50 protein-coding genes and 1 pseudogene (2 of these 51 running past the window's edge) are annotated in these 57,671 nt (G+C 63.4%); 26 read left to right on the plus strand and 25 right to left on the minus strand.

Going from position 1 to position 57,671, the window contains the following annotated elements; all coding sequences use genetic code 11:
* The 8 genes from HWN72_RS27060 to HWN72_RS27095 all read right to left on the minus strand — a co-directional run.
* Positions 1 to 594, minus strand: the 5' portion of a protein-coding gene (locus tag HWN72_RS27060) for an aspartate dehydrogenase (RefSeq protein WP_211151868.1). It extends 198 nt beyond the left edge of the window; 594 of the gene's 792 nt are visible here — the first part of the coding sequence; it begins with the start codon at positions 592 to 594; its stop codon lies beyond the left edge, outside the window.
* Positions 595 to 596: 2 nt separating this feature from the next.
* The gene (locus HWN72_RS27065; protein WP_211151869.1) at positions 597 to 2,252 is read right to left on the minus strand and encodes a thiamine pyrophosphate-binding protein; all 1,656 of its coding nucleotides are present in this window, start codon (positions 2,250 to 2,252) and stop codon (positions 597 to 599) included.
* Positions 2,253 to 2,277: 25 nt separating this feature from the next.
* Positions 2,278 to 4,257, minus strand: coding sequence for a glycoside hydrolase family 3 protein (locus HWN72_RS27070; RefSeq protein WP_211151870.1), 1,980 nt, complete (start codon positions 4,255 to 4,257; stop codon positions 2,278 to 2,280).
* 80 nt (positions 4,258 to 4,337) lie between these two features.
* Positions 4,338 to 6,503 (minus strand): TonB-dependent receptor, encoded by a 2,166-nt coding sequence (locus HWN72_RS27075; protein ID WP_211151871.1) that lies wholly within the window; start codon positions 6,501 to 6,503, stop codon positions 4,338 to 4,340.
* Positions 6,504 to 6,700: 197 nt separating this feature from the next.
* Positions 6,701 to 7,462: an SDR family oxidoreductase gene (locus HWN72_RS27080; protein WP_069709617.1), complete on the minus strand. Its 762-nt coding sequence runs from the start codon at positions 7,460 to 7,462 to the stop codon at positions 6,701 to 6,703.
* Between the two features lie 143 nt (positions 7,463 to 7,605).
* Positions 7,606 to 7,803, minus strand: coding sequence for a hypothetical protein (locus HWN72_RS32090; RefSeq protein ID WP_211151872.1), 198 nt, complete (start codon positions 7,801 to 7,803; stop codon positions 7,606 to 7,608).
* Between the two features lie 487 nt (positions 7,804 to 8,290).
* A complete protein-coding gene (locus HWN72_RS27090; protein ID WP_211151873.1) occupies positions 8,291 to 9,337 on the minus strand; it encodes an IS110 family transposase in 1,047 nt (348 codons plus the stop codon).
* A 204-nt stretch (positions 9,338 to 9,541) separates the two neighbouring features.
* Positions 9,542 to 9,970 (minus strand): hypothetical protein, encoded by a 429-nt coding sequence (locus HWN72_RS27095; protein WP_211151874.1) that lies wholly within the window; start codon positions 9,968 to 9,970, stop codon positions 9,542 to 9,544.
* A 537-nt stretch (positions 9,971 to 10,507) separates the two neighbouring features.
* On the opposite strand from HWN72_RS27095, the gene HWN72_RS27100 reads away from it, so the two are divergent.
* From HWN72_RS27100 to HWN72_RS27115, 4 genes are all read left to right on the plus strand, one after another.
* On the plus strand, positions 10,508 to 11,044 hold the full coding sequence (locus HWN72_RS27100; RefSeq protein WP_211151875.1) for an RNA polymerase sigma factor: 537 nt from the start codon (positions 10,508 to 10,510) through the stop codon (positions 11,042 to 11,044).
* Between the two features lie 11 nt (positions 11,045 to 11,055).
* The gene (locus tag HWN72_RS27105; protein ID WP_211151876.1) at positions 11,056 to 12,030 is read left to right on the plus strand and encodes a FecR domain-containing protein; all 975 of its coding nucleotides are present in this window, start codon (positions 11,056 to 11,058) and stop codon (positions 12,028 to 12,030) included.
* A gap of 134 nt (positions 12,031 to 12,164) precedes the next feature.
* Positions 12,165 to 15,371 (plus strand): TonB-dependent receptor, encoded by a 3,207-nt coding sequence (locus HWN72_RS27110; RefSeq protein WP_211151877.1) that lies wholly within the window; start codon positions 12,165 to 12,167, stop codon positions 15,369 to 15,371.
* A gap of 11 nt (positions 15,372 to 15,382) precedes the next feature.
* Positions 15,383 to 16,672 (plus strand): metallophosphoesterase family protein, encoded by a 1,290-nt coding sequence (locus HWN72_RS27115; protein ID WP_211151878.1) that lies wholly within the window; start codon positions 15,383 to 15,385, stop codon positions 16,670 to 16,672.
* 290 nt (positions 16,673 to 16,962) lie between these two features.
* Here the strand turns inward: HWN72_RS27115 and HWN72_RS27120 are convergent, their stop codons facing one another.
* The 8 genes from HWN72_RS27120 to HWN72_RS27155 all read right to left on the minus strand — a co-directional run bounded on the left by HWN72_RS27120 (position 16,963) and on the right by HWN72_RS27155 (position 25,919).
* Positions 16,963 to 17,595 (minus strand): SOS response-associated peptidase family protein, encoded by a 633-nt coding sequence (locus HWN72_RS27120; protein ID WP_211151879.1) that lies wholly within the window; start codon positions 17,593 to 17,595, stop codon positions 16,963 to 16,965.
* A gap of 267 nt (positions 17,596 to 17,862) precedes the next feature.
* Entirely contained in the window at positions 17,863 to 18,012 is a 150-nt protein-coding gene (locus tag HWN72_RS27125) for a hypothetical protein (protein WP_211151880.1), read from the minus strand.
* 165 nt (positions 18,013 to 18,177) lie between these two features.
* Positions 18,178 to 18,747 carry an alpha-ketoglutarate-dependent dioxygenase AlkB gene (locus tag HWN72_RS27130; RefSeq protein WP_211151881.1) on the minus strand — a complete coding sequence of 190 codons (570 nt, stop codon included), beginning with the start codon at positions 18,745 to 18,747 and terminating at the stop codon, positions 18,178 to 18,180.
* A complete protein-coding gene (dinB, locus tag HWN72_RS27135; RefSeq protein ID WP_211151882.1) occupies positions 18,744 to 19,847 on the minus strand; it encodes a DNA polymerase IV in 1,104 nt (367 codons plus the stop codon). Before dinB ends, HWN72_RS27130 begins: the two co-directional genes overlap by 4 nt.
* Before the next feature lie 87 nt (positions 19,848 to 19,934).
* Entirely contained in the window at positions 19,935 to 20,195 is a 261-nt protein-coding gene (locus HWN72_RS27140) for a hypothetical protein (protein WP_231958432.1), read from the minus strand.
* 30 nt (positions 20,196 to 20,225) lie between these two features.
* A complete protein-coding gene (locus tag HWN72_RS27145; RefSeq protein ID WP_211151883.1) occupies positions 20,226 to 23,504 on the minus strand; it encodes an error-prone DNA polymerase in 3,279 nt (1,092 codons plus the stop codon).
* Positions 23,501 to 25,324: a DNA polymerase Y family protein gene (locus tag HWN72_RS27150; protein WP_211151884.1), complete on the minus strand. Its 1,824-nt coding sequence runs from the start codon at positions 25,322 to 25,324 to the stop codon at positions 23,501 to 23,503. Before HWN72_RS27150 ends, HWN72_RS27145 begins: the two co-directional genes overlap by 4 nt.
* On the minus strand, positions 25,239 to 25,919 hold the full coding sequence (locus tag HWN72_RS27155) for an ImuA family protein (RefSeq protein ID WP_069710177.1): 681 nt from the start codon (positions 25,917 to 25,919) through the stop codon (positions 25,239 to 25,241). Before HWN72_RS27155 ends, HWN72_RS27150 begins: the two co-directional genes overlap by 86 nt.
* Before the next feature lie 322 nt (positions 25,920 to 26,241).
* On the opposite strand from HWN72_RS27155, the gene HWN72_RS27160 reads away from it, so the two are divergent.
* From HWN72_RS27160 to HWN72_RS27190, 7 genes are all read left to right on the plus strand, one after another.
* Positions 26,242 to 26,457, plus strand: a complete 216-nt coding sequence (locus HWN72_RS27160) for a hypothetical protein (RefSeq protein WP_069709685.1) — start codon at positions 26,242 to 26,244, stop codon at positions 26,455 to 26,457.
* A 54-nt stretch (positions 26,458 to 26,511) separates the two neighbouring features.
* Entirely contained in the window at positions 26,512 to 27,069 is a 558-nt protein-coding gene (locus HWN72_RS27165) for an EcsC family protein (protein WP_069709686.1), read from the plus strand.
* Between the two features lie 128 nt (positions 27,070 to 27,197).
* Entirely contained in the window at positions 27,198 to 27,455 is a 258-nt protein-coding gene (locus HWN72_RS31685; RefSeq protein WP_069709687.1) for a LuxR C-terminal-related transcriptional regulator, read from the plus strand.
* 353 nt (positions 27,456 to 27,808) lie between these two features.
* Positions 27,809 to 28,483 carry a hypothetical protein gene (locus tag HWN72_RS27175; RefSeq protein ID WP_069709688.1) on the plus strand — a complete coding sequence of 225 codons (675 nt, stop codon included), beginning with the start codon at positions 27,809 to 27,811 and terminating at the stop codon, positions 28,481 to 28,483.
* 35 nt (positions 28,484 to 28,518) lie between these two features.
* Positions 28,519 to 29,637, plus strand: a complete 1,119-nt coding sequence (locus HWN72_RS27180) for a DNA repair exonuclease (protein WP_069709689.1) — start codon at positions 28,519 to 28,521, stop codon at positions 29,635 to 29,637.
* Entirely contained in the window at positions 29,634 to 32,261 is a 2,628-nt protein-coding gene (locus HWN72_RS27185) for an AAA family ATPase (protein ID WP_069709690.1), read from the plus strand. Before HWN72_RS27180 ends, HWN72_RS27185 begins: the two co-directional genes overlap by 4 nt.
* An 89-nt stretch (positions 32,262 to 32,350) precedes the next feature.
* Complete coding sequence (locus HWN72_RS27190) at positions 32,351 to 33,280, plus strand: lysozyme inhibitor LprI family protein (protein WP_069709691.1); 930 nt, start codon at positions 32,351 to 32,353, stop codon at positions 33,278 to 33,280.
* 112 nt (positions 33,281 to 33,392) lie between these two features.
* Here HWN72_RS27190 and HWN72_RS27195 read toward each other — a convergent pair.
* Positions 33,393 to 34,453, minus strand: a protein-coding gene (locus tag HWN72_RS27195; RefSeq protein WP_375154548.1) for an IS630 family transposase whose coding sequence is annotated in 2 segments (ribosomal slippage) — positions 33,393 to 33,982 and positions 33,982 to 34,453 — 1,062 coding nt in all. Because the reading frame shifts where the segments join, the coding sequence is not laid out codon by codon here.
* Between the two features lie 185 nt (positions 34,454 to 34,638).
* The gene (locus tag HWN72_RS27200) at positions 34,639 to 35,217 is read right to left on the minus strand and encodes a hypothetical protein (RefSeq protein WP_156799964.1); all 579 of its coding nucleotides are present in this window, start codon (positions 35,215 to 35,217) and stop codon (positions 34,639 to 34,641) included.
* Positions 35,218 to 35,381: 164 nt separating this feature from the next.
* Between HWN72_RS27200 and HWN72_RS27205 the strand changes: the two genes are divergently transcribed.
* Complete coding sequence (locus tag HWN72_RS27205) at positions 35,382 to 35,876, plus strand: hypothetical protein (RefSeq protein WP_069709695.1); 495 nt, start codon at positions 35,382 to 35,384, stop codon at positions 35,874 to 35,876.
* A gap of 518 nt (positions 35,877 to 36,394) precedes the next feature.
* On the opposite strand, the gene HWN72_RS32095 is transcribed toward HWN72_RS27205, so the two are convergent.
* Positions 36,395 to 36,529, minus strand: coding sequence for a DUF6771 family protein (locus HWN72_RS32095; RefSeq protein ID WP_338043884.1), 135 nt, complete (start codon positions 36,527 to 36,529; stop codon positions 36,395 to 36,397).
* A gap of 93 nt (positions 36,530 to 36,622) precedes the next feature.
* Here HWN72_RS32095 and HWN72_RS27210 point away from each other — a divergent pair, with 93 nt between their 5' ends.
* Positions 36,623 to 37,246, plus strand: a complete 624-nt coding sequence (locus HWN72_RS27210) for a plasmid pRiA4b ORF-3 family protein (RefSeq protein WP_069709696.1) — start codon at positions 36,623 to 36,625, stop codon at positions 37,244 to 37,246.
* A gap of 203 nt (positions 37,247 to 37,449) precedes the next feature.
* Here the strand turns inward: HWN72_RS27210 and rpoD are convergent, their stop codons facing one another.
* The 4 genes from rpoD to HWN72_RS27230 form a co-directional block, all read right to left on the minus strand.
* The gene (rpoD, locus tag HWN72_RS27215; RefSeq protein ID WP_375154549.1) at positions 37,450 to 39,507 is read right to left on the minus strand and encodes an RNA polymerase sigma factor RpoD; all 2,058 of its coding nucleotides are present in this window, start codon (positions 39,505 to 39,507) and stop codon (positions 37,450 to 37,452) included.
* A 692-nt stretch (positions 39,508 to 40,199) separates the two neighbouring features.
* Entirely contained in the window at positions 40,200 to 40,349 is a 150-nt protein-coding gene (locus HWN72_RS27220) for a hypothetical protein (protein WP_156799965.1), read from the minus strand.
* A 166-nt stretch (positions 40,350 to 40,515) separates the two neighbouring features.
* A complete protein-coding gene (locus HWN72_RS27225) occupies positions 40,516 to 40,887 on the minus strand; it encodes an alpha-ketoglutarate-dependent dioxygenase AlkB (RefSeq protein ID WP_309141594.1) in 372 nt (123 codons plus the stop codon).
* Between the two features lie 190 nt (positions 40,888 to 41,077).
* Positions 41,078 to 42,001: a DUF2268 domain-containing putative Zn-dependent protease gene (locus HWN72_RS27230; RefSeq protein ID WP_008829510.1), complete on the minus strand. Its 924-nt coding sequence runs from the start codon at positions 41,999 to 42,001 to the stop codon at positions 41,078 to 41,080.
* A gap of 336 nt (positions 42,002 to 42,337) precedes the next feature.
* Between HWN72_RS27230 and HWN72_RS27235 the strand changes: the two genes are divergently transcribed.
* The 9 genes and pseudogenes from HWN72_RS27235 to HWN72_RS27275 all read left to right on the plus strand — a co-directional run.
* Positions 42,338 to 42,541: a hypothetical protein gene (locus HWN72_RS27235; protein ID WP_008829509.1), complete on the plus strand. Its 204-nt coding sequence runs from the start codon at positions 42,338 to 42,340 to the stop codon at positions 42,539 to 42,541.
* Positions 42,542 to 42,799: 258 nt separating this feature from the next.
* The gene (locus HWN72_RS27240) at positions 42,800 to 43,171 is read left to right on the plus strand and encodes a helix-turn-helix domain-containing protein (RefSeq protein WP_248006376.1); all 372 of its coding nucleotides are present in this window, start codon (positions 42,800 to 42,802) and stop codon (positions 43,169 to 43,171) included.
* A complete protein-coding gene (locus HWN72_RS27245) occupies positions 43,171 to 44,454 on the plus strand; it encodes a type II toxin-antitoxin system HipA family toxin (protein WP_008829507.1) in 1,284 nt (427 codons plus the stop codon). The genes HWN72_RS27240 and HWN72_RS27245 overlap by 1 nt, the downstream gene beginning before the upstream one ends.
* Before the next feature lie 203 nt (positions 44,455 to 44,657).
* Complete coding sequence (locus HWN72_RS27250; protein WP_008829506.1) at positions 44,658 to 46,061, plus strand: hypothetical protein; 1,404 nt, start codon at positions 44,658 to 44,660, stop codon at positions 46,059 to 46,061.
* 71 nt (positions 46,062 to 46,132) lie between these two features.
* Positions 46,133 to 46,555 (plus strand): hypothetical protein, encoded by a 423-nt coding sequence (locus HWN72_RS27255; RefSeq protein ID WP_008829505.1) that lies wholly within the window; start codon positions 46,133 to 46,135, stop codon positions 46,553 to 46,555.
* 100 nt (positions 46,556 to 46,655) lie between these two features.
* Positions 46,656 to 46,817 carry a hypothetical protein gene (locus tag HWN72_RS27260; RefSeq protein WP_156799967.1) on the plus strand — a complete coding sequence of 54 codons (162 nt, stop codon included), beginning with the start codon at positions 46,656 to 46,658 and terminating at the stop codon, positions 46,815 to 46,817.
* Between the two features lie 195 nt (positions 46,818 to 47,012).
* Positions 47,013 to 47,681: a LysE family translocator gene (locus HWN72_RS27265; RefSeq protein ID WP_008829503.1), complete on the plus strand. Its 669-nt coding sequence runs from the start codon at positions 47,013 to 47,015 to the stop codon at positions 47,679 to 47,681.
* Between the two features lie 6 nt (positions 47,682 to 47,687).
* Entirely contained in the window at positions 47,688 to 48,239 is a 552-nt protein-coding gene (locus HWN72_RS27270; RefSeq protein ID WP_069709702.1) for a hypothetical protein, read from the plus strand.
* 178 nt (positions 48,240 to 48,417) lie between these two features.
* Positions 48,418 to 48,953, plus strand: a pseudogene (locus HWN72_RS27275) (transposase); the annotation flags it as partial.
* 636 nt (positions 48,954 to 49,589) lie between these two features.
* On the opposite strand, the gene HWN72_RS27280 reads toward HWN72_RS27275, so the two are convergent.
* The gene (locus tag HWN72_RS27280) at positions 49,590 to 51,023 is read right to left on the minus strand and encodes a replication protein RepA (protein WP_156799968.1); all 1,434 of its coding nucleotides are present in this window, start codon (positions 51,021 to 51,023) and stop codon (positions 49,590 to 49,592) included.
* A 695-nt stretch (positions 51,024 to 51,718) separates the two neighbouring features.
* On the opposite strand from HWN72_RS27280, the gene HWN72_RS27285 reads away from it, so the two are divergent.
* From HWN72_RS27285 to HWN72_RS27295, 3 genes are all read left to right on the plus strand, one after another.
* Positions 51,719 to 52,900: an AAA family ATPase gene (locus HWN72_RS27285; protein ID WP_276526999.1), complete on the plus strand. Its 1,182-nt coding sequence runs from the start codon at positions 51,719 to 51,721 to the stop codon at positions 52,898 to 52,900.
* A 1,253-nt stretch (positions 52,901 to 54,153) separates the two neighbouring features.
* Positions 54,154 to 55,176: a ParB/RepB/Spo0J family partition protein gene (locus HWN72_RS27290; RefSeq protein ID WP_008827838.1), complete on the plus strand. Its 1,023-nt coding sequence runs from the start codon at positions 54,154 to 54,156 to the stop codon at positions 55,174 to 55,176.
* A gap of 145 nt (positions 55,177 to 55,321) precedes the next feature.
* Positions 55,322 to 55,525: a hypothetical protein gene (locus HWN72_RS27295; protein ID WP_156799969.1), complete on the plus strand. Its 204-nt coding sequence runs from the start codon at positions 55,322 to 55,324 to the stop codon at positions 55,523 to 55,525.
* 371 nt (positions 55,526 to 55,896) lie between these two features.
* Here the strand turns inward: HWN72_RS27295 and HWN72_RS27300 are convergent, their stop codons facing one another.
* The gene (locus HWN72_RS27300; RefSeq protein WP_083274821.1) at positions 55,897 to 56,136 is read right to left on the minus strand and encodes a hypothetical protein; all 240 of its coding nucleotides are present in this window, start codon (positions 56,134 to 56,136) and stop codon (positions 55,897 to 55,899) included.
* Between the two features lie 322 nt (positions 56,137 to 56,458).
* On the opposite strand from HWN72_RS27300, the gene HWN72_RS27305 reads away from it, so the two are divergent.
* Positions 56,459 to 57,671: the 5' portion of a tyrosine-type recombinase/integrase gene (locus HWN72_RS27305; protein ID WP_211151885.1), read on the plus strand. 53 nt of this gene lie beyond the right edge of the window; 1,213 of the gene's 1,266 nt are visible here — the first part of the coding sequence; the start codon lies at positions 56,459 to 56,461; the stop codon falls past the right edge of the window.

Below are 57,671 nucleotides of genomic sequence, written 5' to 3' on the forward strand. Positions count from 1 at the left end.
GAAGCCGATGCCCGCCAGCGCCACGGTGGCCGCGACGTTGGAGTTCTTCGGGTAGGTCAGCGCGGCTTGGCGCGCATCGCCCCGGAAGAACACGGCAGGTTCGATCAGCGCGGCGAGGTCGAGCAGACCTTCGGCAGGCGTACCGCGCCATGCCAGAGCAGGCTTGCGGCCGGTGTAGCGCACACGCTCCAGCCCGCCGAGACGCGCGGCGGAAAGCCCCTCGATCCCGGCCATCGCGCCCGAGGCGAGGACGAGCTGTACGCCGCCTTCCTCGGCCGCTGCGGACAGCGCTTCCGCAAGCGCCGGATCGGCCAGCGCGCCAGTGGAGACGATCATCAGGGACAATCCGGCCCGCAGCACGTCGGCGCCATAGGCGCGCACCGCCTCGTGCCCCGCGCATTCGACGATGATGTCGGGAGCGCGGGCCAGCAGGTCGGCCACGGTCTCGACGCGCAGCGCCTCGTCCAGCCCCTCGCGCGGGCAGCGCGCGAGGATGCCGACGATCGGCACGGCCCCGCCCAGCGCCTCGCGCACGGCGCGCGAAATGCCGCCGTCGCCGATCAGGCCGATGCGCGGGGGTGCGATGCTCGCCATGCTCAGTCCTTGCGCGGCGGGCCGGCGAAGGCCTGCGGGTAGGCGCCGATCGCCAGCATGTCGATCTCGACGATGGCGGCGCCCGGCGTGGCCCGCGCGCGGTCGAGCGCGGCGCCGACTTCGGCGATGTCGCTCACCTTCTCATGGCGCAGGCCGATCGAGGCGGCGACCATCGCGAAGTCCGGCACGCGGATGTTCGAGTAGTGGCGGCGGCCGCCGTACTCCACGTCCTGGATATTGCGGATCACGCCGTAGCCCTTGTCGTTCATCAGCACGAGGGTCACGTCGGGGTCTTCCTCGGCCAACGTGGCGAGTTCGCCGAGGCACAGGGTCAGGCCGCCGTCGCCGCTCAGCGCATAGGCGCCGCCGGGCGTGCCGAAGGCCGCGCCGATCGCCATCGGCAGGCCCTGCCCGATGCCGCCGCCGACGGCATGGACGCCTGCACGGGTGTTGCCGACCTGCAGGAAGCGGTTGCCCCACATCGAGTTGGAGATCGTCACGTCCCGCACCCATGCCGCATCGGCGGGGATGCGGGCCTGGATCTCGTCGACGAGGCGGTCGTAGGCGCCCAGGCTCTTGCGCATGGCGGTGTGCATCACCTCGCGCGCGGCGCGGATGGTCTCACCCCATGCGGCGTCGTAGGCCTTGTCGCCCAGCGCTTCCAGCAGGCCCGCGAAAGTCGCCTTGACGTCGCCGTGGATGAACAGGTCGTTGGCGTAGCTGCGGCCGTCCGAGGTCTCGTCGGCGTCGATCACCGCGACCTTGGCGGGCAGGCGCAGCTTGTAGATCCACGTCTCGTTGCCGCGCAGGCGCGAACCGGCGACGATCATCAGGTCTGCCTCGTCGTAGAGCGCCTGCACTTCCTTCGTGCAGTTGAACGCGCCCAGCGAGATGGCGTGCGTCTCGGCGACGACGCCGCGACCATTGGTGGAGGTGACGATGGCGATGCCCTTGTCGGCCAGCGCGGTCGCTTCGGCCTCGGCGCCGCGTGCACCGCCGCCCAGCAGGATCACCGGCTTCTTCGCGGCGGCGAGCATGTCCGCCAGCGCGGCGATCTTTGCCGCATCGGTGGCCGGGCGCCTGGGCGAGAGTTCGGGCAGCACGGCGGGCATCGGCATGGCTGCAGCCTGCACGTCCACCGGAATTTCGATCGAAACCGGGCCGGTGGGCGCCGACAGCGCGGCCTCGGCGGCGGCGCGCATCGTCTCGACCACCTGATCGGGCGAGGTGATGCGGAAGGCGGCCTTCGACACCGCGCCCAGCATCTGCATCTGCGCGGGCGCCTCGTGGATGTAGGCGCGGTTGAGGTCGAGGTGCTCCAGTTCGACCTGCCCGGTGATGTGCATGACCGGCGAGCCCGCCGTCAGGGCCTCGACCATCGCACCCGCCGCGTTGCCCGCTGCGGTGCCGGTGCTGGTGAACGCGACGCCCAGGTTGCCGGTGACGCGCGCATGCGCGTCGGCCATGTTGAGCGCGCCGGCCTCGCCGCGCGCGGAGATGTAGCGAATCGCACCCTGCTCGCCCAAGGGGTCGAGGATCGGCATGTTGTGGATGCTGATGACGCCGAAGACGTGGCTGACGCCCCAGTGCGCCAGCAGCTGCGCGATCAGGGCGCCAACGGTGGTCTGCGTCTCGGTGGTCGCTGCGGTCTGCGTCATTGGGGTGTCGATCACTTCCATGGTGTCAGTTTTTCCGGGGAGGATAGGAAAGGCCGAAGCCGAACGGGTACGCGGTAGCCGCGAAATCGAAGGGCACATCCTCGGCCTGCTGCTCGACGGAGGCAGCGTCGGCGGGGAGCGCGAAGGGCAGCTTGCCCGTGGGTTTGAAAGCGCCGGTCAGCACGTCAGCAAGCGCATCGTCGCCCGAACCGAAGGTGGCGATCATGCCGGGCACGGTGTCGATGAATTCGGCAAGGACGGCAGGACGCTCCATGCTCATGACCACGACGACCGGCTTGCCGGTGGCGACGGCCTTGCGGATCATCGCCAGCTCATCGGCATTGTCGGCGCCCGCGAAGACGGGGGTACCTTCATGGGTGCGCACGAAGAAGGCCTGCCCGGTCTTGTTGTCGGCATAAGGCGCGTTGACCTTGACGACGATGACATCGGCCATGGCAGCATCGGTCACGCTGCCCGCCAGCGCCGTGGGCGTCGCGGCGAAGCCTTCCAGCGCCACCTTCTTGCCGGGCGCCAGCGGCAGGACGCCGCCCGCGTTCTTGAGCAGGACGATGGACTTGCGCTGTGCCAGCTCGCCCTCGGCCACGTATTCGGGCGCCTTGACCACGCGCAGCGCAGCTTCGGGATCGACGTAGGGGTTCTCGAAAAGCCCCATCGCGAACATCGGTTCGAGCACGCGCTGCACCGAGACGTCGATGCGCTTTTCGGTCAGCTTGCCCTGCCTGACGAGGTCGATGATGTACGAGGTCTCGTGCTCGCCGCCGAGCTGGTCCATCCCCGCCCAGACCATGCGCCGCTCGCGTTCGATCTTCGGCTCGTCTTCCAGACCCCAGGGCTGGGCATGCATCCAGTCGGTGATGGCCACGCCCTTGAAGTGCATCTTGGTACGCAGCAGGTCGGTCATAACCTTGCGCGAGAAACTGGAGGCGACGGTGTCGGTCCAGGTCGGGATGCCGTAGCTGCCCATCGCGAAGGCCACGCCTGCGCGGAACGACGGCGCGAACGCTTCGTAGTGCAGCTTTTGCAGCTTGCCGGGATAGACTAGCCTCTTGCCATAGGGATTGTGCGGATCGAGGCCGTGCTCCACCGGGCCGTCGCCGGGGAAGTGCTTGACCGTCGCCATGATCCCATCGGGGCCCAGCTTCGTGCCCTGCGCGCCCAGGATGAACTGCGCGGCGAGTTCGCCGTTCAGCTTCGCATCCTCGCCGAAGGTGCCAGGAATGCGATTCCAGCGCGGCTCGCTGACCACGTCGGCCATCGGGTTGAGGATCATGCGAAAGCCCATCGCGCGCAGTTCAGCGGAGGCGACTTCGCCGAAACGATGCGTCAGCGCCGGGTCGCGCGCCGCGCCGAGCCCGATTTGGTCGGGCCAGCTGGAGGTGATCTTCACGCGGTCCGGCGGCGGCAGCGCGCCGCCCGGCAGGCGGTTGGTGGTGTGGATCGGGTCGGCGCTGAACACGATCGGCACGCCCAGGCGCGCGCTTTCGGCCATCTCCTGCAGCGCATTGGCCCAGCGCGCGGCATCGGCGGGCGAACCGCCCGGCGAGGTCATGATATAGCGCACATGGCGATTGAGAATGAGATCGCGGGGGCTCGGCTTGTCGGCGCGATCGAAGCCGGGCACGCCCGTCACGTTGACCGGCGGTTTGAGCGCGCCGGGAGGCGGCGGAGCCAATTGGTCGAGCACGGTGCCCCCCGCGCCGAAATAGCCCGAATTCACCGCATGCATCATCATGCCCGCCTTTTCGGGCATAGTCATGCGCGCGGTCAGATCCTTCGCGCGCTTCGCCGCGGGCAGCCGCCAGTCCTCGTAAGGATCGAGGCAGCCGTTGCGGTCGAGGTCGCGAAAACGCAGGCCGTCCACCGTCAGCACCGGCGCGGATCGGGTGCCGATCTCGGGCTGCTGCGCCTTGCCCTCGCGCGCCGCCGCCGGATGGGCGGCCAGCGTGGCGAGAGCAAGGGCGAGGATGGACGTCATGCGCGGCATCGGTGATCTCCGAAGGTAAGGAAAGAAGGGGACGCGGCAGTTGGGAGGAGGATGGGTAGGCGCCGCGCCCCCTCGCCGTTTTACCAGCGGAAGGTCGCGCGCACACCATACGTACGCGGCGGCGCGTACTGGCTGCGGATGGCACCGTAGAGGCCGCTCTGCGCCGCCTCGGTCAATACGACGCTGTTCTCGAGATTGCGGACATAGGCCTGGACCGACAGGTTCGTGTTATCCGGCACGTACTCGAGGCTGAGGTCGGTGCGGGTGTAGGAACCCTGCCGTTCGGTCGAGCGGTTGAAGTAGCTCATCCACTGTTCCGAACGGTACTGCGTCTGCGCCCGTGCGGTGAACTCGCCGCCCAGCGCCGCGAAGCTCTGCTGGATGCCGGCGTTGATCGACCACTTGGGCGACTGGACGAGGTAGTTGCCCTGGTAGTCCACGGTGCAGACGCCGGCCGTGGTCTTGTTGGTGCAGAAGTCGCGGTACTTGGCGTCGAGATACGTGACCGAGAAGTCGATGCGACTGCCCGCGAACAGCGCCGCGACGGTTTCCGCCTCGATGCCCTTGATGCGCGACTTGCCAGCGTTGACGACGATCGTGTCGGCGCCGATGACCTGCGAGACCTGCTGGTCCTTGTAGTCATACCAGAAGGCGCTGAGGTTCACCTGCAGCTTGTCGTCGAAGAAGCGGTTCTTCGAACCGAGTTCGTAGGCGATCAGCGTCTCGGGATCGTAGTTGCCGAGGCCGAAGTTGTTGAAGCCGCCCGACTTGTAGCCGCTGTCGACCTTGGCATAGATCATGTTCTCAGGGCTGAGCGTGTAGTCGATGCCGCCGTGCCAGGTCACCTTGGTCCACTTCGCGCGGGTGTCGTCGGTGCCGTAGGTGCGCTCGGCAACGCCGTCGCTGGTGTCCTGCGTCAAGCTGCCGACCCAGCTGTAGCCCTTGCGGCTCTTCATGTCCTCGGTGTAGCGGATGCCGCCCGAGACCCGCAGGTTGTCGAGCAGGTCGTACGACACCTGGCCGAACGCCGCTTTCGAGCGGGTGGTCACGTCATAGTGGTATTCGCGCAGGTTGACCGGCGAGCCGCTGACGTCGTTGTCGAAGAAGTTGGCGAGCGTCAGGTCTTCGTTGAAGTAGTAGAGACCCGCCTGCCAGATGAAGCCCGACTTGTTGTTCGAGGCGATGCGCAGCTCCTGGCTGAAGTCCTCGGACACCTCGTCACGGGTATAGATGTAGTACTTGTCGGCCTGGCCGTCGTTGTCCCAGCGGCTGAACAGGTCCTGCTTCATGTAGCCGGTGATCGAGCTGACGGTCGCGAAGTCGAGGTCGTAGTCGACGCGGCCAAGCGCGCGGATGTTGGTGGTATCCATCTTGCCGCGCGTGCTGAGGTCGAAGTGGGTCGCCGCACCGGCCTTGTCCTTGGGCGTGGTGGTGACGACGCCGTTCACGGTGGTCAGCTTGACGCCGTCGTAGACCGCGCCCGAACCGCCCAGGTGCATGTAGTCGCCGCTGAGCAGGACCTTGAGGCGATCGGTCGGCGTCAGCAGGAACTGCAGGCGGCCGCCCTTGACGTTGGTGCTGTCGCCGCGACCGGCATCGCCGTTGTTGCGGAAGCCGTCGTTGTAGCGCGAGACCGCCGAGGCGCGCATCGCGACGCCTTGTGCGATGGGAATGTTGACGGCCGCGTCGGCGTTGATCGTGTCGTAGTTGCCGCCCTCGACCGAGACGTAGCCCTCAAGCTGGTCGGTCGGCTTCTTGGTGATGATGTTCACGGCGCCGCCGGTGGCGTTGCGGCCGTAGAGCGTGCCCTGCGGGCCGCGCAGCACTTCGATGCGCTCCAGGTCGTAGAAGCTTGCGTTGATGCCGGTCGGGCGCTGCAGGTACTGGTCGTCGATGCTGACCGCGATGGCGCTGTCGCCGATCTCGGTGAAGTCGCGGCTGGCGACGCCGCGGATCGACAGGAACGCCGCACCCGAGCTGGCGCCGATGTTGAGGCTGGGCGAAACCGTGGTCAGGCCCGAGACGTCGGCAATGCCGTTCTTCTTGAGCTGGTCAGGCGTGAAGACCTGCAGCGCGGTGGCGGTCTTCTGGGAGTCTTCCGAACGCTTTGTGGCGGTGACGACGATCTCGCCCAGGCCTTCGTTCTCGGCGGCGGGCGCCTGCGCATCCTGCGCGGCAGCGACGTGCGGCAAAGCGGCGACGGCGATCGCCAGCATGGAACTCGTGAATGCACTGCGGCTGAACATGGAAAACTCCCTGACCTGTGATGCGACGTTTGTTTCGTATTTCAAACGGTGTTTGTATTGCAATCAAACCGTCAAATGTGGTTTTTGTCAATGGTCTTTGTGATCGGCGCCCCGTCGCGGCAGCGCTTAACCCGGCGCACGGAAACGGCCGACGTATCGCTACGCCGGCCGCTGAAAATATTGGAGAAATCAAGCGATCAGGCGGAAATCAGGCCGCCATTCACCGGCAGGATCTGTCCTGAAATGAACGCGCTGGCATCGCTGAGCAGGAACACGGCCCCGCCGACGGTATCCTGCGGCACTTGCGGGCGGCGAATCGCGGCACCGTCCACGTAGAACTGCTTGCGCTGCTCGGGCACATAATCGGTCGCCGGGACCCGCACGAGACCGGGCGCAAGCGCGTTGACGGTGATCCCGTCCTCGCCCAGCTCGCGTGAGAGCGAGCGCGTCATGCTGATGACGGCACCCTTGCTCGCGACATAGTGCAACAGGCGCGGCGCGCCCCAGAGTGCAGTGTCCGAGGCAATGTTGAGCACACGCCCGCCCTTGGCGGAACGGCGCAGCATGGGCGCGAAAGCCCTGGTCATCAGCCAAGTGCCGCGCACGTTGATGCGCATGACCTGGTCCCACTGATCGATGTCGATTTCCTCGAAGGTCTTGCCACCGATACCGGTTGCCAGCGCAGCGTTGTTGAGCAGCCCGTCGATCCCGCCCATGCGCCGCTCGACTTCGGCCGAGAGCGCAGTGACGGAATCGGCATCGGCGATATCCACCGCGAAGCCCTCGGCGTCGCAACCGTTCGCGCGAAGTTGCTGCGCGGTGCTGGCGGCGCCCTCGCCATCGATATCCGCGATTGCGAGACGCGCGCCAGCTTCTGCGCAAGCCTGCGCGAAAGCCGCTCCCAGGCCCCGTGCGCCGCCGCTGACCAAGATCGTCCGATCTACCAGTTCAATCGCCATACTAATTGAGTCTCTTATTTGAACACACTGTTTCGCTATCAAACGTTTTGCCGATCATCAAGCGATCACTGCGTGTGCTAAAACAAAATGCCGAAGAAGGGATGCGCGCGGATGTCGGCATTCAGCCCTTGAATTCGTGATGATCAGCGATAGCCGCGCCCAATGATGAACATTTCTGGGACAAGTCCGAGACCATGATCGATCCGGATGGCAGGACGCCGGTGATCGGACTCCTCGAATGCGCCATGCACTTCTCGCTCTTCAAGCCTTTCACCAACGAGCAGGCACGCATCCTGCCAACGCGGCCCGTGTTCCGCGAAGGCCGCAAGACCCGGGGACATGGGTTCTCAATGCCAACGAGCTCGAAAAACTTGTCAAGCGGCGCAATACCGAGAGGAAGGCAGCGCAGTAAGCCCGCGCGGTCAGGCGCCATCCCCCCCCGTGTTAATCATGGCGGCACACGGGGCCAGCAGCAATGGTGAACGTAACACTTAACGATCTTCGCCTAAAGCTTTCGCCGGAGAACGAACAACGGTAGAGTCATATGTGGACGGCTCCCTCTTGCAAGACGTTTGAGCGGTTATTTTGACCAGATCGCTTGCTACCATATGTCCGACCTGTCTTTGCGGCCGTGTATAGCCGCTGGCCAAGATGGTTTCCGCGAGGTGAGTTCCAAACAGGAAGGCGACTGTTTGACAGCCACTGACTCTAACGGAGTGTCTCACGTTACGGATCGATCGATCAAACCACCTACTCGTTTCTTGCAAGATCCCACATCAGCTCAGCACGGTAGCATTCTATGATTGCTAACCATGACAGGCCAATCTCTCACGCTGCCTTTTTCAGAACTGGTTGGGCGGTTATCGCCCTGTAGCTTTCGCCGCTCACCATCAGCTTCCAGGCGATGCGTGCGATTCTGTTCGCCAGAGCGACGGCCACAAGTTTGGGCTTCTGGCTCCGTTCCAAAAGCTTGACGAGCCAGGGCGACGAGTTCTTGCTGCGCCCCGCCCTGATATTTTTGAGAACGGAGGTGGCGCCCACGACCAGCACGCTTCGCAAGTGTTCGTCTCCACCGCGCGTGATACCGCCGGGACGAGCCCGACCTGCCGTTGAATGATCCCTGGGCGTGAGACCAATCCAGGCCGCGAAGTCACGCCCCGATTTGAACAGTCTGGGATCAGGGGTTTTCATCATCAGCAGGGATGCGCCAATCGGGCCTACGCCCGGTATCCGGGCAAGACGCTGGCTACATTCATCGTTGCGATGCCACTCCATGAGTTTGGCTTCGACTTTTTCGATTTCTGCCTGCAACAGCTCATACTCGCGCCGATGAAACGCAAATAGTTCACGGGATAGCTCCGGCAAACTACCATCGGAGGCGATATCGCCAAGAAGCAGCTCAATCCTCGATATGCCTCTAGCTGCCGTAAGCCCGAACTCTGCGGCATAACCGCGAATTGCGTTAGCCAGCTGGGTTCTGTTCCGGACCAGCCTGTCTCGCATACCTACCAGCATCAGAGCCGCTTGCTGGTCCGCGGTCTTGACCGGCACGAAGCGCATCGTCGGGCGGCTCATCGCCTCACAGAGGGCCTCGGCATCGGCCGCATCATTCTTTCCCCGCTTCACGTACGGTTTGGCCAACTGCGGAGCGATCAATTTCACCTCATGCCCGAGTGAGCCAAGGTGCATCGCCCAGTGATGAGCGCTGCCGCATGCTTCGATCGCGATGACGGTTGGTGGCAGATCCTTGAAGAAAGCAAGCATCTGCGTGCGGGTCAGCTTCTTGCGGAGAACGGGCTTTTCCTCCGCGTTCACGCCATGCAACTGAAAGACATTCTTTGACGTGTCGACGCCAATACGGGTAATCTGCTCCACGGACGGCCTCCCTCGTTTGAGTCTTTCGACAAGCTCAATCTGGCACATTGCGATGCCGTTGGGAGCCGTCCACCCCAACAGGAAGTGGCGCGGTGTCGTGCGGCGCGCCTGTGGGGCTTGCCAGACGATCCGTTTCCACTCCCTGCTCATCGAACCGGACGTGCAGATCTCCCGCATCCGGCTCTCGAACAAGATATCACGCCTTCACCCACGGCGGGCTGCGGCCAAGCTCGCCAGACGTACGAGGCCGAAGCACTCGTGCAGCTCAGGGTCGTGATAGGCTCCCTCGCGCTTTCGTCTGGTCTTGTGCTTGCCGCGTAGCCACCGGCGCAACAGCACCGCTGTGTAGACACGCCTGATCGGATCGGGTCGGTACGTCTCCTTCCTGAGCGACAGGGCCAGTTCCGCCCGCCACCGCTCGACGCCATAGTCCTCGATATCCGCAAAGTTCTGTTCATCCACACCCGGCGCGCCCTTATTGGAGCGACACTGGGCGGAGGCATGGGCCAGAATGTGATCGCGGCTAATCTTGTCGTACAGCGCGTAAAACCGGTAGCCGACTTCTGCCTTCGCTTTCGCGCGCAACGCCTTCTGCAGTTTCTGGACGCTTATCGGAGTTGATAGGTTTCCCAATCTCCTGCCCCTCACCACGTGTTGCGTGCACTTTCCTTGCGTACATGCTGTCGCCACTACCCCGGTGCAGCAGACGGGTTCGACGTCGCTCAAACTCGCCCGTCCATATCAGCCTTCCCCGTAAGGGTTAACGGGTCGGCCTGCACATCGACCTTTTCGAGGATTGCTAAGCGTTCACTCACGTTACGGCCTGTACGCTCGCACGATCACCTACGTGACCGTTATCCGGCGGCTTCAGACATTTCGTCACCTCCATGCCTGCCCCGGTTGCTTCCGGCTGGAGCATCGCCGGGTCGGCCTCTCACCCACTGGAAAGTGCCGGCTTTGCACGGCGCACACCCTTCTCGGTCGCTCAAGCGCAAGATTTTCAACTCTGGCTGTCGACCGTCCGCTAATCTAAAGGCTTTGCCCGCAACTGACCTTGTTATGCCTCAGTTATGCCTCATCGTCTTCGATGGTCCTGGATTTAGCGGACTGCGTGCCTCTGATTTGTCATATAGAGGCGTTACGGGGCGGGCGATTTGGTTGGAGGTGCGCGTGCTTTCGTCGACCAGTGGCGCTCCTTACTATATCGCGCAACAAGACTTTGACTGGTGTGCTGTCCAAGTAGCCGTGCAGCGCTATACCCGTGGACGAGGCGCGCGGCATGATATTGCAGACGACATTGCCCAAGAGGTTATAGCAAGGCTGGTTCAACTCACTCGCGAGCAGCAGATCGCGAGTGTATTCGCGCTGGCGTTTCGCATCGCGGACAACCTGCTGATGGACATGCATCGCCGCGAAAGCCGCCTGTCGGCCGAGATCGATGACGATTGGCGAAGCGATGAGCCTTCGTTGGATCGCGTGCTGGATTCGCGCCGGGCTATCGACATCTTCGACCGTTGCCTCAGGCGCATGCCGCAGTTGCGGCGCGAGGTACTGATGCGGCGCCGGCTCCATCAGGAAAGCTGCCGTGCCATCGGCGAGGATCTGGGCATCAGCGCCAAGGCGGTGGAGAAGCACATCACACGCGGCATGATCGACCTGCGCCGTGCGCTCGACCATGCCGGGATCGATCTGGTTGGGCAGGACTGATGGGGCACGATATGCATATCAGGAACCGGCAGGCGATCGACATGCAGGCGATCCAGTGGATCGAACGCCTGAGCCGCCCCGTGATCGACAGCGCCGCTGCGGCCGACTTCGACCGCTGGATCCTCAAGGACCCGCAGCACGTCGAAAGCTATGCCCGCATGAGCGCGCTGTGGCAGTCGGACGGACTGGCAGCCGCACTTCACGATCCCGCCACGCGCCCTGTCGCCTCGAACGACGACGAGGACGCTTGTGATGCGCTGCGGAGCCGCCATCACCTGATGCGGCGACGCACGGTGCAGGCGGTCGCCTCACTGTGCGTGCTGTTGGTCGCCTGCATCGCCGTCCCTCGCCTGCTGGTGACCGACCGGATTTTTGCGACAGGTCACGGCGAGATGCGCACGGTATCGCTGCCCGACGGCTCAACCGTGCGGATGGACGGCGAGACGCGCATCGCCGTGCGCATCACGCCCTGGTCCCGCCATGTCGCGCTGGAACGCGGCGAGGCCTTCTTCGACGTAGCGCACGAGCGGATGCGCAATTTCACAGTCGACACCGGCGGCGCCGCCGTATCGGTGCTTGGCACCGCTTTCGACATCGAACGGGTCGATGCCGACACCCGCGTTATCCAGGTCTATCGCGGACTGGTGAGCGTAGAGGCCGGTACCGGACGCGAATGGCGCCTGCCCGCAGGCAGCGGGCTGGAGATCTCGGGCGAGCGCGTGCGCAGCCTCAAGGGCGTGGAAAGCGATCGACCCGACTGGATGAGCGGTTGGTACGAAGCCAACGACGCGCCCGTCACACAACTGGTGCAGCGCCTCAACCGCACGGCGCCCAAGGCTGTGGCGCTGGCCGATCCAGCCCTCGGCGAATTGCTGGTGACCGGCCGCTTCCAGACCGGCGACGCTCGCGGCGTGCTCGATGCGGTGGCGGCAATCCACGATCTGCACTGGCGGGAAACTAATGGGGGCTATCTTTTGGAGCGGTAGAAACGCCTAGCCCATGATCGTCATCGAATATTCACATTAAAGCCATGAAATTGTAAGAAAATTATTTTGTCGGGTTTTGCCTGCCAGCCGCGTCTGAGCCCTGAACGCTAAGTTCAGCTGGGGGTATTTCTTCGATGTTTCTTCCGTACCGGCCCGCCGTATCGGCGCTGGCCATAGCCGTGGCGACCGTCTGCACGACACCCGTTGCCGCAGCCGAGCGGCGCTACGCTTTCGCGATCCCCGCGCAAGATCTCGCGCATGCGCTGCAGGAATTCTCGCGCATCACCGGCGTGCCCGTCGCCGCTTCGTCGGACGCGCTGCGCGGTCGTCGCAGCCAGGCGGTTTCGGGCACGATGTCGGCGCACGGCGCGCTCCAACTGCTAATCGGCGGCGCCAATGTCGATACACAGCGACGCGGCGGCACGATTATCGTCAAGCCGCTGGCCGCCCGCATCCAGCCCGCCGCCGCACTTACCAAACCCGCGCCGCGCAGTGCCGCGTCCGCCCCGGCCTATCGTCCGGCGGAAGCGCGAATGGCCGAAGAAGAGCCTGCGGACAGCGAGATCGTCGTCACCGGCTATGTCGAGGCGGTGCAGAAGGCGCTTGAGGTCAAGCGCAAGACCGACGTCGTCTCGGACACCATCATGGCCGACGACATGGGCAAGCTGCCCGCCAACAACGTGTCCGAAGCACTGTCCCGCATGCCCGGCGTCAACGCGGTGCGCGATTCCGCCACCGGCGAAGGCGATCGCATCACCGTGCGCGGCATGTCCACCGAACTGAACAACTACTCGATGAACGGCGTGCGCGTGGGCGGCGCCGGATCGCGCGACGACAACTTCTTTCGCGGCGTGCGCCTGAGCGTGCTGCCGCCCGACGGGATCAAGCAGATCACCGTCTACAAGACCCTCACCCCCGACCGCGACGGCGATGCGCTGGGCGGCTCGGTGGACATCTCGACGCCGACCGCGTTCGATCAGGATCCCACCTACTTCCGCCTTTCAGCCGAAGGCGGCATGCTCGACAAGTTCGATCACAAGAAGTCCGCGCAGGTATCCGGCGCGTTCTCGCGCCAGTTCAGCGACAACTTCGGCGTCTTCGTCTCGGGCAGCTACAGCCGCCGCAAGTCGCAGTTCGAACAGAACGGCGTCGATGGCGACAACCAGCCCGACACCTGGTACTCCGACAGCGAGACGCTGGGGTGGGATCCCAACCGCTTCGTGATGCGCGGCATGGACCTGGGCTTCGGCGAGACCGACGTGGAGCGCTTCGGCGGCAACACCAGCGTCGATTACCGCTCGGACAACCATGACCTACATTTCCGCGGGCAGTACAACAAGTACCGCAAGAAGGAATTCCTCAACCGCCTGAACTTCCGCAACGACACCTCGAAGAACTCCACCCGGCTGTCGCAGGTGGACACCGACGACACAAGCCTTGCGCAGCCAGACGACAGCGTGGTCGGCTACGACGATGCACTGGGCCGCATCTACAGCTACTCCACCGACCAGATCGTCGATCGCGACGGCGACGGCGTCATCACCGACGCGGACCGGTCGGCCAAGTCGTTCTACAGCCTCAACGGCGGATCGGGCACCTGGGACCCGCAGGGCTTCCGCCTGCGCCGCTTCTGGGAAGCCACCAACGAAAGCGGCAGCCTGGCCTCGGCCAACCTCGGCGGCGTTTCGCGCCTTGGCACCGTGACGATCGACTATGACGTGTCCTACGCCAAGTCGGAAGACAATCTGGACGACGGCTACACGCTGGAATTCCGCAGCGACAAGTACGGCTGGCTGGGCAACACTGGCGTGCTGTTCTCCAGCAGCGAGGATTCGCGCTTTCCCAAGTGGCTGCTCAACGACGCGGGCCTCGAAGCGGTGCAGGACCCGTCGGAATATGTCTTCAGCAGCCTTGAGGGCGAAGTCGGCGGCAGCAGTGAAAGACTGTGGCAGGCGCAGACCAACGTGCTGTGGAAGCCGGACAGCGCCTGGCTGGAATCGGTCAAGGTGGGCGGCAAGTTCTACAACTCGCGCCGTTACACCTACCAGGGCTCCTTCCTGAACCTCGAGACCGACGGCACGATGGCCGACTTCTCGCAGTTCTACGGCGCGGACGTGACCAGCCTGTTCGGAGGCGCCTACACCGGAGTCTACCGCCTCGGCCAGACGCTGAACAACGCCAAGATGCTCGCCGAACTGCAGCGCGCCGAAAAGGGCGAGAGCACGATGTTCGAAGGCGTGGCGACCGATCCCTCCCAGGCCGTCCTCTCGAACGAGGACAGCTTCCGGTTCAATGAACGCGTGATCTCCGGCTACGCCATGGCGACCGCGCGCATCGGCAAGGCGCAGATCATTGCCGGCGTCCGCGTGGAAGCCACCCGCAACACGATCGACGCCTACACCATGGACGAGGTGCAGGGCGCGCGCTTCACCACCGATACCAGCAGCTTCGCCAACGTATTGCCCTCAATCCACGTAAACTACGACTTCGACCGCAAGACCCGCCTGCGCGGCGCGGTGTGGACCAGCTTCGCCCGCCCCGACATCGCCCGGATGAGCTCCGCGCGCGAATACAGCTACGATACCGATCCCGATGGTGACGGTGAGGAGAACCCGACCTCGGACTGGGTGCTGCTCGCGATCGAGCAGGGCAACCCCAACCTCAAGCCGATGCGCTCGCTCAACCTCGACATGTCGCTAGAGCACTATGCCGGGAACACCGGGTCGTATTCGGTGGCGCTGTACTACAAGCACATCACCAACTTCCTGTTCCGCTCCTCGTCTTCGAACATCCGCGACGGAACGCTGGGCGAGAACGTCGACCCTGCGGGCGTGGCGATCTCTATGCCCAACAACGGCAAGTGGGCCGAAGTCTACGGCGTGGAGTTCAGCGTCCAGCAGCAGCTGCCCTGGCTGCCCGGCATCCTCAGCTCGCTGGGCGTGGGCGGCAACCTGACGCTGCAGCGCTCGAAGGCGGTAACCGGCCTATCGTGGCACCCCGAGGGCTACACCCTGCCGCTGATGGAAACGCCCGAGACGGTCGCCAACCTGCAGATCTTCTGGGAGCGCAAGGGCTGGGAAATCTACGGCGCATGGAACTACCAGTCGGAGTTCATGGGCGGTATCAACGACTTCGGCAACAACCCCTACGAACAGGGCTACAGCTTCGTCGACCTGACCTTCCGCAAGACCTTCATGAAGAAGTCGTCGATCCAGTTCCAGGTCCGCAACCTCTTCGATTCCCACACATATTGGGAAACCGTCTCGTCCGGCACCGGCGCCAGCCGCGCTTACGTCAAGAACGGCCGCAGCATGACGCTCGGCTTCAACATGATCTTCTGAGGGGAACAAGGATGACTGCGACCCGAACCCTTGCCAGCGCGCTGTTGCTGAGCGCGTTTCCCCTCAGCGCGGCGGGAGCGGCAGATGCCGTTCCCGCCGCACCCCCGGCCGTAATTCTCGCCCCGGCGACGGTGAATCCCGAGCGCATCGTGCTCAACCTCACCGCCGACCCGGCGAGCGAGATGGCGGTGACCTGGCGCTCGGCGCCGGGCTCCGCCGGGCAAGTGCAATATGCGGTGGCGACCAGCGGCCCGGACTTCGTGAAGTCCCCGATGACCCTCGCCGCGACGACCGACGACGCCGTCCTGCCCGTGCGCGAGGATCCCGCCTTCCGTGCCGCCTATCACTCGGCGGTGCTGAAGGGCCTGCAGGCCGACACCGTCTACGCCTACCGCGTGGGCGACGGCACGCATTGGTCTGAATGGCTGCAGTTCCGCACCGCCTCGCGCGAGGCGAAGCCGTTCCGCTTCATTTACATGGGCGACATGCAGAACCAGGTCCTGTCCGAAGCCTCGCGCACGCTGCGCATGGCCTTCCGGCAGGCGGGCGACGCGGCGTTCACGATCCACGCGGGCGATCTCATCAACCGCCACGACAGCGACGCCGAATGGGGCGAATGGTTCGCGGCCGGCGGCTTCCTCTACGCCCAGACGCCGCAGATGCCGACGCCGGGCAATCACGAATACGTCAAGGACGAGGCGGCCCGCGCCGGCTCCTCGATTAACGGCCAGTGGCGCCGCCAGTTCACCCTGCCCGAAGACGGCCCGGCCGACGTTCCCGCCAGCCGCGAAACGAACTGGTACACTGACTATCAAGGTCTGCGTCTGATCTCGATCGACTCGATGCAGGTCGACCGCGACGAGAAGGCCCGCAATTCGATCATCACGTGGCTCGACGGCCTGCTGGCGCACAACCCCAGCCATTGGACGGTAATGTTCCTGCACTTCCCGCTGTTCTCCAGCGAACCGGGCCGCGACAACCCGAAGGTGCGCGCGGCACTGAAACCCCTGATCGACAAGTACAAGGTCGATCTGGTGCTGCAGGGCCACGACCATGGCTATGCGCGCGGCGCAATCGGCCCAGACGGCCCAACCACCGACGATGCTGGCTCAACGTATGCGGTGTCAGTGGCCGGCCCCAAAATGTATGATGTCGGCAGCCTGCCCTGGGCGCGCAAGTCGGCGTCACGCACGCAGGCCTATCAAGTTATCGATGTGAGTCCGGATCACCTGACCTACCGCGCCTACACTGCCACCGGCGAAGCGCTCGACGAAGTCTCGCTGCGCAAAAGCGCACGTTGACGGCCAGGATCTGGAAACCATCGGTTCGGAAGCAAGCTTTCCTCGCCGCGACGGGCACCTTAGCCTTCGCGACGAGGATTCTTAAACCGCCTGCGGATAGCAAAGGTAACGTGTCAGAACTAATCGCATCGATGGGCATTAAATACTTTGCCAAGGCGGTCTATGGTCAGAATTTGACTGTCGTCAATCTATCCGGCCGTCGAGCTGCTCATTTTTGATCCCGACAAGCTGACCGTCGGCTTACTGTACTTTTAAGATCATAAGCCCCGGTAAACTCGACGCGGCTCAGATCAGCGCTCACCACTGCGGGTCGGGAACACCGGGCCTCGCACAGTCATTCTCTCAGGATCGAACGGTCTTTGGAGCGCGCAGATTTCGTCGTAGGAACCGCTGAGCCATATATCGACGTCCGTGGATTCAAGGATTGTCACCATGGCCTTGGGATGAATCGAGCTGACGAGCGAATTGGCATCACACGTGACCATGGCGAAGGCGTTGCCACCGTCGGTCGGCTTCCACAACCCGGCGACCGGAAACAATGGCTGGTCGATCACCGAAAACCACATCTCGCCCTTCAATTGCGGCTTGTCGTCGCCGAGATCATGCTTGTCCGGCGTGAACTCGCAGAACTCGGTGAGCGGCACCACGCACCTGTTCTCGGGTCGCTCGGCGAGATCACGCCATTGCGGCATCGCCAGGTTACGCACGTTGGTCATTGGCCAGGCCGCCTTGCCGCCCAGGACATCCCAGGTCATGACATCCCATCCTCGCACACCGCCTTGTTCGCGTATGACGTAGGACCGGCCTTTGGGTCGCAGTTCTTGGGGATCAAAGCGATTGTCGCGTGGGCGCTCGCTGAAAAGCTCGGCGACCGATCCCCAGATCGTCTCGATCTCGCCTTTCATGCGGGCCCGGTTGCACATAAGCTTGTTCCCGATAAGTCGATGCGCATCTCTACGGTCTGAATGCCTTCATTACCATCGCGACGGGCGCATGACCTTTGTAGCTTGCCCTGCACTGCAGAGCGTCCTCATAAATCGCCGTCAGCCACCGATACTGCGGACGTTAGTCGCCTGCCTACCGCGGTGATCTGCTCGGCGACGACAAACGCGATACCGGAAGACCGGGATTTCGCCGAAGCAAGGCGCAGGAGACAGGCATGGGCAGTGCATGCAATGAGACCTACGCAATCAGGCCAGAGCGCGCGCCTTTGCTTCAAAGGCCGCAGCGCGGCGCCTGAAACGTTCCGCGAGGCTGCCCCTGGCACTGGCGGCCCTTTCACGCTCTTCAAGCGCGCGCTGCCGAAAGTAGGCAGCGTCTATCTGGTCGAACACGATCATCTCTCCTTGCGAACGCCTTTGGCGTTTCGAGCCGTGCCTCTACCAGTGATTCGCGACAAAATCACGACATCCAGTCAATAATTGAATTACTTCGCCGTGAATTAGCGATGTAACCAATTACATATTTTGATCTCGCTCTAAAATCTCTCTGCAAGGATTATAATATCACGGCGCATATGCATTGGACATGCTGCGGAAGGTGATGGACCACCGCGGCATTTCCATCTCGGCGATACTGTGCTCCCAATCGTATCGAACACCCCCGCTCATGTGATATCCTGCACGTGGTTCCAGAGGCAGTGAGGCCCGCGCGAAGCCTGCGCCGCGCCGTTGCCGGTAGCGCATCGTCGCGGGCTCTCCGAGCGATATGCCGATGATGTGCTCGTAGACCGGGCGATCCCTGTGCCAGCCGATGCCCGCACCTGGATCGTACCGGATCAGCAAGGCCTGGATCAGCAGTTCGGGAACAAGGCCGGCAAAATGCGCTGCCCGATCACGAAAGGGCTCCAGCCAGTCCGGGATCGGCGGCGCTTCCATGGGCTTGCCCGCCTCGAAGTCATAGCACCACCCGAATGATGTGGTGAGCCGTTTGCCGGTCCATCCCCGAAAGCGGAACGGCTTCAGATCGCTCTCGTCGATCCTGCGGATCAGCATCTGCTCCTCCGATCGATCGATGATGTCCGGCCGCTCGGCGAGACCGGGCAGAACGGGCGTATCGAACAGGTCCAGCATCATGCCGCCTCGCTTTCGCCGAAAATCGGCAATTCGACCCCGGCGGCCAAATCCGCCGCCGGGGCCTCACCGAAATTCGACACCGTCACGCCAACCAGCCGGATGCCCTTTATCGGCGGCAACACCGTGCGTACGAGATCGATGGCGCAGCGCTGGAGGTTCTCCCGGGTCACGATGACGCTCGCCTGGCTGCGGCTGCGTGTAATCTGCTGGAAGTCGCCGTACTTGATCTTGACCGTAACGGTCCGCCCGAACGTTTCGCGCGCCTCGCACCAGCGCCAGACGTCATCGGCCATCTTCAGGATACCGGCCTCGATCTCGCCGGGCTCCGTCAGGTCGCGGTCGAACGTCGTTTCCGACCCGGATGACTTGCGTACCCGGTTGGGATTGACCGGGCGATCGTCAACGCCGCGCGCGATCGCGAAGTACCATTCTGCCGAACTGCCGAAGTTTTGCTGCAGGAAGCCTAGCGACTTTGCCCTGAGGTCCGCACCGGTTTCGATACCCAGCCGCTTCATCTTCTCGGCCGTCACCGGCCCCACCCCGTGAAAGCGGCTGACCGGCAAGGTCTCCACCCATGCTTCGCCCATATCCGGGGTGACAGCGAACTGTCCGTTCGGCTTGCGATGGTCGGATGCCAGCTTCGCGAGGAACTTGTTGTACGAGATCCCCGCCGATGCCGTGAGCCCGGTCTCGTCGAGGATGGCCTTGCGGATGGCCTTGGCCGTTTTCCAGGCTGTCTCGATACCGCTCTTGTTCGCTGTCACGTCGAGATAGGCCTCATCGAGGGAAAGCGGCTGGATCAGGTCAGTGTAGCGCGCAAAGACCTCATGGATCTGGCGCGACACATCCTTGTAGACCTCGAAGCGTGGCGGCACGAAGATCAGTTCCGGACAGCGGCGCAGTGCTGTTACCGAGGGAAGCGCTGACTTCACGCCGAACTTGCGCGCTTCATAGCTGGCCGCCGCGACGACACCTCGGGACGCGCCATGCCCGACGGCTACCGGACGTCCCCGAAGGGCTGGATCATCGCGCTGTTCAACGGAAGCAAAAAAGGCATCCATGTCCACGTGAATGATCTTGCGGATGGCTGAGTCGACCATGTGCGGGCCATAGCATGGCTGGAACAAATAACGAACATTTTATGCGAGGCCAGATGACCCCCGGGCGCGTGCACAGGACTTCTGCGCTTACGCAGCCCCGTCTTCCTCGTATCGACCCGCTAGCCGCAATTGCCTCACGATGCCGTTGAACGCGGCAGTCACCCCCTGCGCCCTGCCGATCTCGTTGCCCTGCCCTGCAGCATCCCAGTAGAGCTCGAGCGGCCAGCGCTCGCGGCAATGCGGGAGCAGGCACCGCAAGGCGAGGCGCACTTCGACGCTGTCGACCCGGCCGTCCGCACAGCGCACCACGCCGCCGCGCAGGATATGCACCGAAAGCGCGATGATCACGCGCTGATGTCTGGGAAGGGTGGCCACAGGTCAGTGAAAATCATGCGACTTGAAGCGAACCACGTCTTCGGGATCGCGGCCATCGGCATGCGGCGGCCAGTAGCTGTCGTGGGGTCTGGGGCTCCATTTTCCCTTGCCACGGAGAACGTCACCGCGATCCGGCGCGCTGGCATGGCGCGCTCCGTCACCCCTGCCCGTCTGGTGCGGGAACGACATCTCGCCAACCTTATGCAGCAGATCGCCATGATCGATGATCCGGTCGCAGATGACATGGATCACCTCGCCCTCCTTCTGCACCCGCCCCTTGAGCCCCACCATCGAGGCGGACATCACGGTGCGGCGCTGGGCCTCGAAGCGATCGGGCCAGAGGATGCCGTTGGCTATCCCGGTCTCGTCCTCGATGGTGATGAATAGCACGCCCTTGGCCGAGCCCGGCTTCTGGCGGACGAGGATGATACCGGCGACCTCGACCTTGCGGCCATCGCGGATATTCGTAAGGTCTGCGCAGCGCGTGACGCCGCGCCGGGTCAATTCATTGCGCACGAACGTGAGCGGATGGGCACGCAGCGAAAGCTGCAACGATCGATAGTCCTCGATTACTTCCCGGCCATCGGTCAATGGGCGCAGCGCGACCTCCGGTTCGACACCTTCCGCGCTCTTCACTTTTGCTGCACGATCCGCTGCAGCAAAAAGCGGCAGCGGAGCTTCCCCAAGGCCCCGCACCGTCCATAGCCCCTGCCTCCGGTCGGACCCGAAGGCGCGGAAGGCGTCGGCGTCCGCCAGCTTCTCAATCGCGGCGCGCGGAACGCCGGAGCGGCGCCAGGCATCCTCGACGGACTCGAACGGGATCTCTCCACGCGCACCGACGATGCTGGCGCCATCGGCATTGGAGAGCCCACGCACCTGCCTGAAGCCGAGCCGCACGGCATGGTATCGACCTCGTGTCGGCTCGAGCGAGCAATCCCAGCGGCTCGCGTTTATGCAGACCGGCCGGACCTCGACGCCGTGCTGGCGCGCGTCGCCGACGATCTGGGCCGGGGCATAGAAGCCCATCGGCTGCGCATTCATCAGGGCGGCGCAGAAGACGTCCGGGTGATGATGCTTCATCCAGCTCGAGGCATAGGAGATCTTGGCGAAGCTCGCGGCATGGCTTTCCGGGAAGCCATAGGAGCCGAAGCCTTCAAGCTGGCGGAAGGTGCGCTCGGCAAAGTCGCGCGGATAGCCGCGGCCGACCATACCCTCGATCAGCTTTTCGGAAAAATGCGAGACCCCGCCTGTCATCTTGAAGGTCGCCATCGCGCGCCGAAGCTGGTCAGCCTCGACGGCGGTGAAGCCCGCGCCGACGATCGCGACCTTCATCGCCTGCTCCTGAAAGAGGGGCACGCCCAGCGTCTTTTCCAGAACCGCGCGCAGTTCGGGCCGCGGGTATTCCGGCTTTTCCAGCCCCTCGCGGCGGCGCAAATAGGGGTGGACCATGTCGCCCTGAATCGGGCCGGGGCGGACGATCGCGACCTGGATCACCAGGTCGTAGAAGCGGCGCGGCTTCATGCGCGGCAGCATCGACATCTGCGCCCGGCTCTCGATCTGGAAGGTGCCAAGCGTGTCGGCCTTCTGGATCATGGCGTAGACGTCGGGATCATCGCTCTGCAGGTCGGCAAGGCCGACTCTCAGACCCTTGCTTTCCTCCAGCATGTTGAAGGCCCGGTTCAGGCATCCCAGCATGCCAAGACCCAGCACATCGACCTTCATCATCCTGAGCGCATCGATGTCGTCCTTGTCCCACTCGATGATCTGGCGGTCGGCCATTGCTGCGGGCTCGATCGGCACCAGATCATCGAGGCGATCGTGCGTGAGCACGAAGCCGCCGGGATGCTGGCTCGACTGGCGCGGCACGCCGATCAGCTGGCGCGCGAGGTCGAGTGTCAGGCGCAGCCGCCGATCCGACATGTCGAGATTGAGTTCCTCGGCCTGCTTCTCGCCCACGCCTTCGGCTGACCAGCCCCAGACCAGCCCTGCCAGCGACGAGGTCAGGTCCTCTGGCAGACCCATGGCCTTGCCGACATCGCGCACTGCACCGCGCGCGCGAAAGCGGGTGACGACCGCGGTCAGCGCCGCCCGGTCGCGCCCGTAGGTATCGAAGATCCACTGGATGATTTCCTCGCGCCGCTCATGCTCGAAATCGACGTCGATGTCGGGGGGCTCGCGCCGCTCGCCCGAGACGAAGCGCTCGAAGAGCAACTCGTGCTTGATCGGATCGATCGAGGTGACGCCGAGCACGAAGCAGACGCAGGAGTTGGCGGCCGATCCCCGGCCCTGGCACAGGATGCCGCGGCGCCTCGCCTCGGCGACGATCGAATGGACGGTGAGGAAGTAGGGCGCGTAGTTCAGCTCGGAGATGAGTTTCAGCTCATGGGCGATCTGGTCGCGGTAGTCCTGCGGAGGATCGCCGCCGAACATGGCGCCCAGCGCCTCGCGCGCCATTGTCTCCAGCGCCTGCTGCGCGGTCAGCCCCTCGATCACCTGCTCCTGCGGGTAGTGATAGGTGAGGTCGCCAAGCGAGAATGTGCAGGCCTCGGCGATATCGACGCTGGCGCGCAGGGCATCGGGATAGGCGGCGAAACGGCGCTGCATTTCCTCCGCAGACTTGAGCGCGCGGTCGGCATTGACCTCGCGGCGATAGCCAAGGTCGTCGACCCGGCAATTGTGCCGGATCGCGGTCACCACATCCTGCAGCAGCCGGGCATCGGGCGCATGGTAGAGCACGTCGCCGGTGACGACGGCGCGCACCCCGGCCTCCCTCGCCTGGCGCGCCAGCGCGTCGATCCGCACGGCATCGCCCGGGCGGCGGCGCTGGAACAGCGCCATATGCGCGCGCCTGCCATAGACGGACCGCAGATCGACGAGCGCTGCAGCATTCTCGGCATCCGCCTCGTGCGGCAACAGAATGGCGATCACGCCCTCGGACCAGGCTTTGAGCTCATGCCAGTGCAGCAGGCACGCCCCCTTCCCAGCCCGGCGTTTGCCGATGGTGAGGAGGCGCGTGATCCGCGACCAGGCTTGCCGGTCAGTCGGATAGAGCAGCAGACGGCGACCGCAGGACAGATCGACCCGGGTGCCGGCGATAAGGCGTACCCCGGTGGCCTTCTCCGCCTCCCAGGCGCGGACCACCCCGGCGACACTGCCAAGGTCGGCAATGCCGATGGCGGAATACCCGAGCTTCGCCGCGACCGAGAACAGCTCGTCCGGGCTCGAGGCGCCGCGCAGAAACGAGAAGTGCGTCAGCACCTGAAGTTCGACGTAGGCGGTCATGCGAAGACCCCGTGCATCCACCACGAGAGATCGCCGGTCTCGCCGGCAACGCCGTCGCCGCGGCGGAACACCCAGTAGCGCCCGCCCCCCTCGTCCTCGACCCGGTAGTAGTCGCGCACGGCCCAGACTTCACCGTTGCGCCGCCACCACTCGCCATGGATGCGCTCGGGCCCGTCGCCGGCCACGACCGTGTAGGACCGTCCGCGCCATTCGAAACGGCGCGGAGGCTGATCGGGCAGCAGTGCGATGACGCGCGACAAGGGCTCGGGCCGCGCGAACAACCGCACCGGCCGCTGCCACGCCGGCCAGGAGCCGGCTGTCGCGATCGGGCTGGTCGGCCTCACGGCACGTTCGGGCACATGGCTCTCGACCGGCGCAATGCGGAAAACCGCGCCCTGTCCGATCCTGCCTGCCACGACGTCGACCAGGCGCGCCGGATCGCGCACCGTACTTTCCCCAGCGAGGATCGCCCCCAGGTTCTCGGCATCGAGCGGCTCGGTATGCGGCGCCAACAGCCTGAACTGTTCAAGACCCATGCCAGGATCGATGCGCTCGATTCTGAGCTTCAGGAGGCGCAGCAGGTGCGCCACCTCACGGCTCGGCCGGGAAGTGCCGATCGTCACCACCTGCTCGCCGCCGTCGATCCGTAAGGCGCAAAAGCGCAGTGAGCGCGCGCCCAGGCCTTTGCGCTGCAGCACCTCTGCCAGATCCCTCAGCAGGTCGTGCATGACCTGAGCAATCGCTTCGGCCGTGCCGATCGGTTCGAGCAAACGACGCTCGACCGCCGGGGTGACGATATCCTCACGCGGCGTGATCGGCTCGGCCTTCCCGCCGAGCGCCTGATCGAGCCGATCGATGGCGGCGAGACCCAGCCTGCGTGCCAGGGGCCCGCGCGCGACGGGCAGCAGGTCGGCAATCGTCTCGAAGCCGAACTTGCGCGCGGCGACGAGAGCGCCGCTTTCGAGGCGCAGCGCCGCGACCGGTAGCGGCGACAGGGCTTTCAGCACGCCGCCGTGCGGGATGATCCCAATATCCTCGCGGCCGTAGCGGGCCAGCGCGTGCGCGGCGCCCGGGGTCTCGGCGATCGCGATGCGCGCCGTGAAACCGGCTCGGCGACAGAAGGCGTGGAGACGCTGGCAGAAGCGTTCCTCCCCGCCATGAAGATGCGCGGCGCCCGTCAGGTCCAGCCAGACCCCGTCAGGCGGCGCGACCGCGACGATCGGCGACCAGCGGCGAATGCCCAGCAGCGCGAGGTGGTCGAGCAGCGCCGCGTCGGCCTCAGGCTCCGCCACGCGGAAATCGAGATCGGAAACGAGCGCACGAGCGTGCGTTGCCGCCATGCCGACATGGATGCCCAGCGCTCTTGCCGCCGGACAAGCCGCAACGATCTCGTCGCGGCGGCCGACCTTGCCGATGAGCGCCAGCGGGGCAGCCATGACCTGCGGTGCATCGCCCGCCTCTTGCGATACCACTGAAGAGACCGTCCGCTTGAACGGATGCTCTGCCGTCTCGGAGCGCCGTCCCAGTTCGCGCATCGGCGGCTTGGCGTGCAGCGGCAGCGCCGCGATCTCGCGCTCGACATCCAGGCGTGTGCGGTCCTCGCCCCTGACGGCGCCCTGCCCTCCTGCGTTCTGCCGCTCGCGAGCCCAGCGCGCACCCGGTCGCCATCCGCCCCCGCGAGGGACCGAGCAGGCACCGGGATTGTCGTCGACGGGAAGCTGGAGTGCGCGCGGCTCAGGCCGCGGCGCGGCGAACCGGTCCTGCCGTCTCAGCCGTTCGATGGCCAGGAACGGCAGGAACAGCGAGACGACCCGTCGCATCGCATCCCTCCACGATCAGGGAAAAGCCCTCGCCGCCGCGCTGGCGTGCGAGTTCGACCAGCCAGCGCGGGCGTCCGACGCCGGCGACGCCGAGCCGCTCGGAGGGCGCACTGGATATGCGCCAGCGCGTCCAGGCCGCCGAAGGGTCGGCAAACGGGTCACGATCCCGCCCGCGGTGACGCCGCAGCAGGAGCACCGGAATGTCGGCCTCGGCAGCCGCAAGCTGCAGGCGGCGGGTGGCAACCATCGAAACCTTGCTGGCTTCAGCGACGACGGCCGCCGGCGTTCCATCGCGTAACGCATCCTCGACCACGGCGAGTAGCGCCGCATCGTCGCGCGGCTGCGCGTGGATGACGTCTGCGGAAGCCAGGCCCGCCTGTTCCAGGCCCGGTGCGTACAGGTCATTGCGGCAGCTGACCCACAGGACCGGTGCGGCGGAGCAGCGGGCTTCGCGCGCGGCGATGCCGGCAAGGAACAGCGTAGCCGCGGCATCATCGACCAGCGAGCAGGTCAGCGCGGTCGCTTCATGCAGGGCGCCGGCGCGCAGGCCACCGGATCCGAGGCGGCCATCCAGAGCATCCATACCAAAAGGCATGGTCCGATGATCAGCCAGCGGGGTCGCCAGCGTGCGGAGGGCATCGATGCCCGGATGCGTAAGCGATGAAACTAAGGACATGGTGATTCTTTGAAAGACTCAGAAATGTTCCTTTTATGTTCTCACTTGGGGGCCGGTACGGTCAACCGGTTTGATGGACGAGCGGATTGCGACATGGGGACAAGCCTGTGCACACGACGCATACCTGCGGGCTTCGCAAATCCTAAGCCGCCCCGGACTGTTGGTTTGGAAGCGGCAATAAAGGAATGCGTATGGGAACAAACTGGATGCGGCGAACGATGCAGTTCAAGTTCGAGGTTCGATGACGATGACTCTGGGAAATTCCTGCGCAGCGTTCAACGACGAGGAGGTCGCGGAACTTCGCGCCATTGCGAAAAACTATCGCGAGGCGAGTGGGCCGGTGGTGAAGCTGTCGAACATGCTGGGCAACAAGATCGAAAGCGCGCTCAGCAAAGTGCCGGAAGGCTGGCAGGCCGCCGTCGCGCAGGCGACCGACATTGCCCTGCGCACGTCCTAGGCCGCTGCCAGCGGAACGCAGGCCGAGCCGGAATCGCGTAGCTACCTCAACACCGTGCTTGCCAAATGCGCGGGAGACCGCTGGCATCAAGTCGCATCGTCGGTCAGCGGCGCCATCGGCGGCGTCGGCGGCCTGACGACGCTGGCGCTGGATCTTGGCATGACGACCACGCTCATACTGCGCTCGATCCAGGAGATCGCGATCGGCTATGGCGAGGACATCGGTAACGAGGCCGTCCGTCTGCAATGCATCGGTGTGTTCGGCTTCGGCGGCCCGCTGAGCGAGGACGACGACGTCGACACCGGCCTGTTCGGCGCAAGGCTGGCGCTGCGCGGCAAGACGCTTGAAGCGATGCTGCGTGTCGTCGTCCCGCGTCTGCTGCCAACCGTTACCGCCGAAGCCGTAGCCAAGTCGATGCCGCTGGTGAGCGCGGCGGTCGGCGCGGTGCTGAATCCAGCCTTCACTTCGTATTACCAGACGATGGCCCACGTCCACTTCCGCCTGCGCAAGCTGGAGCGCGATCACGATCCTGAAGCCGTTCTCGCCTGTTTCGCGCGCGTCCTGACCGGCATTCGCCAACAACCACACAAACCGAAGGACGAATCCAGGTGAAAGCGCCGGCCTCCCGACACGCTATATCCTCTGTCCTGGAATTTTCCCGGATGTAAGCTGCGAGACAATCTTTGCCTTACGTCCCAGGGCAGGAAAATCATCGCGCGTTTGAGATTCGGGACAATCCTATGGCGGTCGACCCGCTGGGCCGGGCAGCGCAAAAGCTGGTATGGTCCCCGCGTCATCGCCGCTGTCTCCGCCCTGCTCATCGGCGCGAGCGCGAAATGCTGGCCCCCATGGCGCAGGGTTACACCAACAAGGAGATGGGACCGATGCTCGGCATCTCCGACCGCACGGTGGACGACCACCGCGCCGCGATCATCACCAAGACCCGCACCAACGGCACCGCGCAACTGATCGCCCTGTCCCGCGGCGAATCAACCTGAAGACGCCCGATCCGGGGTTTGCCCAGATGGCCCACTGGCTTGCGACACGCCATTTGAAGGCAGACGTTTCCCGAGGGAGACACCAGGCTTCCGAAGCCGCCCGCCGCTTTCACTCACCCGGTGCGAAGGCTGAGCTGAGGCGGCCCGGGAAGAGCCTGCTTGCCCCGGCTTTGTCACATGGAATTTCCAGATCGCGTAAACCTTCTGGAAAACCGTAATTTCCCCGGATCGACGCGGCGGCACTTAACAGCACACAACGGCATCCAGGAGCGCCACAGCGACGTCACAGCTGCCGCGACCGGAACTGTCACACTGTGCCCCGATACCGATCCCGCAACTGCCAAGGAGCCTCCATGCCGCACGACATTCCGCCGACCGACGGCCGCAACTCCACGCCGATAGACCACGCGATCGCCGGAGCGGTCTATCCCGTCCTCGTCGCCGTCGCCGGGGCACAGGCAGCGCGGACGATCACTTTCGAGAACCTGGTCCTCGACGCCCGCCAGCTGCTGACTGGGCAGGAACACCCGATCCACGCCCAAATCGCGACGAGCATGGGCCGCCGCCTCGAAGTGCTGCGCGGTCATACGCAGGCGTACCGGTATCCCGACCTGACAACCCTCGTCGTCAATAAGAAGGGCGAAAACCCGCTGCCCGACGTGTTCGTGCGGCAGGCTCACGCGCGCGCGTTTGACTGGTCGTCGGTGGACCCACGGTTCCTCGCCGGGCTGGGGATCGACGCCGACACCGGTGAGCACCTCCAGCGCCGCAGCGAGGAGGAGGCGAAGAACGTGATGGCTGCCCATTGGCGCGATCACGGCAAGTCTTACAGCCCGGACATGACCCGGCACCGCTCGGCGATCATCAGGGCGCTCATGCTGGGCAATGACCCCGCCGACGTCTTCGCCGCGATCGACCGGTGGCTGCGCGGACAGGACGGGCCGGTTTCGGCGCAGGTAATCGGAATGCGGCCGGCCAAAGCATCCTCGACCGCTTCTGTCGTAGCCCCGGCGCACAGGCCCCGCTAGACGACACCCCTAAACCCCAGCGGACACCGGACCTCATGCGCTTCATCCACACCGCCGACTGGCAGCTCGGCAAACCCTTCGGCCGCTTCGATGCGGAGACGCGCGCGGCGCTGACCGAGGCGCGGTTCGATGCCATCGACACGCTGGGCAAGGCGGCGGCGCAGCATGGCGCAGGCCATGTCCTCGTCGCCGGGGACGTGTTCGACACCGAGGGGCCGGACGAGCGCACCGTGGTTCAGGCCGTCTCCCGCATGGGAGCCCACGCCTGCCGCTGGTGGCTGCTCCCCGGCAACCACGATTTCGCCCGTAACGGCGGCTTGTGGGACCGCGTGAGGAAGCGCGCCGGCGCGAATGTGACGGTCCTGTCCGAACCCGCGCCGCATGAGATCGAGGACGGCGTGTGGCTGCTGCCCGCGCCGCTGCTCCACCGCCACACGCTCGACGATCCGACCGAGGCGTTCGCCCGCATGGAAACGCCCGGCGCGCGGCTGCGGATCGGGCTGGCGCATGGCTCGATCCGGGGCTTCGGCTCGCAGGGGGACACCAAGAACCTCATCGCGCCCGACCGCGCGCGGCTGTCCAATCTCGACTATCTGGCGCTGGGCGACTGGCACGGCACGCTGCAGGTCGATCCGCGCACCTGGTATTCCGGCACGCCCGAGACCGACCGCTTCCAGCCCGGCCGCGACGATCCCGGACAAGCGCTGCTGGTCGATCTGGAACTCGGAAAGGTGAGCGTCACGCCGCTGCCCACCGGCCGCTTCCGCTGGCTGTCGCGCGACTGGCCGGTGGCCGACGCGATCGGCTTCGCGGCGCTGGCCGAAGACCTCCTCGCCGCCTGCGAGCCTGCCGCCACGCTGCTGCGCCTGACGCTTTCCGGCATCGTCCCGCTGACCGACCGCGTGGCGATGCTCTCGCGCATCGAGGACGACCTGACGCACCGGTTGCGCCATCTCGACGTGCGCGACGCCGACGTGGTGGCCCGGCCCACCGAGGAAGACCTCGCCGCGCTCTCCAGCGAAGGCATGATCGGCCGCGCCGGCGCCCTGCTTCGCGCGAAGATCGAGGCCGACGGCCCCGACGCGCCGCGCGCCCGCCGCGCACTGGAACGCCTCTTCGTCGAAACGCTCCGCGATCAGGGAGACGCCGCATGAGCCTGCTGATCCGCCGCATCGTGCTGGAAAACTTCCGCAAGTTCCGCGCACCTCACGAGATCGCCGGGCTGACGCCGGGCCTCAACATCGTCATCGAGCCGAACGAGACGGGCAAGTCCACCCTGCTCGAAGCGGTGCGCGCGGCGCTGTTCCTCAAGCACGGCTCGACGACGAAGCTGATCCGCTCGTTCCAGCCCATCGGCGACAATGTTGGGCCGCAGGTGGCGCTCGATTTCGAGGTCGGCGGTTCGGCGTGGTCGCTGACCAAGAAGTTCGTCAAGGCCCCCTCAGTGGAGCTGTCAGGCCCCGCCGGACGCCAGCAGGGCGAAGCTGCCGAACAAGCGCTGCAAGACCTGCTCGGCTTCGAGGCGGGGCTCCAGAAAGACCACTTTGCGAAAAATCTGCACGGCGCGCTCGGCATGTTGTGGGTGGCACAGACGGATGGGCTTTCGGTGGAGGCCCCCGGCTCGTCCCTGCGCGATCTGATCGGCGCGACGCTGGAGGGCGAGGCGGGCGCGCTGGTCGGCGGCCCCGCGTTCGAGCGCATCCGCGCGCGCATCGACACCCAGTATTCGGCCTATTTCACCGGCCGGGCGGGCGCACCGACGCAGCGCCTGCTCGCCGCGCAGAAGCGCGTAAGCGCGGCGGTGGAAACGCTGGCCGAAGCCCAGCGGCGCGAGGAATTGCTCGAAGCCGCCTTCGCCGATCTCGATGCCGCGCGCCGCCAGCTGGCGACCCTGCGCCGCGAACTGGACGACGACCCCGACGCCGCCGAGCGCGCCGATGTCCTCGCCCGGCTCGAAACCGCACGCGGCGCGGCGCAGCAGCTCGCCACCCGCAAGGCCGAAGGCGCCGCGGCGGCATCCCGGCTCGGCGGGTTGGAGGACTTGTCCACCCGCCACGTCGCCGCGCTCGAACGGCAGGCTTCGGCGCAGGCGCGGCAGGCGGCGGCGCGCGAACAACTCGCAGGGCTGACCGAGGGTCTCGCCACCGCGCACACCCGCGCCGAGACGGCACGCGGCGCTCTCGATACGGCGCTAACCGCGCGCGACGCAGCGCGTACGGCGCTGACAGAGGCCCGCGCACAGGACATCGCGATACGCCGCCGCGCGCAGATCGCCGCCGCGCATGAACGCCTTGCGCAAGTCACCGCGCTCGAGGCCGAACGCGGCCCGCTCGATACGGCGGTGAAGCAGGCCGTGCCCGCGCGCGTGCTCGAAGACCTCGCTGCCGCCGAGCGCGAGGTGGTGCGCTATGCCGCGCTGCTCGAAGCGGACGGCACCCGCGTCGAACTGATCGGGGCGAAAGGGATCACCAAGGACGGCGCGCCGCTCGAACCGGGCGAATGGACGCTGACGCGCGAAACCCGCATCGGGTTGCCCGGCGGCGGTGAACTGGTGCTGCGCCCCTCGCAGGCTCTGGCCGGGGCACAGGCGGCGCTCGACGGCGCGCAAGGCCGCCGTGCCGCGCTGCTGGCGCAGTGGCAGGTCGCCACGCTGGCCGAGGCTCAAGGCCGCGCCGAAGCCGCGCGCGAGGCGACCCGCGCACTGGAAACGCTGGCCGCGCGCGTGCTCGCCGCCGCGCCGGCCGACCGCGATCTCGGCCTTGCCGCCGGAGCGGCACCCCTGCACGCCTTCGTCGCCGCACACCCGCTGGAGGCCGGAGAGGCTGAGGCCCCTGCCCGCCCCATCGCGGAACTGGAGGCCGATCAGGACCGCGCCGACACCGCCTTCACCCGCGCCGAAGCGCAGGCCCGGCAGGCCGAGGACGACGCGCGCGAGGCCGAGAAGGCGCGCGTTCCCCTCGCCATCGAGGAGGCCGCCGCCGCCAGCGACATCGCCCGCGTGGCCGACGAACTGGCGCTGCTCGCCGCGCATGCCGACTTCCCAGACCTTGCCGCGACGCTGATCGCCGCGCGCGAAGCCGCCGCTGCCACCTCGGTCGCGCTGCAGCAGGCCGAGGCGAACGCGCGCGCCTTCGACGAAACCGCCCTCTCCCGCCGCCTCGACACGTTCGCCGCGCGCCGCCGCACGGCACAGGAGCGCCAGAGCGAGCTGAAGGCGCAGATTGCGGGCCTTGAGGCCAAGGTGGAAAGCGACGGCGGCAAGGGCCTCGCCGAACACGCCGCCGCCGCGCGCGAGGAGGACGAAGCCGCCCGCGCCGCGCTCATCCGCATCGAGGAGGAGGCTGAAACGCTCAAACTCCTGCGCGCGACCATGGCCGAGGCGCAGGCGGAAACCGCGCGCTCGATCACCGGCCCGGTGGCGAGCCGCGCCGCGCGCCATGTCGGCCGCATCCTGCCGGGCGCCGAGCCGGCCTTCGGCGACGACCTCGGCCTTTCCACTATCCGCCGCGCCGGGGTGGACGAGGCCTGCGAGCAGTTGTCGAGGGGCACGCAGGAACAGCTGGCGATCCTGACCCGCCTCGCCTTCGCCGACATGCTGCTGGAGGAAGGCCGCCCCGTCTCGCTGATCCTCGACGACCCGCTGGTCTATTCCGACGACGTGCGCCTGGATGCGATGACCGACCTGATCGTCGAGGCATCGGAGCGGATGCAGGTGATCCTGCTGACCTGCCGCGAACGCGCGTTCCGGCATGTGGCGGGGACGCGGATTAAAATTTAGCAAGACGGCAACTCCGCAGTTTTTGCGGATACCGGTTCGCAAGGAACCGGGCCTATTGCCGCGCCTCCGTACAAATAGGGGGTACAACCATGTTTCGCAGAGCGATCCTGATTTCGGTCGTCAGCCTGTCCCTGACAGGCTGCGATGCCATCTCGAACCTGATTTCCGGCCCGCAGGGCTGCCTCGATCCCGCAGGCCAGACGACCGCGATCGATGCGGTCCGCGAAGCGGTTGAGAAATACGTCCTCAAGGCTGCCGAGAACATGGAGGGCGGATCGCAGCCCACCGGCTCGAAGATCCGCGCGACGCTGGACCAGCTCAAGTTCGTCTTCGAGGATGTGCGCACCACCAAGGAAGACCCGGACAGCAGCAAGAAGTTCTGCACCGGCCATCTCAAGGTGAGCTTCCCCGAGCAGATCCTCAAGGATGCCGACGCGGTATTCTCGCTGATTGGCGAGGAGACGCTGGGCAAGCGCGCCGACAAGGAAGGCATCCGCAAGGACGCCAATGCCATCGTCTTCGACGCCGACTTCAACGTCCAGCCCACCGATGACGGCAAGAAGGTCTATGCCGAAGTGGAGAATCCCGACATGATCACGCACATGATCGGCGATATCGTCGGCGGACACCTGCTGCGCAAGCCGGTCGAACAGGCCAACCGCAGCCGCATCGATCAGGAAGCCGCCGAGCAGCAGCAGGCAGAGCAGGCGCAGACCGACCAGCGCGAGGCGGTCTATGAGGAAGCGAAGGCCACCAACGATCTCGCCATGCAGGGCATCAACGCCTCGTGGAACGCGCTGCCCTCAGAAGTGCGCCAGCGCGTGCTGCCAATGCAGCGCGCCTGGATCAAGCGCAAGGACGCCGAGTGCAAGATCGAGGCGGCCAACACTTCGACCGATCCCACCGAGCGCGAAGCCGCCCGCCTGCAGTGCCAGGCCCGCTTCAACAACCAGCGCGCAAGCGAGATCAACGATCTCGTCAGCCGGACAGCCTACCAGCAGTCCGAAGAGACGTACTGAGAACGAGTGACGGCGCCGGTTTCGGCGCCGTCACGATCCCTCACCGCACCAGCACCATTTCGGAGCGCAGTCGGCTGATGCGCCAACGCGACGTAATACCAAGGTGCATTGATCAGAACCCATGGGCCCATTGACGCAGTCCGAGGGACATGATGCGCCAGGGCTGTTCGACGAGCTTGTTCCAGGCGAAGCAGCAGTGGTCGACGATGTCATCGTAGGATTGGAAGATGCGGTTCGACAGCCAGTTGTCGCGCATGAACTGCCAGACGTTCTCGACGGGGTTGAGCTCCGGGCACCTGGGCGGCAGCGGCATCAAGGTGATGTTGGGCGGCACGACCAACTCGACCGATCCATGCCATCCGGCCTGATCGAGCAGCAGAACGGCATGTGCGCCTGGCGCGACGTGGAAGGCGATCTCCTCGAGGTGCATGCTCATCGTCTCGCTGTTGCAGCGGGGCATGACGATGCCGGCGGCTTTACCTTCGGCGGGACAGATCGCGCCGAACAGCCATGCCGAGGAGCGCCGCTGATCCTTGGGTGCCGAGGGCCGCGTGCCGCGCTTCGCCCAGCGCCGGGTGAGCTTGGTTTGCTGACCGATGCGAGCCTCGTCCTGCCACCACAGCTCTATCGGCGTTCCTCGCGGGAGGCGCCGCCTGATCTGCGCCAGGCGGGCAGCGAAGCTTTTTAAAAATCGGCAATGTCGTCGCCCTTCTGCCCCCGATGGCGGGGCCGCGCCGAGAGCTTGCGGTAGCCCATCGCGCGAAGCTCACGCCCGAGGGTATGGCGCGTGACCGAGAGCGCGAACTCGTCCCAGATCCACTGGGTCAGATCGGCAAGCCGCCAGCGCACCACGCCATGCGCCGCGGGGATTGGCCCTGCCTCGACTATCGCCGCAAGCCGCGCGCGCTGCTCGTCATTGAGGATCGCGGCCCGGCCCGGCGCCTTGCGCGTCGTCAGACCATCGGGGCCGCCTTCGTTGAACCGCAGGACCCAGTCGCGCACGATTTGCAGCGTGACGCCGGCAACCTTCGCCGCTTCGCTCCGGCTCCCGCCGTCCAGGATCAGAGCCACCGCCAACAGCCGCCGGACCTGATCCGCATCATCGCTTCGTCGCGCAAACTGCCGCAAATCCGCCGATGTGTAGTCAGACCGAACCCCAATCGCTGCCGCCATCGCAAGCCTCCACGTGCCTGCTACGTCGAATCAGATTTTCACGAGCTTGGGAATCCCCCGCGTGAGTCAGCCTCAACGCACCTTGGTATAAGTCCCCAAGCACCCAGGCTTCGTCTATGAAGCGGTAAACATGGACCGGGCAACCACGCAGGCCCTGGCATGGTGGCTATCTTCTACATGACCTCCTAGTCTTGCAGCTCATAGGTTTCTACGCGGTCCCATTTTATCATCATTAATCGGCCACCGGACCTACATGTCACAAATTCATCCGGCAGGACCATAAGGTCCTGAACTGTCTCTCTTATCAAAAAGCCTGACCTTAGCTCTTCATCCGTCGCGCCATAGCGATCCTTAAGCCCCGCCAATTCGGCTCTTCCCATATTTCGCACATCCATCTCGGAAGGTACGGCTCCACGCGCTCTCCAATTGGCTACGGCAGGATGCTCGCAGTTTGAAATATCTGAGACAGGAACGATTACGCCGCGCGGCTTCAGGCGTTCATAAGCAGCATACGCCTCCGCGAGAATGTGGAAGCCCCTTTTCTGATTGGCTCCCGTAACGGCGGCTTCCAGAAAGCCTAGCGCAGCCGCACCGGCCAGCGCGACCCCAGGTGAACCCCAAATGCCAATTCCAGTCGAAAAACTACCGACTAGTGGCTGAGCTTCGGCCAATAGCCTTTGCCACTTCGCTATCGCCGCGGCACTGTGAAATAGCACGCCGTCAACTGCTATAGTCTTACCACCCACCATCACTTGAAGTTGCATCACACCTACTTTTCCAAGTTAAAAAATGCACCGGCTTCGCACGATCCCAGCCATCATTATTGGTGAAACAGACGGCCACCGGCATTTAATTGACCAGAGACAGTTGATTGTAAAGATGTGGCAATCTAACGGCCGGACGGCATTTTGTTAACAGGGGAATATTCGTGAAAAAGTTAATTGCGGCGGCGGTCGCGGCCCTCGCCTTTTCCTCCGCGCCAGCTGCTCTTGCCAAAGGCGTGGCAATTGAAGCAAACGGCGCACGCGCCCATTCCGTTTGGGGCGGTGAGTTTGGCGTCGGCTACAACTTCACTCTATCCGGGTTCACTCTTCGGCCGATCGGTGGTGCCTTCGTCTACAAGGGCGACAATGATCGGTACTACGAGGATCACTTCTCGAACGGTCAGTCGCGATGCCGTGACAGTTCCACCGGACAATTTGCGAACGATGCAAAGTGCAGCAACACTGCCGTGAAAGCCTACGGCAAGATCGAAGCGACCTACACTCTGCCGGCCAGCTTTGAGTTTGGCGGTGGCGCTCGATTCAGCAGCGAAAAGATCCGTCCCTACGGAACCGTCAGCTTCCCGATCGGTCCGAAGATCCGCGTGAAGGGAAACGCGGGCGACCGTTACTACGCCCTAGGCCTGCGGGCCGATTTCTAGCCGATCTGGGCCGTCTCGCGATTTCAGTGAGGCGGCTCAAAATGGCGATGATGATTGGTTCCGAACGAGATTGGCGATTACTATTCGCAGCCTGCCCCGTCACCATTTCGGTCTAGATGCCGTGGGTAAGCGTCGACACGCTCCACGCATGTCCAAGATATCCGCCGGCTAGGACAGCTTTGGAATTTCGATCTTGAAGCCAAGGTACTTGCCCTTCCGGGCACGTTCTCCCCAACACGGCGCAGTGGAGACCGGCAAGCCGTCAGGTAGCTGTTACAGGCGTAACCGCCCCCGGCGGCCGCGATCAGCCCAAGTGAGCCTCAACGGCGCAATACCGTGGGGGCTGCGTAACGCAGCTTCGCTGCCTGGTTACCTGCGATGGTTCCGATAATCCGACCAATCATTCGAAATCTTCATTCGCAATGCTCAGGAACGAAAAACGTCATTATTCCGCCAAATGGCTGCGGCGGAGCGCCGCTCTTGCTGTGACGCAGAGGCAGGCTCTCGACATTTTTCGACTAGCTGCCGGAGGATGGATTCTCGGCCAGGGCCGCGGCAATCATCGCGGCCAGCGTCTCCTCCGCACGAGCGCGAATGACGTCGTGCTTCGATTCCAGATCGTGGCGCACCCATTTAGGCGCACGTTCGGTTATGCTGCGTCCGCCTCTGCAGCTACCAACGGTGTGTCACCTTGCCTCGCCAGCCGAGACCTTGATCCCCTACGCTATCGCAGGCATGGTCGCGCCATGGCCAAGCCTTACGACCCCTACGCCTATATCATTCGCGTAGAAGCCCGGATTGTCGGTGTCGAGCCGGCTATTTCGCGCACCCTGGAGTTACCCAGCACCCTCAATTTCGCGCAGCTTCACGAAGTGTTGCAAGCAGCATTCGGGTGGACCGACAGTCACCTGCACCAATTCAATGTCGGGGGCCTTTCCATCGGTGCGCCGGAGGCCATCGAGGTTGGTGCTTACGGGCCGAAGGTCCTTGAGGCGACTGACATACAGCTCAAGGATCTGACCTTCCCTTGCGAGGACGCTGCATCGCTAACGATCACATACCAATATGACTTTGGCGATGACTGGCGCCACAGCCTGGTGCTCCGTCGCTGCCAGATCGAAGATGACGTCAAGTATCCTCGCTGCGTTGCAGGTGCAAGGGCCGGCCCGCCAGAAGATGTTGGAGGTTACCCCGGCTATGCCGAGTTCCTGGAAGCCTGGCTCGATGAGCGACATGAAGAGCATAAGTCAGTACGCCGCTGGGCGGGTAAGAACTTCGACCCTGAGCGCTTCGAACCCGATGCGACGAACAAGGCCATCGCCAGCGCTATGCGTGCGTCTCGCGGCGATTACCAAAGGAGGCGTTCTTGAGCCCGTGTTTGCACTGCCATCATTGACGTCAACTTTAGTCTATTTTCCAGCCGAGCCCGACAGCGCAGCGGCATCATAAGGCTGCCTGTAACGCCTGTCGGACAGTCCGCTCACCATTTTCCTTCATCGAACAGGACAGGTGAATTCTGACGCATCCGGTGCTCGGGTAAGAGGACACACGTTCGCCAAACGGGCAACGCCTATCAGTCCAGGAATGCTCGCATCGCGCGCGACCTGCTGGGGTGCTTGAGCTTGCGCAGCGCCTTGGCTTCGATCTGGCGGATGCGCTCGCGGGTCACCGAGAACTGCTGACCGACTTCCTCCAGCGTGTGATCGGTGTTCATGCCGATGCCGAAGCGCATGCGCAGCACGCGCTCCTCGCGCGGGGTCAGCGATGCCAGCGTTCGCGTGATCATTTCCTTGAGGTTCGCCTGGATTGCCGCGTCCACCGGGATGACTGCGTTCTCGTCCCTGATGAAATCGCCAAGGTGGCTGTCTTCCTCGTCGCCCACAGGCGTTTCGAGCGACACCGGTTCCTTCGCGATCTTGAGCACGCGCTTGACCTTGTCGAGCGGCATCGAGAGCTGTTCGGCCATTTCCTCGGGCGTGGGCTCGCGGCCATGCTCGTGCAGGAAGCGCCGGTTTGCCCGGACCAGCTTGTTGATCGTCTCGATCATGTGAACCGGGATGCGGATCGTGCGGGCCTGGTCCGCGATCGAACGGGTGATGGCCTGCCTGATCCACCAGGTCGCATAAGTCGAGAACTTGTAGCCGCGCCGGTACTCGAACTTGTCGACGGCCTTCATCAACCCGATATTACCCTCCTGGATCAGGTCGAGGAACTGCAGCCCCCGGTTAAGGTACTTCTTGGCGATCGAGATCACCAGGCGCAGGTTCGCCTCGACCATCTCCTTCTTGGCGATACGCGCCTCGCGCTCGCCCTTCTGGACCATGTTGACGATGCGGCGAAACTCGGGAAGCGCCATGCCGATGGTCGCCGCGATTTCCGTGACCTCGTTACGGATACGCTCGGCGGGCTCGGCTTCGGCGGCGGCGAACGCGGCCCATTTCTTGTCCCTGCCTGCCATCTCGGCCACCCAGGTGTCATCCAGTTCACGGCCGACGTAGGCTTCGAGGAAATCGGCGCGCTTCACCTTGTGCCGCTCGACCAGCCGCAGCATCTGGCCGCCCAGCGCCGTGAGACGGCGGTTGGACACGTAGAGGTTGTCGATCAGCTGTTCGATCTTGGCGGCATGGAATTTGACCGACTCCACCTCGGCGGTCAGTTCCGCGCGCAGCTGCAGATACTGTTCCTCGCGCGCATGAGGGAAGGCTATACCCAACCCCGCCGCTTCCGTGCGGTCCGCCTGAACCCGCTCGAAGCTGTGAAAAAGCTCGGCGATAAGCCCGAATTTCTCCAGTGCCTCAGGCATCAGCGCAGCTTCCATCTGGGCAAGGCTGATACTGCCCTCGTCCGCGTCCGCCTCTTCGGTTCGCACGGCCGCGACCGGATTGCCGTCCTCGTCCAGTTGACCGGCGCTTTGCTCTTCCGGCTCCGCTTCATCGCTGAACGATGGGCCTGCGGTCTTCTCGCTGATCTCGCCGCCGTCGTCAGCCTCGGCGTCCTCCCCGAATGTCTCGGGTTGCGGTTCCTTCGCAAGCATTGCGTCTAGATCGAGGATCTCGCGAAGCTGCATGTCTCCGGCATTGAGCGCCTCGGACCAGTGGATGATGGCATGGAACGTCAGCGGACTTTCGCACAAGCCCTGGATCATCATGTCGCGGCCCGCTTCGATCCGCTTGGCAATAGCGGCCTCACCCTCACGGGTGAGCATCTCCGCCGCGCCCATTTCGCGCAGGTACATGCGCACGGGATCATCCGTGCTGCCCAGGCTCTCCGCTTTTTTCGGCTTCGGCCCGCGGCTTTCGAAAACTGCCCCGTCGTCGACGCCCCCTACATCATCATCGGCTGCATCGTCGCCCACATCGTTACCGGGCGCCTGATCGTCGTCGCTCTCATCCTCACGCGATAAGGCGCCCCCGGCGGGCGTATCGTCGGAATCCGGGTCATCTTCGTTCTCGACGATCCTGATACCCATCTCCGACATCGCCGCCATGACGTCCTCGATCTGGTCTGCGGTCATCTGATCCTGCGGCAGGGCAACGTTCAGCTCGTCGACGGTGATCGTGCCGCGACGCTTGGCATAGGCTATGAACTTGGCGACAGACCCGCGGCTTGCCTCGACAACTGGCGCTTCCATTTCACTGCCGCGTTCGCTTCTGCTCATATCTTGGCCGTCAACTCGTTTTTGGAGTGCCGTTCACGAGACCGTGGAAGGCAATTATCGCGGCTCTATTGCCGGAGAAGGCCCCGCAGTTCCAGCGCGCTTTCCACGACTTCGGGAGTATACCGGCGCGGACGTCATTCCAGCTACCCGCATTGCCATTACCGAACTGCGGCCTCTCGCCTCAACGAATTGTTCGGCCGCGTCGAGAAACCCCAACGCCTCGAGCAACTCATGATCGACCCGTCGAAAGACAACGCCAAGACCGCGAACTTGCCCGCTCGGGAAAGTCGCGCGGATCGCTGCATCAAGGTCCTCTGGCGCTATCACAGAGTTCGGCGAGCGATCCCCAGATCGTCTCGATATCGCCTTTCATGCGCGCCCGGTTGCACATAAGCTTGTTCCCGATAAGTCGACGCGCATCTCTACGGTGTGAATGCCTTGAGTGCCATCGTGACGGGTGCATGACCTGTGTCGCATGCCCTGCATTGCAGAGCGTCCTCATAAATCGCCATCTGCAACGAGAATTGTCGACGTTGACCGGGCTTGGCCCACCTCCTGCGGTGATCTGCTCGGCGGCGACAATCGCGACACCGGAAGACCAGGATTTCGCCGAAGCAAGGGACAGGAGACAAGAATGAGCAGCGGATGCAATGAGACGTGGGCAATCAGGCCAGAGCGCGCGCCTTTGCTTCAAAGGCCGCAGCGCGGCGCCTGAAACGTTCCGCGAGGCTGCCCCTGGCACTGCCAGCCCTTTCGCGCTCTTCAAGCGCGCGCTGCCGAAAGTAGGCAGCGTCTATCTGGTCGAACACGATCATCTCTCCTTGCGAACGCCTTTGGCGCTTCGAGCCGAAGCCTCTACCAGTGATTCGCGACAAAATCACGACATTCAACCGGTAATTGAATTACTTCGCCATGAATTGTCGATGTAACCAATTACATACTTTGATCTCGTCCTGAAATCTCAGCGGAAGGATTATAATATTACCTCGCATATGCATTGGCCATGCTGCGAAAGGTGATGGACCACCGCGGCATTTCCATCTCGGCGATACTGTGCTCCCAGTCGTATCGAGCACCCCCGCTCATGTGATATCCTGCACGTGGTTCCAGAGGCCTTGAGGCCCGCGCGAAGCCTGCGCCGCGCCGTTGCCGGAAGCGCATGGTCGCGGGCTCTCCGAGCGATATGCCGATGATGTGCTCGTAGACCGGGCGATCCCTGTGCCAGCCGATGCCGGCACCGGGATCGTACCGGATCAACAAGGCCTGGATCAGCAGTAGGGGAGCAAGGCCGGCAAAATGCGCTGCACGGTCGCGAAACGGCGGCAGCCAGTCCGGGATCGACGGCGCTTCCATGGGCTTGGCCGCCTCGAAGTCATAGCACCACCCGAACGATGCCGTGAGCCGTCTTCCAGTCCAGCCCTGAAAGCGAAACGGCGTCAAATGACTCTCGTCGATCTTGCGGATGAGCCTCGCCGCTATCGTTCCCCTCGGTCATTTCCCCTGCTCCGGGGCGTTTGCAGTGGGTCCACCCGGGCCCGGAACGTCAGCCATGCGGCCCCGTTCCCCAACCGCTCCCGGCGAGAATGTCTTTGGGATTCTTCAGGTCCAGCAGCGTGCGAAGCGCTGCACGTTTGTCGCCGGCCTTGTCATAGAAAGCCCTGGCGATCCGATAGCCCACCCAGTACCCTAGATCGCCGGGCTGATCGGGGGTGCCCACGCCATTGTAAAGCCAGCCAGACAGGTCTGAGCTGTCGGCATCGGCCAGGAACCTCGCATCGATCTCATCGACGTGCCCCTGCGTCCACGACTGCAGGTGTACATTGCTCACCTGACCCGAGATCAGCTCGGCGACGAGCTCGGCAGTTCCTTCGATGAGCGATTGGCGCAGGACAGTGGTCGGCGCATTCTCATCATCGAGCGCTGGGTCCTGCTCGATGTGCCCGTATTCGTGCGCGATCAGGTGGAACAGGCGGTCCGAGGGATCGGGCTGCAACCACGATGCCCTACATGCGACCTCAAGCCCGATAAGCACACCTGACTTTCCGGTCGTCCCTCCACTGTTGTTCCCCCCGACAAGGATCGTGACGGGCGGGAAGGTGGCTTGCGGATCGAGACGGGCGAGCGTGCGAAACGCCGTCTGGAGCTTGCCGGACACCTGTGGCAGCACGGTCATACATGTTCGAGCCTCGTCGTAGACGGCACGGTTCTGCTGAATGACCTTCGCCAGCGAGGACCCGGAGATGATCCGGTTCGGTACAAACTGACGAACCCCGTCACTGCCGGCCTCGATGTAATCTTGCTGGAGCACCCGGGCCGAAGGAGCGCCGCGGGCCTCGTCATAAACCCGGTAGAAGCGCGCTACGTCCTCGATGCGGATCTGGGCGAGGTCTTGCGCCTGCACCGGCACGATGAAGGCCAAGACCCCTGCTGCGCTCGCGGCCACAAGACCCAGACGTTTGCGCACCATTTACCCCCCTTAAGCTTCGATCCGCGGCAGCGTAACAGGTCGGGCGCGCGTTGCCAGAGGGGTTGTGCCGGCACCCGCCCGACGCGACCGGCACCGGAATGCGGGAGCCGAACGCGCAGGAGAGCCCCCCACGCGCGCAGGCGCTACGGCCTTGCTGCGGCGCTGCTCGCGCGGCAAGAGGGCAGCCATGCTTGAAGACGACGCCCTGGCAGCCGAACGCACCCGGCCACGACTGACCTGCCGCCATCTCGCCGAAATGGCCCCGTTCATCCCGCCCAGCCTTTCGAGGCGTCGGGGACAGGCGCGAGCATCACGCCCTCTGTGCCCCACACGAACATGTTCCATCTCAAGCTTGATGGCGAGCCGGAGTGCTGGCTGGCATCGCGCGACCGCGTGGCGCGAGAGACGGGCATCTGGCTGTTCGGCAACCTGCGACAATCGCAGGACCCCGCGGCATGCGAGGTCGAGATTTCGATAGGCTCATCCGCGCTTACGCTGCGCAATGAGGAGATTGTGAGGGCCGTCGATCTATTGTTCTGAGAGGCGTGTGCCCGACCAGGCGCTGGCCCGCGCAACGCAACGCTCCCGGCGTGCGGCGCATGATCGATTTTCGAGAGATCGCGCGCAGACATGTGCGGGCGCGCATCCCTCTCACCCTGTTAAAAATAGCGGTATTCCGCATAAAATACTCGATCAATGCGGCTTTTCGCTTGTCATGTCTTCGAAACTGAACTAGCGGTATTACGCATTCAATCGACAGGAATAGCGGCATTCCGCATGATTTATCAGCCATTCCCCATGCTGGGCCAGCAATTGCGCAAGTGGCGCAAAGCCCGCTCGCTGACCCAGCCAGCCCTTGCGCGGCGACTGGGCAGGGATCCCGCCCGGATCTCGGAACTGGAGCGCGATCTGCTTGGATCGCGGTGGGGCCGTGACCGGCTGACGTTGCTGGCCGAAGCCTGTGATGCGCTGAGCGTCGTCCCGGTTCTGGTGCCGCGCGATCAGGTGGACAAGGTGCTGGAGACGGTCGCAGGCACCGCGGGCACGGGCCACCGCGCAAGGCCCGTGACCACCGCCTTCGACGACCTGTTCATCGACCTTGGGAGCGAACACGGCAATGAGTCGGATGGCGAGCCGGGTGACGAACCGGCGAAGGACGGCACTGACTGATGGCCAAGATACCTGCCGTCATGGGCGTGCATCTGCTCGATGCGTCGCGCGGCCCGACGCGGGTCGGGACCCTTACCCGCGATGGCGACGGGGGTGTCTCGTTCGTCGTTGCCGAGACCTACCTTCAGGACGAACAGCGACCTGTCCTGAGCCTGGGCTGGTTCGATCCTTCTTCGGCCGAGGGCACGCGCGACAGGCTTGCAGCGCGCACCCAAAAGGTGGCGATCAACGGTTTCCTGCCGCCGTGGTTCTCCGGCCTGCTCCCTGAAGGGGCGCTGCACGAGATGGTGCTGGGTGAGATGGGCCCCGGGGATCATGACCAGTTCGATGTGCTCACCAGGCTGGGCGCCGACCTGCCCGGCGCCGTCCTGGTGACGCCCGAGACGGAATTTCCCGCCTCGGCCGGGCCGGCCGAAATGGTCGACACACGCGGATTTCAGGCGCCCCTGCCCAGCGGGCTCGTCAAGTTCTCGCTGGCGGGCGTGCAGCTCAAGTTCACCGCCAACCTTCATGACGAACGCCTGACGGTGCCCGGGCGCGGAGAAAGCGGGCGGTGCATCATCAAAGTCGCGAGCGAGCGGTACGCCGGCCTGCCCGAGGCGGAGCATGCTGGCATGCTGCTTGCGCGCTCACTGGGCGTGAACACCGCCGATTGCCGGCTGGTCTCGCGCGACGTCGTCGAGGGGATACCCGAGGAGATGCTGGAGCACGGCGACCAGATCCTGGTCGTCGAGCGCTTCGACCGCTCGAGCGACGGCAACCGCATCCACATCGAGGACACCGCGCAGATCCTGGGCGCTGCGGGAGAGCGCAAGTATACCATGGGTACGAGCGAGACGGTGATCAACGCCGTACGGCGCTTCAGCACCGACAACCGCAGCGACATCCTGGAGGCGGTACGGCGCATTGTCGCCGACGTGCTTCTGGGCAATGGCGACAACCACCTCAAAAACTGGTCTTTCCGTTTTCCGGCGCCCGGGCAGATCCGCCTTTCACCGGCTTACGACATCGTGCCCACGGTTCTGTTCATGCCGGGCGACACGATGGCGCTGCAATTCATCGGCACCCGCAGCTTCGAGACCGTCAACCTGCACCGCTTCGAACGGGTCGCCAGGTTCCTGGATCTCGATCCGCGATGGATGACGCGCGAGGTACGGAATATCGTAGTCAAGGCGCTGGACACCTGGCCTGCCCTGATGCCCGAGTTGCTGCCCCGCGAGCGCGCGAGCGCCCTGCTGTTGCGCCTTGAGGGCCTGCGCATCGTCCAGGAAGCGCGCGGCTGAACCGATCCTCGCACTCCTCGCTGCCCACTGCCCCGCCCCGCAATGCCCCAAGGAGAAGGCCATGATCGACTTTCGGGAGAATGCGCGCAAACAGCTGCAGCGCGCAAAGGACGAGCTTGCGAGCGCTCAAGGGAAAAGCAGTCACCCAGACCACAACACGTACGACCTACAGCCTTCCGGATTCGACAGTAAACCCGGCGCACATGCTCTCCGACCTGGTCGCCGGCGGTGCGGCGAGCGCTATGCCCCCCGGCAGCGATGAAACGCTGGTAAGCGGAACGCGGCGTTTCACATTGCCGACTTCAGACCTTACGCCCAGCGGGTTCGAGGAACTCATTAGCCCGCTGGCGCCGGAAGATCCCTCATATCTGCCGATCACCACCAACGCTGCCCGCACGTTTCAGGTGGACGCCGGCGTCACTTCAGGCCGGATAAACCTTCTGGTCGACACAGGTTCCGCCAGCTTTGAAGGTTCGAGCGGTGCCGGTGTAGTTGAAATCTGGCAAAACGGGGTGCGTGTCGCCGCATCGGGAGCGGACTATGTCCGCAGCAGCGAGGCGGTCGCCCCCGGAACGCCCGAGGCCGGGCCATTCATTCTCAGCTTCGATTATGATCCCGCGAATGGCCAGGACATTGAAATCCGTGTGCCTGCCGGTAACGCCGGCCTCGCGATCGAAGGGCTGCAGCTCCAGGATCCTGACCTTGCGATCCCCGAGCCTGTAGAGCGCTGGAAAAGCGCAATTGCGTATGAGACGTCTGCAGCATTCGATCCTCCCCTCGCCTCGGCGGACCCGGAACAGGTGGCTGCGGCCAGGGACGATCCGTTTGGCGAACGGGCATTGCCCGAAGGGGTCGTCGCCGAGTTTGCACTCGATCCCGGCCCAGTGGCAGCACACATCGACATCGCGTTCGACGCCTACGAACGAGCGGACACCACGGAAATATGGCAGGGCGGGATCCGGCTTGCCGCCACGGGTCAGCCGGCGGAAGCGCAAGGTGCGCAAGTCGGCGAAGGTGCGGCTCGCAGCGGCCTCAGTGTCCTGAGCTTCGACTATGACCCCGCGCGCGGCCCGCTAACGGTCACGGTCAACAATAGCGGGCATGACGCCTCGAGCGCCTGGGCGGTGGGTGCGATTTCGATGCGATCCTACGGTTCTTCGCCCGCATCGACCGGCGATGTCGTCAAGATCGCCGCGGGCACACAAACCACCGGACGAGGGAATGTGCGATACGACTTTGCAACCGATACGCGAGGCGGCACCGAACGCATTGTATCGCGCGATCTCAGCCTCAGATCACTCGGCCTCGATCCTATCGATTGGGAAGACCCTGACGGCTTGGCGCAGAAAGTCGCAAGCGCCAGTGGCACCGTAGGTTCCGCATTGCGCTATTTTGGAGCCCACTCGGGGTCCCTTGAGGTGCGCCAACATACCCAGACCATCGGCATTGACATCGCCACCGAGGCGCTCGGCAACCTGGTGGATGCGGACATGTCGGTTCAGTCGGCTCAAATTGCCGCGCTCCGATTGCGCCAGCAACTCGCGGCGCAAACGCTCGCCATCACCAATCAGCAGCCGGAGTTCTTGCTGGCACTGTTCCGGACATGATCCGCGGCTGAGGGTTGCAGAGGATCTTTTGGCCTACGTACTTACAATGCCGATGCAGGGAGCTGTGAAAATTGCGTCCTCACACCCAATCCGCCATTTTGGCTGACCTTCACATCACGCGTGATGACGAGACAATGGCCCGGGCCATCTATCCGGTATTGATGGATGTCATTCGTCGCCGAGCGAGCATCGATCTGGCAAACCTGGCCCTCGTTGTGCGCGAACGTTGTCCCGAGCCCGAGCATCCGATTTATCGGCTGAGACCTGACGATCTGTCCAGGCCGCTGCTGGTCCTGCGCGCCTTCACCTCACCACGTGGGTACCCCGATATGACGTGTGTGGTGGTTCAAGGCACAGCGCCCCTGACCGCCGAAGATTACGCGGACCCGACGCGGGCGGCCGCTCGCGCGTTTACTTTTGACTGGCCATCCGTGGAAGAGCAGCTTGCACTGCAATGCGACAAGTGGCGCCGAGATTTCGAGGGCAGAGCATAATCAACGCGATGAGGCTATCCGCCGTCAGCGGCCTTGGCACAGATCAGGAGTTGAGATTTCAGGAGGGTTTGGACTTCCTCGTAGTGACAAAGGAACGCATATGAAGCCCAATCGCTTGTTGCGAAAATTGCCAACCAAGGTCTCTGCCGAAGCGGCGGTGAACGGCGCCGGCCGGCAGACGAGGCGGTTTTTCTCTGCAGGCTACAAGTTCGGCATCGTGCTCGAAGGACTGCGTAGCGTGGATAGGGTAGCGGGGTTTTAGCGGCGTGAAGGCAGTGTGCATATGCACGGATTTGTTCCTGCTGATCGACCAGCACCACATGCCCGACTTTCCAATGTTCGACACCGCAAAGCTGCACTGCAATGCCGCCATTGCTCTGGCGGCGCGCGCAGCCTGCGCCTAGTGACAGCGCGGCTATGCCCGCATCGCCGCCACTAGTATTTCCGAAAGACAGCCATGATCGCGTCCCTCATCACCTATTCGGCAGCGCTGGGCATTGCCGCCGCAATTCCGGGCCCAGGGGTCGCGGCGGTCGTGGGCCAGTCTATGGGCAATGGGCTGAAGGCGGCCCTGTTCCTGCTTGGCGGGATCATTCTGGGCGATCTGACCTACCTTACCGTCGCGGTCGCCGGACTTGCCGGTATCGCCAAGGCCTTCTCGGGCGCCTTCCTGGTCATCAAGGTTCTGGGCGGCTGCTATCTTGCCTACATCGCCTGGAAAATGTGGACCAGTACGGGCGGTATCGTTCAGGCGCGCGCAAAGGAAAGCCCGAGCGGCCTTGGCTCGTTTCTCAGCGGATATTCGCTGACGCTGGGCAACCCCAAGACCATCGTGTTCTACCTTGCCCTTTTGCCCACGGTTCTGGATCTCGGCGCGGTCGGTCGGACTGGCGCAATGGGCTGCGCTGGCATGCGTCACGGCATTGACGCTGGTGGTCACGCTGGCGCCTTACGCAATCCTGGCGCATCGCGCCCGCAGCGTGATCGCCCGGCCATCGGCGCTGCAACGCATCACGCGTGCCGCAGCCGCCATCATCGGATCAACCGGCGTGATCGTCTTGGGCCAGGCCGCACGGGAACTCTCGCGCCGCACCTGACCCGCGACCAGGAAGTCATTTCGAATTAGGATACCATGTTGAACTGCCAAAAAATTCGCATCCTGGCTGCGGCATCAATCACGGCGATGCTCGTTCCGAACAGCAGCCTTGCAGCCGGTCCGGCGGCACAGCCGGACTTCTTCGGCGCCGCCCTATGCGAACCCGCCTACAGCTTCGGGCTTGCTACGCAGCTTTATGAGGAAGCCGAAAAGCTCGGTCGGCCCGACACGTCAGTATTGGGTGCGATCTATGCCCTGCCCACGCCCATCGAGCGCGAAGGCCTCACAGCCCGGGCCGCTGTGTTCGCTGGCACCTCCATCGGTGTGCTGCTGGACGGCGAAGTCGCTGAACAGGCAGCGCAGCGCTATCATCTGGTCCGGGAAAACAACCACCTGCTGGGCGCATCGAAACGCGGATTTTCCCGTGAATTGCCCGATGACCGGCAGGCCATGAAAGACCTCGGGATTATCTCGATCGTGGCACGGGAAAGCGGCGCCCTTCATCGTAAAACCTTGCTGGCCTGCGAATTCGTTTCGCACGAAGACCGGAAGGCTCTGCAAAGCCTAGAGGTGGAGAAAGGACGCTAATCTCGCGAAAAGAGGCATGACCAGATCGACGCGATGGTGCGAACCCGCTTCCACAACAACGGTCGGATCTGGGCCCCCGTGAAGCGCATCTATGCACCTTCTGCGGTGGTGGCGGAGGCCGCCAGCAAACTGGCGGCCATGCTGACGGCTTCGTGCTGGGCATCGGCTTGGGCCGGGCGTGACCATGGGGCGAGACGGCCACTATGGCCGCCCCGAGGTCATGGCCTCTGCGAGGCGGCCGGCGTCGACTATGTGTTTGTTCTGCCCACCAACGCTGCGCTGCGCGCTGATCCGGTCATCGTCGTGAGCGCCGACGCCTGCGCGGTCAAGCGCGCCCAGGAAGGCCGGGTGGTTTTGCGCAATTATGCCGGGACCCGTTAGGGTGCGAAGAGCTGGAAATGTCAGCGCCGCGTCGCCGTCCCGATCGAGGCAAGCACGCTCAGGATGGACATCCGCTACGTCGTTACTTCGCTGACCAAGAGCTCGGCCGAGCACATCTACGACACGCTCTACTGCGCCCGGGACCAGGCCGAGAATCTGATCAAGCGGCACAAGGCCCAGCTCGCCAGCGATCGCACTTCGTGCCGCTCGGCCAACGCCAACGAGATGCGGCTGATCCTGCATACTGCCGCCTACTGGGTGCTGTCGCCCATCCAGCAGGCCATCCCCAAGGCCACCGCGCTCGCCACCGCCGAGTTCGCAACGCTACGCCTGCCCCGATGAAACCGTGTTCAAAGACATCGCTACCAGCCTTCCGACTGCCCCCACATAGCCACCGCGGCCGTGCCGCCCAAAGCCCGAAACCTTACCCGTCAGCTTCGAAAAGCCCCCTGATCCCGCCGCGCTGAAAAGCGCACGTGGAGGCGCTCGCCCTGATCACTCGCTCAAAAGCAGATCGCGACCGAACAAGCCTGGCGGTGCTATCCTCAAGAATAGGACAAGCTAAACGTAAACGGTCTGTGAGCGGTTCAGTCAACGAATCCGGCCCGGCATCCGGAGATGCCATGGGTAGCTTGCCGTGGTTGTCCGCATACCTACTCATATGCAAGCCTCTGGGGTGACGCTCATCGGGCAGTTGCACATTGACCCCAAGACGACCGGTTCTGTCGCGCATTGGGGGTCGCTGCTTAAGGTACGCACGGATGCACGACGGTAGTGCGGGCGTACTTCAATCAGCGATTAGGCCAATCATCTGAACGATGGCGTACAAGAGATAGCTCGAAGCTGGAGTGCTGAAACAGCTGAGCTATGCGTCGCTGTTTAAGGTATGGTATGCCCGTTGATGCGTTGTTGACGCAGTGATGCCGATAGCAGATTCTCCAATGGAGAACGGCGCTAACCTGCTTGAAATCAGGCAGGCTTCGGCCATTTTTCTACATATCGCTTCCAGCGGTCCTTGAGCTGGTCGCCCTCCAGACTGTCAATCTCGTTTCCGAGAAGTTTCCTGAAAGCATCGGCCATGACCGTCACGGAGTTGTTTGATCCAAAGTCCCTTCCGATGCGATACAGCTCGGGCTCTGCGAATTCCAGTGCACCACTTTTGGGAAAGCGTATAGCTGGGCCGGACATAACCGGCTTGGGCTTATCGGAACTGTGCAACCTCAGCAGGCCTGCGTCCTCAGGCGCTGCCTGCGCCAGCTTCCTGGCGCCCCTCTTCTCCCCCTGGATAAGCAGCATACCCTTAGTCGGCTTCTCAGCGTAACGCAGGCGGATGATGAGATCGCTCATATCGACCGAGTGACGCGCCTGCTGGTAGACACCAGAGACCTCGTCCCAGGCAGCACGCACGGACTGACGGAATTTCGTCATCGTGCTCGATTGATTCCCCAAATGCTTGGCAAGGTCAGCCCAGTTGAGGCGCACCTCTGTCCCCTGAGGTATGCGTGGAAGCCGATATGCGAGCCAGGTGTAGAGATCGAGCTTCGTGGCACTGTCCTTCAGTGCGACGATCGCCCGTTCATTGAAAGGAACCGAATGCTTCAGCAGCTCTCCATAGAACTCTTCTGACAAGACAAAGTGCGAGACAAAGGTCCCCTCCCCCGTTCTGAGACCCGCGTACCGATTGACGATCCGCATGTCATTGACTGCAAACGCACGCATCTGCTCGCTCGGAACCTTCTCCCCCTTCTTCCCTTTGCCGGCGGGTGGAGCGCTTTCGTCCCAGCGGATTGTCCATTGGCAATTGAGGATTCGATCGATTTGATCCTGAACGCTGGTGCGTGTGCCACGTTTGCCGCCAGAGGAAGTGTTCGTGATCCCCATGCGCCGCAGCCAGCTTGAAAAGGAGCTCCCCAGATAGATTTCCCGGGTTCGCGTGCGCACTGCTTCGGTCATGATATAGATCATGATCAGCCGCGCATGGCGACCATACGGTACCCCTCTGTTCACCGCTACGAATTCACCATTCGGTCCTATGGGCTCCTGCCGCTCCATAGGCTGAATGATAAGCGAGATGTTCCCGTCACGCCTGATAACCGGCGCACTCTGGTCCTTGGGCGCCTTCACTGGAAGGGACATGGCGCAAAGTGCCGAGTGCATGAAGTTTGGAAGCGATTCTTCTTCCATCACATAATGGACGGCGTCGAAAATCCGCTTTGCGTCTGGCGTGTCGGCCAGTGCCCTCACATCGGCAACTGGACTGTGCTTCAAGGCCTCGACAAACTGTGCTCCCAGTGGAAGCATGATCTGAGCATCGCTCTCGCCTGTTTTGCGCCTTGCCACAGAATCACCCTTGGGAATCACCGATCGATGCCCCGATTTTGCCGAAATGCCGGTTAAACGCAAGCTGTTGGCGGTTTTTTAGCCGGGATACCTCCGAAAGTGCCAATGGGTCGCTGATAAAGGTACGCTGCGAAAATTCCATTAAGCTTTTTTTTTTGGAAACCCCGATCGCGTCTAACCGGAGGAAGGTATCTCCCAAAGGGAGTAGGATTCGGTAGTAGGTTAGATCGCATACTTTAAACAGCGCTCGATCGTACCTTTTCCAGCGTATGTTCGTACCTTTTCCAGCGTTCCTTCATACCTTCGTCAGCGATGGTACAATTTTATCCACAGCCCCTGACTCTCCTCAAATGCCGGCAGCATCCCGATTTGCGGTTTTGACGATGAAGCTAACCAGAAACCGCCAATGGATCGCTGTTTACGGTATTCTCGAAAGCGGGATTGAGGAGTGGACCCCCATCGCGAGGTTTGAGTACCGGAAGAGATTTTGTTTGCGCCAATCATCCGGCACCGACCACGAAACCGTACCGTAATCAGCGATGACGTTTGACCTGAAGCTTGCTGGATTTTCCACTTCCGAAGCGGAAAAGTGACAAATGGTCGCTGTTTTCGGTATCTTTGAAACGGAGAAAATGGCCCATGTCTTGGGAATGAACGACAGTTCTAGATTTTCGTTGTCGAAATTCGCGATAGAACCTAAAGAAAATCGACAACGAGGCCGTGCGCCTCGATAATCCGAGAGTCACAAGAGGACAAGCATGGCGTCCCTTTCCCCTGATTTGGGCAGCACAACCAAAGAGTTGATCACCCGGTATTATCACATGGCGAGCATGGTGCTGAGCAAGCTCCAGGAGCGCAACATTCAGCACAACCCACCCCGCAGCGGGCCGACGTTCACAATTTCACAGGCCGCCAGCCTTGTCGGTCGTTCCGCATCGGCGATCCGGATCGCTGAGGCAGAGGGTCGTCTCCCACATCAAGAGCGCAATATGACCGGGCGCCGGAAGGGCTATACGCTCAAGGACCTCGACACGATGCGCCAAGTCTTCGACACGCGTCCTTGGCGCGAGGAGACCGATCCGCCGGCAATCATAGCATGCCAGAACTTCAAAGGCGGCGTCGGCAAGTCGACAATTGCCGTGCATATGGCGCAGTATCTTGCGATACATGGCTATCGCGTGCTGTTGATCGATGCTGATGCGCAGGCATCTGCGACAATGCAGTTCGGATATATTCCGGACAAGGATCTCGACGAACTCGACAGCATTTACGCCCTGCTGCAGGGCAAGCCTGAGAGGGGCATCGCCCAGATCATTCGGAAAACCCACTTCCATAATCTTGATCTGATACCGGCTAATCTCAAGCTCTATAACGCGGAATATGAAGTTGCTGCCCGCATCGGTGTCCACGGCTTCAACGTGCTCACGACCCTTGCGCGCGACATCCATAAGGTGGCAGGCAACTACGATGTCATCGTGATGGATCCCCCGCCGGCGCTCGGCATGGTTTCGCTCTCGGTTATGTACGCTGCGAACGCGCTGCTCATCCCGGTTCCGCCCAGCATTGTCGATTTCGCCTCAACGACTGCGTTTTTGGGCATGCTTGAAGAGACGATGGGCGCACTGGGTGAGCACGATATCCAGCCGGAGTATGGGTTCGTGGGAATGGTGATTTCCAAGAGCGAGGCGAACATCGAGTCTCAAAGGCAGATTGTAGACATCACCAATACGGTGTTCGGACGCAGTGTATTTTCGCAGGAGCTTCGGAGCTCTGCGGAGTTCAACAATGCCGCCAGCCAGTTGAAGACGGTCTTCGACCTGACGTCTTCAACGACGAACCACGCGGTCAGAACCCGCTGCCTCAATCAGCTCAACCAGCTTGGCTGGGAGCTTGAGGAAAACATCAAGAAACTTTGGCCATCGAGACATGGGCTCGACTGAAGCTCGCCGCCTCAATCGCTCTCATCTTGCCCCGGCCACTGTGCCGGGGTTTGCTTTTGCGGCCTGGAAGGGTTGAATGGTTGAAATGCCGCGTCCCCGCGCGTCTGCCGTGCAAGCGGAGGAGAAGGGGAGGGGGGCATTCACGGTTCGGATTGTCCCACGAATTTCGATCGACATTGCTGCCCGACATCTGGGCTCACGTTAGTTGACGGCAAGGTCATTGGCGCAGCGTCTAAACTTGGAGGCTTAGGACCTGAAGCAACAGTCATTCTCCAATGGAGAATGACGATCCGCAACCGATGCCTGGAGCTCACGCCAAGCTCGCAGCAACGAATTTCCGGGATGTCCCGTGCCGTTCTCCATTGGAGAACGGAAGACCTATCGGGTCACTCAAGGATCGCGCGGCACGCAAAGCCGCGAGATCTGCGTCAAGTGGCAATGTCTTGCGCGCGCTCTACCGCGCTCTCTCCAATGGAGAATGTGTGCTGTTAATAGCAGCTATGGCGCAAGGGTGGAAGCGAGTGTGCGAATGCGCGCGGTCGCTATCGGTGGTTTCGTGGCGCCCAAGCGGAGACGAGGAAGTCATTCTCCAATGGAGAAGGGCACCAAAGTGCGCCTGTCCGTAGGCCGCAATCACAACCATCTGAGAAAATATTCTGGACATTGCTGGCAGGGCTCCTGCGCGAACGGAGTGTAAGCCGGCAGAGCAGCTTTCCCGTATAACTTAGGTGCTTCATCGCTGACGCGTCGGCTTCGCGATTATGATTGCGAGAAGTCTCGCGGTGCCAAACTGTGATCGACCGGCGGCAGGTGCTGCGAAACTACGAGCGCATAAAAGGCGGAAGAGAGCCGGCCCGCTGCTTCCGTCGAGAGGGCAGGGCGAAGGATAGGGTCACCCTCGTCTCTCAAGTGTCACCACTTGAGCGCATTTGAATGTTGTCTGCGTAACGCTGGAGGGTGGGCCGCTACCGGAGATTACAATGAAGGTCTCCACATCCGCGGCGATCGCCCGGGCGGGCGAGGCATGAACGAATTACATGGTTCAACCCGGTTCACAGCATCGACGCCGACGCCGGGTGCTTCGTCGGGACCGAATTGCGCGGTGCGACTGTTAGGGGCGCAGGAGGGATTTGGGTACAGGGCAGGGGGCGGCCTTGCGCTTATGGAATCTCATCCGATAAACTCCCCATGGCCGGCAAGAGCGAGATTCGTTCGTTGTATTTCTGCCGGGGCATGTGAAGGGAATTGACGTTATGGCGCGCAAACCGGGTTTTGGGGCTTCTATTGCCTCGGAGGTCGTTGAGGCGTTTGGCCACGGCGATGCACCTTCCCTTCCGACAGGCGATGTACTGGTCAGTCGCGGCAAGGCGCTGAGCAAACTCGGTGCTGACGTGCAGTATGAGCAGTACGAATGGGTGGATCCCGTGCTCTGCAAACCGTCGAACCAGAATGCTCGACGCTATGACGAGCTTACCTACGAGGATTGCGAGGAACTGATTCAGTCGATCCGGTCCGAAGGGCGGCAGCGGATGCCGGCAATCGTTCGCCGCACGGAGGATCCTGCAGCGCCATACGAGATTGTTGCAGGTTCGCGCAGGCACTTTGCCATCAGCTGGCTTCGAGCGAATAACTATCCCGACTTCAAATACCTGATTGATGTTCAGCCCCTCGACGACGAGGCGGCGTTTCGGCTGAGCGATCTGGAGAACAGAGCGCGCGCCGATGTCTCTGATCTCGAGCGAGCACGAAGCTACCAGATGGCACTTCGCTCTCACTACAAGAGCGATACCGCAGCGATGGCTGAGCGCCTAGGCGTGGCGCGTGCCACGATCTACCGCTACACGGCGCTTGCCGACCTGGATCAAGTCTTTGTTTCCGCCTTTGGTGATCCGAAGTCGGTGACAGTCTCTCATCCGCGCGCCATCGCTTCGATCATCAAGGAAGGGGGAGAAGTCGCACAGCGGGTACGCGACGAGGCCATCCGGCTCGCCGGCCTGCAAGCGTTGCGTCTCAACGAGGGGGTATCGCTTATGGCACCAGCTGAGGTGATTGCGGCGTTCAGGAATGCTGCCAGGCCGCCAAAGCCTTCCGTGATCGAGAATACCACCTTCACCATTGGTGCAGCCGATGGCGGGGAAATCCTCACGTACACCAAGGCATCGAGGAAAAAAGGAATGACGATCACGTTGCCGCCAAAGTTAAGCGCCGGTCGATCGGAGGTGGAGGCAGCGTTCCAACTCTTACTCGACGAGTTGTTTGGTGCGCCCGAAGCCTGACAGCCGGAGTTCCGGAACAAAGCGGGAATTAGCTCTATAATCAATTTTGGGCTCGCTGGAGCGAGGTGGCGCCTATTAGGGTGGTACGGGTCATCTCAAGGCAGTTTACGCAGCGTAAGCCCGGTTTCCGGGGAGGCTTTTTGTGATGGGATTTGCAGCCAATTTCACTGGCGATGTCATTCGAACTCGTTTTCAGCGCTTGTATCGAGGTCTGAGCAAGTGCCGCGCCTTTTCCGGCAGCACCCAAGTGCTGCTGGATCCGCGACTTCATACGGCGAAACGGATTTACTGGACCTTCATCCGCTTCGATCGCGATAGCGGCTCTGGCTTCTCTCGCGGTGGTAACTGAGGGCCGGGGCGTTGAAGCAGGCGGCATGCTCCGCGAGTTTTGGTGTCATCGACCGCGCATAGAACTTCCGGGTTGCAGACAATTTGGCGAGTGCGATCTGGATGATCTTCCTGCCCACCAAGCAGCGATCGTGGTTTTAATGACGTGGAGCCTTGCTGAGGCGAATTTACGGCTGCTTTGTGAACGGCGGGCGGGACCTGTGGCCGGTAAGGAATAAAGGAACTGCGAAAATCGTTGTCCGCGTCGTTGTGATCGCTATAGGCAGCGGCAGGGCGATGAAGCGAACGCGATCACGTACCTCACCGCCCACTTGCGAACCTCGACGCCCGATACGACGGAGATTGGGCGGCGGTCCTGTGCGTAAAGGAAACTCAAAGGCTCGGGCTTGTTCGGCTGTAGGCAAGCGGCAAGCGCTCTGCTTCTGCCACGGCGGAAGCCTTCGTCGGGAAGGGCCCAACGTCGTTCTTGACGTTATCGGGCAGCCAGACCGGCAGAAACCACCATCCACCGGAGCGATAACTGACGGCACTACGCACAGAGCCCATGCCGTCGGCCAGAAACCAGCCTAGGTCGATGCCGTCGCGTATCCACAGCGGGGCAGGGTAGTGCATGAGTTCCTCGAAAGTGTTAGCTGATCTGGGCTTGGCCGACCAATGATACCATGCGCCGCAGATGATGCTGGCGCCCGGGCATCCCACGAATGCGATGCGCCGGCCCCGCGCCGTGGAAGCCCGCAGGAATCGCGGAATTTATACCACACGCTAAGTGAAAACGAGATAAATATACATCGAGCTATATTGCATCATCATCCACATGCGATAATTGCAGTTATTGCAGAACCATTGTCGCGTCGATAGGATGGCTGCAGTCCAGCGGTGTGTTGAAAAACCGGCGGTTTTGCGCGGATTGCGAAAAAGCGTGGAAAGCAAACGAATGAGCGTGCACCAGCCAAACCCCGTCTCAGATACCGAAACATCTGCGTCTTCCGGGCACGCCAGCCTTCTCGGTGCGGCGGGTCGCCATGATGGAACAGGGGCGGGCGGCGCCTTGGTGCCGCTGATCACGTCGCTCCGGACGGCGGAGCAGGTTGTTGTGGATGCGGGTTTGCTCGAAGCGTTCCAGGCGGCGGCTTCGAAACATACGCTCGCAGCGCTGCGTTCAGACCTGTCCGCTTTCGATCTGTGGTGCCGCCAGCATCGCCGCATCACCGTGCCGGCACGATCGGAGGACGTCGCGGACTATCTCAAGGGCCGGGCCGGGCAGGGGGCCCGCCCGGCCTCGCTGGCGCGCTACAAGGCGTCGATCGCGCGGCTGCACCAGCTGCTTGGCCTCATCGATCCCACAACGGCTCCGCTGGTCAAGCTGACGCTGGCGGCGATCCGCAAGGAGAAGGGGGTGGCCCAGCGCCAGGCGGCGCCGCTGCGATTCAAGGGACCTGTCTCGGACATCGAACGCGACCTGGCAAGGGGTCTCAATCTTCGTGCGCTGCTGGAAAGCTGGGATGTGGACCTCGTGGGTCTGCGCGATCGCGCCCTCCTCAGTCTGGCCTACGACACAGGGCTCAGGGCCAGCGAACTGGTCGCCGTCGAAGTCGGGCACATCCTCCCGGCCATCGACGCCGATGCGCGGCTGCTTGCGATCCCGCGCAGCAAGAGCGATAGCGAAGGGGAGGGGGCTACCGCTTTCCTCAGCCCTCGCACCGTGCGTGCGGTGAAAGCGTGGTTGGACGCGGCCGAGATCAGCGAGGGCGCACTGTTCCGGCGGGTCTTCGTGCGCCGTTACAAGGCGAGGGCCCGCGTACCCGGCCGAGACCTGACGACGCTGTCCGGGCGCGAGGCGTATGATTGGCGCAAGGCCTTGCCCAAGCCTGCCGTGGCGGCGCGTACGGAATACAGTATCGGCGATACCGCGCTTCACCCCGGCTCGATTGGGCCGATCTGGCGCGCGATCATCCGGCGAGCGTTTGAGAAGGGGGCCTTGCCTGATCTGACCCGCGACGATCTTGAGCACTGGCTGAAGCGCATCAGCGGGCACTCCACGCGGGTTGGCCTCAATCAGGACCTTTTCGCGAGTGGTGAGGATCTCGCAGGCATCATGGACGCGCTGCGCTGGAAGAGCCCGCGCATGCCCCTTGCTTACAATCGCA

This window comes from Novosphingobium sp. HR1a, assembly GCF_015594425.1.
Classification (GTDB): domain Bacteria; phylum Pseudomonadota; class Alphaproteobacteria; order Sphingomonadales; family Sphingomonadaceae; genus Novosphingobium; species Novosphingobium resinovorum_A.

Bases quoted from the DNA above. Each gene is read 5' to 3' on its own strand.
- HWN72_RS27065 (WP_211151869.1), bottom strand. From the start codon at position 2,252: ATGACGCAGACCGCAGCGACCACCGAGACGCAGACCACCGTTGGCGCC.
- HWN72_RS27070 (WP_211151870.1), bottom strand. From the start codon at position 4,257: ATGCCGCGCATGACGTCCATCCTCGCCCTTGCTCTCGCCACGCTGGCC.
- HWN72_RS27075 (WP_211151871.1), bottom strand. From the start codon at position 6,503: ATGTTCAGCCGCAGTGCATTCACGAGTTCCATGCTGGCGATCGCCGTC.
- HWN72_RS27080 (WP_069709617.1), bottom strand. From the start codon at position 7,462: ATGGCGATTGAACTGGTAGATCGGACGATCTTGGTCAGCGGCGGCGCA.
- HWN72_RS32090 (WP_211151872.1), bottom strand. From the start codon at position 7,803: ATGTCCCCGGGTCTTGCGGCCTTCGCGGAACACGGGCCGCGTTGGCAG.
- HWN72_RS27105 (WP_211151876.1), top strand. From the start codon at position 11,056: ATGCATATCAGGAACCGGCAGGCGATCGACATGCAGGCGATCCAGTGG.
- HWN72_RS27110 (WP_211151877.1), top strand. From the start codon at position 12,165: ATGTTTCTTCCGTACCGGCCCGCCGTATCGGCGCTGGCCATAGCCGTG.
- HWN72_RS27115 (WP_211151878.1), top strand. From the start codon at position 15,383: ATGACTGCGACCCGAACCCTTGCCAGCGCGCTGTTGCTGAGCGCGTTT.
- HWN72_RS27120 (WP_211151879.1), bottom strand. From the start codon at position 17,595: ATGTGCAACCGGGCCCGCATGAAAGGCGAGATCGAGACGATCTGGGGA.
- HWN72_RS27125 (WP_211151880.1), bottom strand. From the start codon at position 18,012: ATGATCGTGTTCGACCAGATAGACGCTGCCTACTTTCGGCAGCGCGCG.
- HWN72_RS27130 (WP_211151881.1), bottom strand. From the start codon at position 18,747: ATGATGCTGGACCTGTTCGATACGCCCGTTCTGCCCGGTCTCGCCGAG.
- dinB (WP_211151882.1), bottom strand. From the start codon at position 19,847: ATGGTCGACTCAGCCATCCGCAAGATCATTCACGTGGACATGGATGCC.
- HWN72_RS27145 (WP_211151883.1), bottom strand. From the start codon at position 23,504: ATGACCGCCTACGTCGAACTTCAGGTGCTGACGCACTTCTCGTTTCTG.
- HWN72_RS27150 (WP_211151884.1), bottom strand. From the start codon at position 25,324: ATGCGACGGGTCGTCTCGCTGTTCCTGCCGTTCCTGGCCATCGAACGG.
- HWN72_RS27155 (WP_069710177.1), bottom strand. From the start codon at position 25,919: ATGCCTTTTGGTATGGATGCTCTGGATGGCCGCCTCGGATCCGGTGGC.
- HWN72_RS27160 (WP_069709685.1), top strand. From the start codon at position 26,242: ATGACGATGACTCTGGGAAATTCCTGCGCAGCGTTCAACGACGAGGAG.
- HWN72_RS31685 (WP_069709687.1), top strand. From the start codon at position 27,198: ATGGCGGTCGACCCGCTGGGCCGGGCAGCGCAAAAGCTGGTATGGTCC.
- HWN72_RS27175 (WP_069709688.1), top strand. From the start codon at position 27,809: ATGCCGCACGACATTCCGCCGACCGACGGCCGCAACTCCACGCCGATA.
- HWN72_RS27180 (WP_069709689.1), top strand. From the start codon at position 28,519: ATGCGCTTCATCCACACCGCCGACTGGCAGCTCGGCAAACCCTTCGGC.
- HWN72_RS27185 (WP_069709690.1), top strand. From the start codon at position 29,634: ATGAGCCTGCTGATCCGCCGCATCGTGCTGGAAAACTTCCGCAAGTTC.
- HWN72_RS27190 (WP_069709691.1), top strand. From the start codon at position 32,351: ATGTTTCGCAGAGCGATCCTGATTTCGGTCGTCAGCCTGTCCCTGACA.
- HWN72_RS27200 (WP_156799964.1), bottom strand. From the start codon at position 35,217: ATGCAACTTCAAGTGATGGTGGGTGGTAAGACTATAGCAGTTGACGGC.
- HWN72_RS27210 (WP_069709696.1), top strand. From the start codon at position 36,623: ATGGCCAAGCCTTACGACCCCTACGCCTATATCATTCGCGTAGAAGCC.
- rpoD (WP_375154549.1), bottom strand. From the start codon at position 39,507: ATGGAAGCGCCAGTTGTCGAGGCAAGCCGCGGGTCTGTCGCCAAGTTC.
- HWN72_RS27220 (WP_156799965.1), bottom strand. From the start codon at position 40,349: ATGATCGTGTTCGACCAGATAGACGCTGCCTACTTTCGGCAGCGCGCG.
- HWN72_RS27225 (WP_309141594.1), bottom strand. From the start codon at position 40,887: ATGGAAGCGCCGTCGATCCCGGACTGGCTGCCGCCGTTTCGCGACCGT.
- HWN72_RS27230 (WP_008829510.1), bottom strand. From the start codon at position 42,001: ATGGTGCGCAAACGTCTGGGTCTTGTGGCCGCGAGCGCAGCAGGGGTC.
- HWN72_RS27235 (WP_008829509.1), top strand. From the start codon at position 42,338: ATGTTCCATCTCAAGCTTGATGGCGAGCCGGAGTGCTGGCTGGCATCG.
- HWN72_RS27240 (WP_248006376.1), top strand. From the start codon at position 42,800: ATGCTGGGCCAGCAATTGCGCAAGTGGCGCAAAGCCCGCTCGCTGACC.
- HWN72_RS27245 (WP_008829507.1), top strand. From the start codon at position 43,171: ATGGCCAAGATACCTGCCGTCATGGGCGTGCATCTGCTCGATGCGTCG.
- HWN72_RS27250 (WP_008829506.1), top strand. From the start codon at position 44,658: ATGCTCTCCGACCTGGTCGCCGGCGGTGCGGCGAGCGCTATGCCCCCC.
- HWN72_RS27260 (WP_156799967.1), top strand. From the start codon at position 46,656: ATGAAGCCCAATCGCTTGTTGCGAAAATTGCCAACCAAGGTCTCTGCC.
- HWN72_RS27265 (WP_008829503.1), top strand. From the start codon at position 47,013: ATGATCGCGTCCCTCATCACCTATTCGGCAGCGCTGGGCATTGCCGCC.
- HWN72_RS27270 (WP_069709702.1), top strand. From the start codon at position 47,688: ATGTTGAACTGCCAAAAAATTCGCATCCTGGCTGCGGCATCAATCACG.
- HWN72_RS27285 (WP_276526999.1), top strand. From the start codon at position 51,719: ATGGCGTCCCTTTCCCCTGATTTGGGCAGCACAACCAAAGAGTTGATC.
- HWN72_RS27290 (WP_008827838.1), top strand. From the start codon at position 54,154: ATGGCGCGCAAACCGGGTTTTGGGGCTTCTATTGCCTCGGAGGTCGTT.
- HWN72_RS27295 (WP_156799969.1), top strand. From the start codon at position 55,322: ATGGGATTTGCAGCCAATTTCACTGGCGATGTCATTCGAACTCGTTTT.
- HWN72_RS27300 (WP_083274821.1), bottom strand. From the start codon at position 56,136: ATGCACTACCCTGCCCCGCTGTGGATACGCGACGGCATCGACCTAGGC.